This window comes from Mycobacterium nebraskense (assembly GCF_002102255.1).
GTDB lineage: Bacteria > Actinomycetota > Actinomycetes > Mycobacteriales > Mycobacteriaceae > Mycobacterium > Mycobacterium nebraskense.
Genome location: NZ_LQPH01000101.1, coordinates 1 through 49,493 on the forward strand (window position 1 = coordinate 1; position 49,493 = coordinate 49,493).

Annotated in this window: 47 protein-coding genes, 1 tRNA gene, 1 other RNA gene and 1 pseudogene; 21 read left to right on the plus strand and 29 right to left on the minus strand. The window is 67.0% G+C overall.

Annotated features, from left to right (window positions below; all coding sequences use genetic code 11):
• Nucleotides 1-80 precede the first annotated feature (80 nt).
• Complete coding sequence (locus AWC17_RS10595) at nucleotides 81-1,616, plus strand: HNH endonuclease signature motif containing protein (protein WP_047323717.1); 1,536 nt, start codon at nucleotides 81-83, stop codon at nucleotides 1,614-1,616.
• Here the strand turns inward: AWC17_RS10595 and AWC17_RS10600 are convergent.
• Complete coding sequence (locus AWC17_RS10600) at nucleotides 1,613-2,683, minus strand: ATP-dependent DNA ligase (protein WP_047323716.1); 1,071 nt, start codon at nucleotides 2,681-2,683, stop codon at nucleotides 1,613-1,615. The genes AWC17_RS10595 and AWC17_RS10600 overlap by 4 nt on opposite strands.
• 26 nt (nucleotides 2,684-2,709) lie before the next feature.
• On the opposite strand from AWC17_RS10600, the gene ligD reads away from it, so the two are divergent.
• A complete protein-coding gene (gene ligD / locus AWC17_RS10605) occupies nucleotides 2,710-3,747 on the plus strand; it encodes a non-homologous end-joining DNA ligase (RefSeq protein WP_085164607.1) in 1,038 nt (345 codons plus the stop codon).
• A gap of 262 nt (nucleotides 3,748-4,009) precedes the next feature.
• Here the strand turns inward: ligD and fadD12 are convergent, their stop codons facing one another.
• From fadD12 to AWC17_RS10625, 4 genes are all read right to left on the minus strand, one after another.
• Nucleotides 4,010-5,647 (minus strand): acyl-CoA ligase FadD12, encoded by a 1,638-nt coding sequence (gene fadD12 / locus AWC17_RS10610; RefSeq protein WP_085164608.1) that lies wholly within the window; start codon nucleotides 5,645-5,647, stop codon nucleotides 4,010-4,012.
• Between the two features lie 9 nt (nucleotides 5,648-5,656).
• A complete protein-coding gene (locus AWC17_RS10615; protein WP_085164609.1) occupies nucleotides 5,657-7,093 on the minus strand; it encodes a WS/DGAT/MGAT family O-acyltransferase in 1,437 nt (478 codons plus the stop codon).
• A gap of 109 nt (nucleotides 7,094-7,202) precedes the next feature.
• Entirely contained in the window at nucleotides 7,203-8,048 is an 846-nt protein-coding gene (locus AWC17_RS10620) for an alpha/beta fold hydrolase (protein ID WP_231588337.1), read from the minus strand.
• Between the two features lie 258 nt (nucleotides 8,049-8,306).
• Nucleotides 8,307-9,134: a lysophospholipid acyltransferase family protein gene (locus AWC17_RS10625; RefSeq protein ID WP_085164624.1), complete on the minus strand. Its 828-nt coding sequence runs from the start codon at nucleotides 9,132-9,134 to the stop codon at nucleotides 8,307-8,309.
• A 233-nt stretch (nucleotides 9,135-9,367) separates the two neighbouring features.
• On the opposite strand from AWC17_RS10625, the pseudogene AWC17_RS34160 reads away from it, so the two are divergent.
• Nucleotides 9,368-9,445, plus strand: a pseudogene (locus AWC17_RS34160) (hypothetical protein); the annotation flags it as partial.
• Between the two features lie 399 nt (nucleotides 9,446-9,844).
• Here AWC17_RS34160 and AWC17_RS33820 read toward each other — a convergent pair.
• A complete protein-coding gene (locus AWC17_RS33820) occupies nucleotides 9,845-9,973 on the minus strand; it encodes a hypothetical protein (RefSeq protein ID WP_269432115.1) in 129 nt (42 codons plus the stop codon).
• Nucleotides 9,974-11,216: 1,243 nt separating this feature from the next.
• Here AWC17_RS33820 and AWC17_RS10640 point away from each other — a divergent pair.
• A complete protein-coding gene (locus AWC17_RS10640) occupies nucleotides 11,217-13,250 on the plus strand; it encodes a glycoside hydrolase family 172 protein (protein ID WP_085164611.1) in 2,034 nt (677 codons plus the stop codon).
• Here the strand turns inward: AWC17_RS10640 and AWC17_RS10645 are convergent.
• The 3 genes from AWC17_RS10645 to AWC17_RS10655 form a co-directional block, all read right to left on the minus strand.
• Entirely contained in the window at nucleotides 13,177-14,016 is an 840-nt protein-coding gene (locus AWC17_RS10645; protein WP_046182020.1) for a rhomboid-like protein, read from the minus strand. The genes AWC17_RS10640 and AWC17_RS10645 overlap by 74 nt on opposite strands.
• Complete coding sequence (locus tag AWC17_RS10650) at nucleotides 14,013-15,323, minus strand: diaminopimelate decarboxylase family protein (RefSeq protein WP_085164613.1); 1,311 nt, start codon at nucleotides 15,321-15,323, stop codon at nucleotides 14,013-14,015. The genes AWC17_RS10645 and AWC17_RS10650 overlap by 4 nt, the downstream gene beginning before the upstream one ends.
• A gap of 73 nt (nucleotides 15,324-15,396) precedes the next feature.
• Nucleotides 15,397-16,026 (minus strand): cysteine hydrolase family protein, encoded by a 630-nt coding sequence (locus AWC17_RS10655; protein ID WP_085164615.1) that lies wholly within the window; start codon nucleotides 16,024-16,026, stop codon nucleotides 15,397-15,399.
• A gap of 110 nt (nucleotides 16,027-16,136) precedes the next feature.
• On the opposite strand from AWC17_RS10655, the gene AWC17_RS10660 reads away from it, so the two are divergent.
• Together AWC17_RS10660 and AWC17_RS10665 are read left to right on the plus strand one after the other, a co-directional pair.
• The gene (locus tag AWC17_RS10660) at nucleotides 16,137-16,970 is read left to right on the plus strand and encodes a mycofactocin-coupled SDR family oxidoreductase (RefSeq protein WP_085164626.1); all 834 of its coding nucleotides are present in this window, start codon (nucleotides 16,137-16,139) and stop codon (nucleotides 16,968-16,970) included.
• Nucleotides 16,971-16,989: 19 nt separating this feature from the next.
• Nucleotides 16,990-18,192 (plus strand): cytochrome P450, encoded by a 1,203-nt coding sequence (locus tag AWC17_RS10665; RefSeq protein WP_046182018.1) that lies wholly within the window; start codon nucleotides 16,990-16,992, stop codon nucleotides 18,190-18,192.
• On the opposite strand, the gene AWC17_RS10670 is transcribed toward AWC17_RS10665, so the two are convergent.
• The 5 genes from AWC17_RS10670 to AWC17_RS10690 form a co-directional block, all read right to left on the minus strand.
• Nucleotides 18,189-18,809 (minus strand): TetR/AcrR family transcriptional regulator, encoded by a 621-nt coding sequence (locus AWC17_RS10670; protein WP_046182017.1) that lies wholly within the window; start codon nucleotides 18,807-18,809, stop codon nucleotides 18,189-18,191. The genes AWC17_RS10665 and AWC17_RS10670 overlap by 4 nt on opposite strands.
• A gap of 12 nt (nucleotides 18,810-18,821) precedes the next feature.
• Entirely contained in the window at nucleotides 18,822-19,160 is a 339-nt protein-coding gene (locus tag AWC17_RS10675) for a hypothetical protein (protein WP_197083337.1), read from the minus strand.
• Complete coding sequence (locus tag AWC17_RS10680) at nucleotides 19,154-20,449, minus strand: aromatic ring-hydroxylating oxygenase subunit alpha (protein WP_046182015.1); 1,296 nt, start codon at nucleotides 20,447-20,449, stop codon at nucleotides 19,154-19,156. Before AWC17_RS10680 ends, AWC17_RS10675 begins: the two co-directional genes overlap by 7 nt.
• Nucleotides 20,446-21,354, minus strand: a complete 909-nt coding sequence (locus AWC17_RS10685; RefSeq protein WP_046182014.1) for an enoyl-CoA hydratase/isomerase family protein — start codon at nucleotides 21,352-21,354, stop codon at nucleotides 20,446-20,448. The genes AWC17_RS10680 and AWC17_RS10685 overlap by 4 nt, the downstream gene beginning before the upstream one ends.
• Before the next feature lie 65 nt (nucleotides 21,355-21,419).
• Entirely contained in the window at nucleotides 21,420-22,385 is a 966-nt protein-coding gene (locus AWC17_RS10690) for a TIGR03621 family F420-dependent LLM class oxidoreductase (protein ID WP_046182013.1), read from the minus strand.
• Between the two features lie 140 nt (nucleotides 22,386-22,525).
• On the opposite strand from AWC17_RS10690, the gene AWC17_RS10695 reads away from it, so the two are divergent.
• Genes AWC17_RS10695 through AWC17_RS10705 form a run of 3 tightly spaced genes read left to right on the plus strand, consistent with a single transcriptional unit; the run spans nucleotide 22,526 to nucleotide 25,136 of the window.
• Nucleotides 22,526-23,230, plus strand: coding sequence for an SDR family NAD(P)-dependent oxidoreductase (locus AWC17_RS10695; protein ID WP_046182012.1), 705 nt, complete (start codon nucleotides 22,526-22,528; stop codon nucleotides 23,228-23,230).
• An 8-nt stretch (nucleotides 23,231-23,238) separates the two neighbouring features.
• Nucleotides 23,239-24,690, plus strand: coding sequence for an aldehyde dehydrogenase (locus AWC17_RS10700; protein ID WP_046182011.1), 1,452 nt, complete (start codon nucleotides 23,239-23,241; stop codon nucleotides 24,688-24,690).
• Between the two features lie 50 nt (nucleotides 24,691-24,740).
• Nucleotides 24,741-25,136, plus strand: coding sequence for a PPOX class F420-dependent oxidoreductase (locus AWC17_RS10705; protein WP_046182010.1), 396 nt, complete (start codon nucleotides 24,741-24,743; stop codon nucleotides 25,134-25,136).
• On the opposite strand, the gene AWC17_RS10710 is transcribed toward AWC17_RS10705, so the two are convergent.
• Nucleotides 25,133-26,317: a zinc-binding dehydrogenase gene (locus AWC17_RS10710; protein ID WP_046182009.1), complete on the minus strand. Its 1,185-nt coding sequence runs from the start codon at nucleotides 26,315-26,317 to the stop codon at nucleotides 25,133-25,135. The genes AWC17_RS10705 and AWC17_RS10710 overlap by 4 nt on opposite strands.
• A 44-nt stretch (nucleotides 26,318-26,361) precedes the next feature.
• Nucleotides 26,362-27,765 carry a wax ester/triacylglycerol synthase family O-acyltransferase gene (locus AWC17_RS10715; RefSeq protein WP_047323710.1) on the minus strand — a complete coding sequence of 468 codons (1,404 nt, stop codon included), beginning with the start codon at nucleotides 27,763-27,765 and terminating at the stop codon, nucleotides 26,362-26,364.
• 280 nt (nucleotides 27,766-28,045) lie between these two features.
• Here AWC17_RS10715 and AWC17_RS10720 point away from each other — a divergent pair, with 280 nt between their 5' ends.
• The 3 genes from AWC17_RS10720 to AWC17_RS10730 all read left to right on the plus strand — a co-directional run bounded on the left by AWC17_RS10720 (nucleotide 28,046) and on the right by AWC17_RS10730 (nucleotide 30,905).
• Entirely contained in the window at nucleotides 28,046-28,873 is an 828-nt protein-coding gene (locus AWC17_RS10720; RefSeq protein WP_046182007.1) for an SDR family NAD(P)-dependent oxidoreductase, read from the plus strand.
• A 19-nt stretch (nucleotides 28,874-28,892) separates the two neighbouring features.
• A complete protein-coding gene (locus tag AWC17_RS10725; protein ID WP_046182006.1) occupies nucleotides 28,893-29,363 on the plus strand; it encodes an SRPBCC family protein in 471 nt (156 codons plus the stop codon).
• Between the two features lie 108 nt (nucleotides 29,364-29,471).
• Complete coding sequence (locus tag AWC17_RS10730) at nucleotides 29,472-30,905, plus strand: wax ester/triacylglycerol synthase domain-containing protein (RefSeq protein ID WP_047323709.1); 1,434 nt, start codon at nucleotides 29,472-29,474, stop codon at nucleotides 30,903-30,905.
• 4 nt (nucleotides 30,906-30,909) lie between these two features.
• Here the strand turns inward: AWC17_RS10730 and AWC17_RS10735 are convergent, their stop codons facing one another.
• From AWC17_RS10735 to AWC17_RS10745, 3 genes are read right to left on the minus strand one after another with little or no spacing between them, the layout of a single operon-like run.
• Complete coding sequence (locus tag AWC17_RS10735) at nucleotides 30,910-31,887, minus strand: NAD-dependent epimerase/dehydratase family protein (protein ID WP_047323708.1); 978 nt, start codon at nucleotides 31,885-31,887, stop codon at nucleotides 30,910-30,912.
• 27 nt (nucleotides 31,888-31,914) lie between these two features.
• Entirely contained in the window at nucleotides 31,915-32,622 is a 708-nt protein-coding gene (locus tag AWC17_RS10740; protein WP_082147642.1) for a cutinase family protein, read from the minus strand.
• Entirely contained in the window at nucleotides 32,619-32,792 is a 174-nt protein-coding gene (locus tag AWC17_RS10745) for a CsbD family protein (RefSeq protein WP_046182002.1), read from the minus strand. The genes AWC17_RS10740 and AWC17_RS10745 overlap by 4 nt, the downstream gene beginning before the upstream one ends.
• 61 nt (nucleotides 32,793-32,853) lie before the next feature.
• On the opposite strand from AWC17_RS10745, the gene AWC17_RS32645 reads away from it, so the two are divergent.
• Nucleotides 32,854-33,000: a hypothetical protein gene (locus AWC17_RS32645; RefSeq protein ID WP_167385566.1), complete on the plus strand. Its 147-nt coding sequence runs from the start codon at nucleotides 32,854-32,856 to the stop codon at nucleotides 32,998-33,000.
• A gap of 15 nt (nucleotides 33,001-33,015) precedes the next feature.
• Here AWC17_RS32645 and AWC17_RS10750 read toward each other — a convergent pair whose 3' ends face one another.
• Complete coding sequence (locus AWC17_RS10750) at nucleotides 33,016-34,035, minus strand: phosphotransferase (protein WP_372517413.1); 1,020 nt, start codon at nucleotides 34,033-34,035, stop codon at nucleotides 33,016-33,018.
• 179 nt (nucleotides 34,036-34,214) lie between these two features.
• Between AWC17_RS10750 and AWC17_RS10755 the strand changes: the two genes are divergently transcribed.
• Nucleotides 34,215-34,808 carry a TetR/AcrR family transcriptional regulator gene (locus AWC17_RS10755; protein ID WP_046182001.1) on the plus strand — a complete coding sequence of 198 codons (594 nt, stop codon included), beginning with the start codon at nucleotides 34,215-34,217 and terminating at the stop codon, nucleotides 34,806-34,808.
• Between the two features lie 78 nt (nucleotides 34,809-34,886).
• The gene (gene lipL / locus AWC17_RS10760; protein WP_046182032.1) at nucleotides 34,887-36,161 is read left to right on the plus strand and encodes an esterase/beta-lactamase LipL; all 1,275 of its coding nucleotides are present in this window, start codon (nucleotides 34,887-34,889) and stop codon (nucleotides 36,159-36,161) included.
• Here the strand turns inward: lipL and AWC17_RS10765 are convergent.
• Genes AWC17_RS10765 through AWC17_RS10780 form a run of 4 tightly spaced genes read right to left on the minus strand, consistent with a single transcriptional unit; the run spans nucleotide 36,156 to nucleotide 40,346 of the window.
• Nucleotides 36,156-36,800: a cutinase family protein gene (locus tag AWC17_RS10765; RefSeq protein WP_082122827.1), complete on the minus strand. Its 645-nt coding sequence runs from the start codon at nucleotides 36,798-36,800 to the stop codon at nucleotides 36,156-36,158. The two genes, lipL and AWC17_RS10765, sit on opposite strands and share 6 nt — an antisense overlap.
• Nucleotides 36,797-37,864: an NAD(P)H-dependent amine dehydrogenase family protein gene (locus tag AWC17_RS10770; RefSeq protein WP_046182000.1), complete on the minus strand. Its 1,068-nt coding sequence runs from the start codon at nucleotides 37,862-37,864 to the stop codon at nucleotides 36,797-36,799. Before AWC17_RS10770 ends, AWC17_RS10765 begins: the two co-directional genes overlap by 4 nt.
• A gap of 29 nt (nucleotides 37,865-37,893) precedes the next feature.
• A complete protein-coding gene (locus AWC17_RS10775; protein ID WP_047323707.1) occupies nucleotides 37,894-39,024 on the minus strand; it encodes a hypothetical protein in 1,131 nt (376 codons plus the stop codon).
• A complete protein-coding gene (locus AWC17_RS10780; protein WP_046182030.1) occupies nucleotides 39,021-40,346 on the minus strand; it encodes a hypothetical protein in 1,326 nt (441 codons plus the stop codon). Before AWC17_RS10780 ends, AWC17_RS10775 begins: the two co-directional genes overlap by 4 nt.
• A gap of 44 nt (nucleotides 40,347-40,390) precedes the next feature.
• Between AWC17_RS10780 and AWC17_RS10785 the strand changes: the two genes are divergently transcribed.
• Entirely contained in the window at nucleotides 40,391-40,729 is a 339-nt protein-coding gene (locus AWC17_RS10785) for a hypothetical protein (RefSeq protein WP_085164617.1), read from the plus strand.
• Between the two features lie 3 nt (nucleotides 40,730-40,732).
• On the opposite strand, the gene AWC17_RS10790 is transcribed toward AWC17_RS10785, so the two are convergent.
• The 3 genes from AWC17_RS10790 to AWC17_RS10800 all read right to left on the minus strand — a co-directional run bounded on the left by AWC17_RS10790 (nucleotide 40,733) and on the right by AWC17_RS10800 (nucleotide 44,364).
• Nucleotides 40,733-42,079 (minus strand): CHAT domain-containing protein, encoded by a 1,347-nt coding sequence (locus AWC17_RS10790; RefSeq protein WP_085164618.1) that lies wholly within the window; start codon nucleotides 42,077-42,079, stop codon nucleotides 40,733-40,735.
• Complete coding sequence (locus tag AWC17_RS10795) at nucleotides 42,076-43,767, minus strand: hypothetical protein (RefSeq protein ID WP_085164620.1); 1,692 nt, start codon at nucleotides 43,765-43,767, stop codon at nucleotides 42,076-42,078. The genes AWC17_RS10790 and AWC17_RS10795 overlap by 4 nt, the downstream gene beginning before the upstream one ends.
• A 96-nt stretch (nucleotides 43,768-43,863) precedes the next feature.
• Nucleotides 43,864-44,364 carry a lipoprotein LpqH gene (locus AWC17_RS10800; protein ID WP_414738880.1) on the minus strand — a complete coding sequence of 167 codons (501 nt, stop codon included), beginning with the start codon at nucleotides 44,362-44,364 and terminating at the stop codon, nucleotides 43,864-43,866.
• 124 nt (nucleotides 44,365-44,488) lie between these two features.
• Between AWC17_RS10800 and AWC17_RS10805 the strand changes: the two genes are divergently transcribed.
• Together AWC17_RS10805 and AWC17_RS10810 are read left to right on the plus strand one after the other, a co-directional pair.
• Nucleotides 44,489-44,869, plus strand: a complete 381-nt coding sequence (locus AWC17_RS10805; protein WP_046182028.1) for a hypothetical protein — start codon at nucleotides 44,489-44,491, stop codon at nucleotides 44,867-44,869.
• A gap of 14 nt (nucleotides 44,870-44,883) precedes the next feature.
• Nucleotides 44,884-45,627, plus strand: coding sequence for an enoyl-CoA hydratase/isomerase family protein (locus AWC17_RS10810; RefSeq protein WP_231614248.1), 744 nt, complete (start codon nucleotides 44,884-44,886; stop codon nucleotides 45,625-45,627).
• Here the strand turns inward: AWC17_RS10810 and lucA are convergent, their stop codons facing one another.
• On the minus strand, nucleotides 45,628-46,404 hold the full coding sequence (gene lucA / locus AWC17_RS10815) for a lipid uptake coordinator LucA (RefSeq protein ID WP_046186857.1): 777 nt from the start codon (nucleotides 46,402-46,404) through the stop codon (nucleotides 45,628-45,630).
• Nucleotides 46,405-46,493: 89 nt separating this feature from the next.
• Nucleotides 46,494-46,579: transfer RNA gene (locus AWC17_RS10820), tRNA-Ser, on the minus strand.
• A gap of 74 nt (nucleotides 46,580-46,653) precedes the next feature.
• On the opposite strand from AWC17_RS10820, the gene ffs reads away from it, so the two are divergent.
• The 3 genes from ffs to AWC17_RS10835 form a co-directional block, all read left to right on the plus strand.
• An RNA gene (gene ffs, locus AWC17_RS10825) (signal recognition particle sRNA small type) lies at nucleotides 46,654-46,748 on the plus strand.
• An 85-nt stretch (nucleotides 46,749-46,833) separates the two neighbouring features.
• Nucleotides 46,834-48,126: an aspartate aminotransferase type Ic gene (locus tag AWC17_RS10830; RefSeq protein ID WP_141224578.1), complete on the plus strand. Its 1,293-nt coding sequence runs from the start codon at nucleotides 46,834-46,836 to the stop codon at nucleotides 48,124-48,126.
• A gap of 108 nt (nucleotides 48,127-48,234) precedes the next feature.
• Nucleotides 48,235-49,493 (plus strand): DNA polymerase III subunits gamma/tau (locus AWC17_RS10835; protein WP_085164622.1); only part of this gene is annotated, 1,259 nt, incomplete at its 3' end.

A 49,493-nucleotide genomic window follows, 5' to 3' on the forward strand; every position in this document is an offset into this window, starting at 1 on the left:
ATCCATCCCGCCAACCGGACTCACACCAGCAAAATCCACACCGACCAGCGTAAGTCCACTTAAGCAGATAAGCAGTAAGTATGTTCGATATTGCGTTGCCGACCGTCGAGGAGCTGGCGCGCGCCGGCGACGCGGAAGTCGCGGCCGCGATCGCCGACTGCGCACGGGTGGAGGCGGCGGCCGCGGCGCGCCGGCTGGCGGCCATCGCGGAGCTGGTGCACCGCCGCGCCGACGGACCCACGAGCTCCGCCTATTGGTCGTGCGACAACTGGGATGCCATGGCTGCGGAAGTCGCTGCCGCGCAAAACATCAGCCACTCCATGGCCTCGGGGCAGATGTACTTCGCTGCGGCACTGCGCAACCGGCTCCCGCAGGTGGCGGCGCTGTTCGCCGAGGGCACGATCAGCGCCCGGCTGGCGGCGGCCATCGTCTGGCACACCGACCTCATTAACGACCCTGACACGCTGCGGTTGGTCGACACCGCCTTGGCCGAAGAGGCGATGCGGTTCGGGCCGATGTCGGCGAACAAGACCGCGCAGGCGATCGATGCGGTGGTGGACCAACACGATCCGGGGGCGTTGCGGAGGACCCGCGCCAGTGCGCGCAGCCGTGACGTCGTCGTCGATCAGACCGATGGCGAGTCGGGCACCGCCGCCCTGTGGGGCCGGCTCTACGCGCACGATGCGGCCGCGCTGGACCGGCGCCTGCTGCAAATGGCTCACGATGTGTGTGAAGACGATCCGCGCACCGTCGCCCAACGCCGCGCCGACGCGTTGGGAGCCCTGGCCGCCGGCGCGAACCGGCTCGCGTGCGGCTGCGGCAATGCGTACTGCCTGGCCGGCACCGACAAGGACGAGCGGGCCGCCGGCGTGGTCATCCACGTCGTTGCGGACGCGTCGACACTGGACGCCAACCCGGACCCGCACATGGCGGGCCAACCGGCGCGAAGGCCCATCACAGACCAGACGACCCTCGCGGAGGCGCTGACGCCCGATCCCGAGCCCGATGTCCCGGACCCCCGGCCGCCGGCGCTGATCGCCGGCGGCGGCGTGATAATGCTGGCTCAGGTCGCCGAGCTGGTCCGTGGCGGCGCGAAAGTGCGGCCGGTGTGCCATCCCGTCAACGCAAAGCCGGAGCCTGGTTATCGCTCATCGGCCGAGCTGGAGCGGTTCATCCGATGCCGGGACATGACGTGCCGGTTCCCCGGTTGCGATCGACCCGCCGAGTTCGCCGACATCGACCACACGGTGCCGTACCCGCTGGGGCCCACCCACGCGTCCAACCTCAAGTGCCTGTGCCGGAAACATCACCTTCTGAAGACCTTCTGGACGGGTTGGCGTGACGAGCAACGGCCGGACGGCACCGTGGTTTGGACATCGCCGACCGGGCAGATCTACACCACCCGTCCGGGCAGCCGCCTGTTGTTTCCCGCGCTATGCGTGCCGACGGGTGAATTACTAACTGCCTCAATGACATATCGGTCTTCTGGCGATCGCGGCGTCATGATGCCCAAACGCCGCCGGACCCGGCGACAAGACCGAGCCCGCCGCATCGATGCCGAACGCGCGCTCAACGCCGCCCACATCGCCGAACGCAACGAGCCGCCACCCTTCTAATCCGATCCCAGGCCGGGCACGATGTCACCGAGGCTGAACGTGACCGGCTGTTCGAGTTGTTCGTATGTGCACGAGCGGGGGTCGCGGTCCGGTCGCCACCGGTTGAACTGCGCGGTGTGCCGAAAACGTCGGCCTTCCATGTGGTCGTAGCGGACCTCGACGACGCGCTCCGGTCGCAGCGGCACGAACGAAAGATCCTTTCCGGCATTCCAGCGCGAGAACTCGTTCTTGCGCGGCGTTCGTTCGCCGGCCTCGTGGGCGGCCCAATTCCACGGGTGGTCTTCGAAATCGGTGACGAGCGGCTGGAACTCGGCCAACAGGCGCCGGCGTTCGGCCATCGGAAAGGCACCGATCACACCGACGGACGCGAGCTGGCCATCGTCCTGGTAGAGCCCGAGCAGCAGCGAGCCGATCGAGTCGCCGCCGGACTTGTGTACGCGATAGCCGGCGACCACGCAGTCGGCGGTCCGCTCGTGCTTGATCTTGAACATGACGCGCTTGTCGGGCTGATAGGTAACGGTCAGCGGCTTGGCGATGACTCCGTCGAGGCCCGCCCCCTCGAATTCGTCGAACCAGCGCTGCGCGATATCGAGATCGGTGGTGGCCGGCGTGACATGGATCGACCGGCCGGAGCCCGCCAACGCGTCGACGAGGGCCGCGCGCCGATCGCTGAACGGTCGCCGCGTGTAGTCGTCGTCGCCGAGGGCGAGCAAGTCGAACGCGACGAAGGACGCCGGCGTCGTCTCCGCGAGCATCCGCACCCGCGTATCCGCCGGGTGGATGCGTTGTTGCAGTGCCTCGAAATCCAGGCCGTGGTCGGTGGCGATGACGATCTCCCCGTCGATCACACAGCGCTCGGGGAGTTCCGCCCGGACCGCGGCCACCAACTCGGGGAAGTAGCGCGTCATGGGCCGCTCGTTGCGACTGCCCAGCTCCACTTCATCGCGGTCACGGAAACAGATGGACCTGAAACCGTCCCATTTGGGTTCGTATGACGCATCGGGCGGAATTGACCGCACCGATTTGGCCAGCATCGGCGACACCGGGGGCATGACGGGTAGGTCCATAAGCCGATTGTGCTGGAATCGATGGTATGGCTGCTGCAGAAGAGCTCGACGTCGACGGTATTGCGGTGCGCCTGACCAGTCCGGACAAGGTCTATTTCCCCAAGTTGGGCTCGAAAGGCACCAAGCGGCGGCTCGTCGAGTACTACCTCGCCGTGGCGGGCGGCCCGATGCTCGACTCGCTCCGCGACCGGCCCACCCATCTGCAGCGCTTCCCGGACGGCATCGACGGCGAGGAGATCTACCAGAAGCGGATTCCGCGGCACCATCCCGACTACCTGCAGACCTGCCGGGTGACGTTTCCCTCGGGACGCACCGCCGACGCGCTGAAGGTGACGCACCCCTCCGCGATCGTCTGGGCGGCACAGATGGGCACCATCACGTTGCACCCGTGGCAGGTGCGCTGCCCGGACACCGACCATCCCGACGAGTTGCGCATCGACGTTGATCCGCAGCCCGGGGTCGAATTCGAGCAGGCGCGCACGGTCGCGGTCGACGTGTTGCGGCCGTTGCTCGACGAGCTCGGTCTGGTGGGGTACCCCAAGACCTCCGGCGGTCGCGGGATCCATGTCTTCCTGCGGATCGCCACGGACTGGGATTTCATCGAAGTGCGCCGCGCCGGCATCGCGCTGGCCCGTGAAGTAGAGCGGCGCGCGCCCGATTCGGTCACCACGTCGTGGTGGAAAGAGCAGCGTGGCGAGCGCATCTTCATCGATTTCAACCAGAACGCCCGGGACCGCACCATGGCGTCGGCTTACTCGGTGCGGCGCACCCCGCTCGCGACGGTGTCGACGCCGCTGACATGGGACGAGCTGGCCGACGCGGAACCGGATGACTACACCATGGCGACCGTCCCCGACCTGGTGAAGGGCCGCGAGGATCCCTGGGCCGCAATGGATGACGTGGCGCAATCGATCGCTCCTTTGCTGGAGATGGCCGAGGCGGACGAAGAGCGCGGGCTCGGCGACATGCCGTACCCGCCGAACTACCCGAAGATGCCCGGTGAGCCGAAACGTGTACAGCCGAGCCGGGATACGGATCTGAAGAGGGAAAATATTCGCGAGTAAGGCCGAAGTCCGCTTAGCATGAGTGGCCCCGGTCGCCATCAGCTGAGTCAGTTGGTCGCGGCCCAGTTTCTGAAGGCATGCGGCCACGATCCTGGTGCCGAGGATGACGGCACTAATTCTCCCTCGTCACCTGTGGAGAAACGTCGGTGACATTGCGCAGCTATCAATTTCCTACAGAAATAAGCGTCTGGGTCGAACCTCGTCGCCCCTGCGTCCAGGGAAACCTCGAGTCTTGTTTAAAGACAAGCAACCTAGCCGCGTGCTAACCCCCCTTGCCCGTCACGGCGGCGACGCGTGCCCGCAGGTCGAAACGGATAATCTTACCGGTGCTGCTACGGGGCAACTCGTCGAGAATCACGATGTCGCGCGGCACCTTATAGTTGGCCAAGTTCTCCCGCACATGCTGCTTCAGCGTGTCCAGCGTCGCCGATGCGCCCGGCTCGAGCACCACGAACGCGACCAGCCGCTGGCCGTACTGCTCGTCATCCACGCCGAGTACCGCCGCCTCGGCCACCTCGGGATGTGCCGCCAGCGTCGTCTCCACCTCGATCGGATACACGTTCTCGCCACCGGAGACGATCATCTCGTCATCGCGACCGACCACGAACAGCCGGCCGGCCTTATCGAGGTAGCCGACGTCGCCGGAGGACATGAACCCCGCGTGGAACTTCGAGCTCTGGCCCGACGTGTAGCCGTCGAACTGTGTGGAGCTGCGCACATAGATGCTGCCGATCTCACCAGCGGGCAACTCCTGGAATTTGCCGTCGAGGATCCGGATCTCGGTGTTCTCGGCGGGCGTGCCGGCGGTGTCCGGCGCGGCACGCAGGTCTGCCGGTGTGGCGGTCGCGATCATGCCCGCCTCGGTCGCGTTGTAGTTGTTGTAGATCACGGGACCGAACTCATCCATGAACCTGGTGACCACGTCGGGACGCATCCGTGAGCCCGACGCGGCAGCGAACCGCAGCGAGCGACAGCTGTATTTCTTCCGCACGTCGTCGGGCAGGTCCATGATCCGGTCGAACATCACTGGCACCACGGAAAGTCCAGTGGCGTGGTAGCGGTCGATGAGCTGCAGCGTCGCTTCTGGATCGAACTTGCGGCGGGTTATGACCGTGCATGCCAGCATCGCCGACAGAATCAGTTGGGAAAAGCCCCACGCGTGGAACATCGGTGCCACCACCACCGTGGTCTCCTCGGCGCGCCACGGGGTCCGGTCGAGCACCGCCTTCAGCTCCTTGGGGCCACCGCCGGAGCGCTTGGCGCCCTTGGGCGTACCCGTGGTGCCTGCGGTCAGCAGGATCAGCCTGCCCCTGCGGCGGGCGCGTTTTGGCCGCCGACCGGTGTGTGCGGTGATCAGCTTCTCTACGGTCACCTCATGGTTAGCCGGGTCATCCGTCCACGCGAGGACCCTTCTGACGCCGGGATTGTCGGCGAGGACGCGGTCGAGCGCGGGGCCGAACTCCTCGTCATAGATGACGACATCGATACCTTCACGTTCCACCACTTCGGCGAGCGCCGGTCCCGCGAAGGAGGTGTTCAACAGCACGACATCAGCGCCGATGCGGTGGACCGCAACCAGTGCCTCGACGAAACCGCGGTGGTTGCGGCACATGATGCCGATCTTTTCCGGGGTTCCCCCGGGCAGCGTCTGCAATGCGGCCGCCAGGGCATCGGATCGCTCGTCCAGCTGGCGCCAGGTAAGCGCGCCAAGCTCGTCGATCAAGCCTGGCCGCTGCGGGCAGCGCCGTGCCGCGATCGCGAAACCCAAGGTTTCCGTCGGGCCCTCGCGCCGCGCCGCCGCGGCGATACGCACGTACTTGTCCGGCCGCAGCGCGGCGATGAACCTCGCGCGGCGGAACGTGGCGACCAGCTCGCGGGTCTCGCGTACGGGGTCCAGCATCGAAAATTCCTAACCGAGAGCGGTGGCTTGTGGCATCGCCGTGGCGACTTCAGTCAGCGGCGGGGGAAAGCCCGCCGCCGAGCGGATGTCGGTGAACGCGTGGATCATCGCGTCGGTTGCCTCGTGGGTGTCTTTGAGTGTCTGGTCGTCGGAGAGTACCGAGATGTTGAGTTGGTCGGCGTAGCTCCACACCGTCATGTTCAGCCCGACACCGGCGGCCACCGGACCCACCGAGTAGATCTCGTCTACCACTGCACCGGCGATGCGGCCCCGATGCCGCGGGCCTGCCACGCTGGACACGATCACGTTGATCAGCTGATTGGGCGCCCGCCGCCTCGACAGCCACCGGAACGTGGCCTGCTCTGCGATCGGAGGCACGTAGTCCAGCCAGTGCGCTATCGTGTTCGGGCCCAACAGCTTCTGGTTTTCCTTGGCGATCCGGGTCGCCGCACCGGTCAGCCGCACGCGTTCCAACGGATCGCCAAAGTGCACGGGCAGCGACACCAGCATGGAGCTCAGCGCATTGCCGCTGATCCGATCCGGCGAGGTGTCGGTGGCGGCTGGCACCTCGGCGATGAGCGGTTGGTTCGCGCAGCCGTCGTAGCGCAGCAGCAGTTCGCGCACGCCGCACGCGGCCGTCGCCAACACCATGTCGTTGATGGTGACGTCGAGATGCTTGCTGGTCTCCTTGACCTCGGCCAGCGACAGTGTCGCGCTGGCGAAGGTCCGCTGCGGCGACAGCCGGTGGTTGATGAAGGTCGGGGGCGGGCCGGAATGGGGTGCGAACTTCGGGTCCCTAAGGCGCTCCCGCGTCCGCCGCTGGAGCCGGTACATGCCGGTTGCGCCGTCTCGAACCACTCGCGGCAGGTTTGCGAGGTGGTTCAGATGGCTTCGCCCGGCCTCGCGGAGCAGCTCCGCCTTCGACGGCAGCGTATGAGCAGCGTTCAGCTCACCCTCCTCCTGGATGGAGTCTGGCCACTCCATTCCACGCGCCATGAGGTTCGCCGATGCGACACCGTCAGCCAGCGCGTGGTGGATCTTGCCGATCACCGCGACCCGGTGGTTGGCCAGGCCTTCGGCGAAGTACATCTCCCACAGCGGACGGCGGCGGTCCAAGGGCGTGCTGGCGATCTCGCCGATTACCTGATCAAGTTCACGGCGACCGCCAGGGGCAGGCACCTCCACCCGGTGCACGTGATAGTCCAGGTCGATCTCCGCCTCTTCGAGCCACGTGGGTGGATGTAGGTGCAACGGGATGTCGACCAGTTGATAGCGGAGCGGTTCCAGGCCGCACAGGCGGCGGCGCAGTACTTGGCGGAACGTGTCGAAGCCGGGCTCTCCCTCGAAGTCTGAGGTGTCGACCACGGCCACCTTCAACGTGTGCTGGTGGACGTTGGGCGTTTCGCTGTACAACAACAACGCATCCCAGCCGCTGAGTCGCTTCATTGCGCACCCCATCCTTACCTGACCCGGACGACAGCGTCCGCGGGTAGTTAACCGCGGTTTGGCTGTTCAGCTCAGCGCTTCGACTCAATTCCGGTCGCGAGATGTCTGATTACCCTGGGGCCGCGGTCGATGAGAACGCGCCGACCTGGACCCGGCGGTGCACCAAACTGATCGCCTCGCGGAGCCCCGGCACGAACTTGTCAGATTGCAGCGTGCAACCGGCGTGCCCGGCGTCGACCGTCACGGTGTGAGCTTCGGGTATCTGGCTGGCCAGCCAGCGCTGGCGTCGCGCTGAGAAGATGCGGTCGCGCAGCGTGATCAGTACCGACGTCGGCACGTCGATATCGCTGATCCAGTGGGTCGAGTTGAACCGGGTGATCTCGGCGGCGACCCTGGTTATCGCACCCGGGCTGGTGGTGCGGACCTGGTTGAACAACCATTGGGGAACGCCGAATACGGTGTCGGCTGCCGAAGGTGCCGGCGGAAGCGCGGCCCGCGTCGGTGGCGGAATGAACGCGTCGACAAGCGCCGCGAAGATGCCGGTGGCCAGCCGTTCGTGACTTGCGCGCGTGACCCCGGTCGTGGCTGCGCACAGCACCAGCCCGTCGACGAGCTCTCGGTGCCGCTTCCAAATCAACTGGGCGACCAGTGATCCCATCGAGTAGCCAACCGGCACGAAGGTTTCAATTCCCAGCGCGTCGGCCAACGCGACAACGTCGTCGGCGCAGTCTTCGAGCAAGAATCTCGGCGAGGAGATGCCTTGGCCATGCCAGCGCTGGTCGAACACCACCACCCGACCGAAGCACCTTATGACGTCCAGCGCCGGATACCAGGTCATCAGCCCGGTGCAGGCCAGCGAGTGCAGCAGAACATACGTGGGCCCGTCCTGGGGCCCGGAGTCGATCACATACGTGCTGCCCCGCCCGGGCAGGTCGACGATCCGACCAGCTGACACATCCCCAACAGCAGCAAGCGACGGGACCCGGGGGAGCCTCGGTAGTGGCAAGCCGCGTAGGCGAGGACGGTCGTCGATGCCGCGATTACAGCACACCACCATCGCGACGCATGCAGATATCGCGGAATGACCAGCGCTACCACCGCACCGGCGTCGCCACATCGGCCGGCCAAGCCCGCGTTCTGCGGGCTGCGGAGATCAGTGCCAGCGGTGCGCAACTTTGGGACCGCGATCTCCTTCTTGTGACCGCGTTGGTTCTCACCCGATGACGGGGAACCGCCGCTCCCGAGCCAGTTCGTCTAGGGCGGCCTGCATCCGCGTGCGTATGGCGCGGTCCACCTCATCAATATCAATGTCGGGATTCGGCCCGAACTCTTCTTCGACACAGATCGGCTCGAGCACCCGGGTGACGATCTTGGCCGGCAGCGGCAAGTTGGGTACATAGCCGGAGGTGAGCCCGAACGGAATGCCGACGATGATCGGGGCGATCTTCAGCCGCAGCAACTTGTCGAGACGAAGCAGCCGGGCCAGCCATTCGCCGCGGCTGAGGAACAGATACTGCTCCTGACCACCGATGCTGACAACAGGGACGATCGGCACGCCGGCGTCCAGCGCGGTGCGGACGTACCCCTTGCGGCCACCGAAGTCGACCCTGTTGGCGTCCTTGGTCGGCCGGAACACGTCGTAGTCCCCGCCGGGGAACACGATCGTCGTCGCGCCCGCCCGCAGGGCGGCAATGGCGCTCTCCCGGCTGGCCGGGAGAAAACCAGCTCGGCCGAGGACATACTTTCCACCCGCCATCAGCAGCCCGTCATGGGCGAGAACATAGAAGGGGCGCTCGGCGCTGAAGTGGTCGTAGACGGCGACAGCAACCACCGGGACGTCCATTGGGACAAGGCCGCCGGAGTGGTTGGATACCAAAAGCGCACCGCCTTCGGGGATCCTCTCCAGCCCCTGGACGTCGGAGCGGAAGTAGAGCTTCACCGCCAGCCGCAGCAGCGGCATCAGCCTCCCGACGTAGGCGGCATCCCGGAGCGCCAGCCAGTCAGCGCTCTCCGACCCGTTGATTGTTTGTTCGTCGGCCATCGCCATCACCCTAACTCCGTCGTCGGCTCGGTCGGCGCTCCAGTCGGGCCCATGCACAGAATCCGCTCAAGGTCGACTGTCGTATGAGCAGCATGGGCAGAGCCCGGGCTCGGGTCAGCCGGTCAGCCCACCCGGTCGGAAACGGGCGAGAACTCGCCCGACAACATGCCGCATGGCTGATACTCGCATGCTGCGGCACTGCATCTGAGCATGATCACCGACGCGGTGGCACCCCGAAGATGCCCGGCGAACCGAAACGAGTTCAGCCCAGCCGGGATACGGACTTGAAGAAGGATAACGAGACGAAGTGAGACGAATCGGGTCACGGCGGTGTGATGAACTGTCCTGGTCGTAATTCCCGTGTGGCACAGGACCTAATGAGAATTGTCGCAGTGGCGGTCGCAGCTGGTCTAGCGGAGGCCGCATAAAGCCCTGCCCAGACTATGAACCATTTCGGGGCTAGCGGGATTCGGCACGGCGGCACACCGAAGTATCAAGCATGCGCGCGAAGGCAGCGAGGTCTTTGGATGATGTGTCAGCTATACGACAGCGCTTGGCAGCAAAGTGCTTTCAAGACCACGCGACCGTGGAGTCGGTACGCTGCCTGGCACGCCCACGCCATCAACGATGCACTCGATACAGGCCTAAAAGCCGGCCGTTACCAAGTAGAGCGTGCCAGGAGCGCAACCCCCGACGGCCGCCGGGCAGCTCTACGGCGTGCAGGTGATTCCGGTGGCTGAACCGGTGCACGAGATGGTCGGCAGCGTGCAACCGGAGCTTGTCAATGCGGTGAAGGCCAGGACCAGCCCGAGGACGACCTTGTACTTCAAACGAGACATGAACACTCCGTTCGTTGAGAAGAAATGTTTCGCCCGAGGCGAGTTATATTACGTGCGCGCGATCCGGGATGATAAGGGATTCAACAAATTTGCGACGATTTGCGTCAACTGATTGACGGCGGGGATCAGCTCAACGTCGAAACACACCGGGCTTGATCCCCTTGTGCCACAAGGCAAACGGAAATCCGTCACAGTGACGGACGAGGTGACTTTGGGCCACGGCGCGGCCGCACCAATCACTCGTCCGAACTCGTCTGATATTCGGGCCCAACGGGTTTCGGCTCCGAAGTATCAAGTATGCGCACCAACCCAGAGTGGGTCGTTAGGTGCCAGCTTGTACGTAAAGACGGCATCGATCAACGCGAAGCACTAAGCACGTGAAACTGCTTGATAACCAAGTACCTTCACGAAGTCACGCGACAGCTGGTCGGTACGCTGACTGGCACGCTTAGGCAAATAACGATGCCACTCGATAGGTCCAAAAGTGGGCCGTACCAAGTAGAACGTGCCAGCAGCGTCACCCCCGACGGCTGCCGGGCAGCTCTACGGCGTGCAGGTCAGGTTAGGTCCGCAATCGATGGTCACGGGAAATGTGCATCCCGAGGCTGCGGTAGCGGTGAAGGCCAGGACCAGGCCGAGAACAAGCTTGTACTTCAAACGAGACATGAACCACTCCGTCCGTTAGAGGAGAGATGTACGCCCGAGGGGAGCTATGTTACGTGAGTGCAACGCGGAATGCTATGGGATTCACCAAATTTGCAGCGGTCTACGTCAATTGATTGAAGTGGAGCATAGCCTTCCGCCGAACCACCCCGCATATGGGCTGATACGTCATTGATGAGCGGCTGGTGCGCGGATATGCATTCATTTCCCAAAATCTTCCGCGAGGCCAGAAGACGCGATGATATTTGTATCAGCACACGACCCGACCTACATTTCAAACAATGCAGGGCGCTGGGAAACGTGTTCGGGGGAAACGAGATACGGGTTTGGCCGGTAGATTCGCGGCCGCTGTTCGCGTCTCCCGGTTTCGTCATGCCCATTGCAATGCGCACGGCGAACTCGGTAGGCTGTCTGAACGACCACACTGACCGCGCGGGCGGATTTGCTCGTGCCAATTGCGGTCTGCTCTTCTCGAACTGCCAACAGCTTGAATACATTTCATGTGAGCCCCTACGCAGCTGGCGCCGTCATTAGATTCCAAATCCGGTCAATGCGACCGGGAAAAGTAAGCTTTGTTGCTATGCCAGTGGCTATTCGTGCGTGGTGCGCAACATTGGCCTTCGCGCTGTCGGCGGCCGCCGGTGTCACCTCCGCAGCCGCAGCCTTCGCAGAGCCAATCGGGAATGGCGCCGGCGAAAGGCTGGTCGGCTGGGACACCTATCGCCGGCTGGACCGGTTGCCGTACCTGCGCACCGACACACAGGCCCTGCAACTCTCCAGCTTCGATCGCAGTGGCGGTGATTTCGACCTCTCCACCGGAAACCACAACGGCACCGGCGGTTGCCTGGCGTTCGGCGGCGCCGGCTGCGTCGTCGCGGAGGACCGCGGTGCCGGCGAGGTGGATTCGATCTGGTTCACCCGCGACGGCGGCAAGGTGACCCGGATCGGAAACATCCGCGTCGAATTGGACGGACGGACTGTGCTCGAAGCTCCCCTGCAATCGGTGGTCGATGGTGGGCTGGGGGCGCCATTCGAATGGCCGCTGGTGGCCAACGCGGCGCAGTCGCCGGGCGGGGTGTACATCAAGGTGCCGATGCCCTACCGGCAGTCGATGCGCATCAGCATCGCAGCGAATCTTGAGTACTACCACGTCGACTACCGCCAATTCTCGACGGCGGAGGGCGTGACCACGTTCTCGCCCTCCGACCCCGCGCTCGACGTGCTCGCCACGCTGCGCGCCGCGGGCACCGCCGACCCAAAACCGGCAGCACCCGCGGCGGCTCACGACAACAGGATTGTCGAGCTGCCCGCCGGCGCCGGGGTGACGATCGCGGAATCGACCGGTCCGGGTAGCATCTCGGCGCTACACCTACAACTGCCAGAACCGACGGATCAACTGCTGAGCGGCTTGCGGTTGCAGATGGAGTTCGACGGCCGGACCATGGTCGACTCCCCACTCGGGGAGTTCTTCGGCGCCGGGTTGGGCGCCAGTAGCGTGCGATCGCTGATGTTCGCCGCGATCCCGGAGCCAGGGGGGCCGTTGTCGTTGTTCGCGTGGTGGCCCATGCCGTTCGCCCACGAGGCTCGCGTCACGCTCGTGAACACCACCGACAATCTCGTCCCCGGAATCGACAGCGACGTGACGACCGCCCCCGACGCCCAGTGGGCTGCGGCGTTGGCCGGCGGCCGTGCCGGCTATTTCACCGCTCGCTCGCATGCCGCGCCGACGATCCCGGGCCAGGACTGGTTGTTCGCCGACGAACAGGGCCACGGGAAATTCGTCGGCGTCAGCCACACCATTCGCGGTTCTCGAATCAGGACCGCGTTCAGTGACGCCGCACCATACTTTCTCGAAGGGGCCGAGCGCGTGTACACGGACGGCACCGGATCGCCCCAGTGGTATGGGACCGGCACCGAGGACCTCTACGAGGGTGGCTGGTATTTCAAGGACGGCACCCGCTTCAGCGACCCGCTCACCGGACAACCCGACCAGCGCACGGCCACCGGGGGCTGCGCAGACTACTGCGTCGCCGTCTATCGGCTCATGCTCGCGGACGCCATCGACTACCACTCTGCGATCCGGTTCGGCATCGAGCACGGCAAGCGAAATATGGTCCAACCCGACTACAGCTCAACCGCTTTCCTCTACACGCAACCCGATGACACTCTTGCGCCCGGCGACGACGTCCGCCCCGCCGATCCGGTCAGCCGACTCCTGCACGGCTACACCGACACCGACGCCACGGATCAGTTGCTGGTCAGCGCATACGAAGGCAACGAAGACACCCGTCCGGTCATCGGGTCGGTCCGGGTCACCAACGCCGCGATCACGTTTCACGTCGAAACCGACCCGGACAACCGCGGCATCCTGCTGCGCAGGACGTCGGATCAAGGGGACGGTTTCCAATCGGCGGACGTCGCCATCGACGGCGTTCCCGTCGGGAAGTGGCTACAGCCGCGCGGCAACACTTTTCACCGCTGGCTCGATGACACGTACCTCTTGCCGCAATCGCTGACCGCGGGCAAAGCGCAGCTGACCATCACCCTGACGCCTGCGCCCGACTCGCCGCCGTGGACGGCGAGCCGCTACCAGATCGAAACATTGACGGGTTGACCGATTGGGCAGCGGTAGCCCGCATCACCCGACTGGCGAGGAGGGTGGCGATCACCACGCCGGTCAACCCGCCGACGATAGCCGCCGATGACGACCATCCCGACAGGACGAAATAGCCGAAGGCGGCGCCGATGACGAGCAAGGTCGCGTGCACCGGCGTCCAGCGCGCGATCGAAGGCAACCGGAACGACAAGCCCATGCCAAGGAGCAGCGCCAGCACGTGACCGAACGCGGTGAAGTCCGCGTCAGACGTTGCCACCAATGCGATGCCAAGCCACCAACCGACCCAGGCCGGACGCCAGCGCAACGGTATCGATGCGGTCAGGGCGCCCAGCACACAGACCGCGCCGTAGCTGATCCCGACGTCGGTGGCGTGCGCAACCGAGAACGGCAGCCATCCCGTCTCCACCGCGGCGACCAGCCCCACCGCAACGATCACGGTGGCGCCGATATGACCAACCGCAAAGGTGATCAGCAAACCCCTGCCGCGCCAGGCGAGTTCGCCCAGCGCCAGCAGGCACACCAACCCCGGCAGCCAGAGATAGACGCCGCCGCCGTCGCTGACGAACGCGCTACCGACCAAGGTGCCCAGGTGGCCGTGCGCCAGGTTATGCAGGTTGGTGCTCATCTCGCTGACGACCGCCGCGCGGGTGTGCGCACCCAACGCCGTCAGGGTGACGGAGACGGCAAGCAGCATGACGGCGTACGCCGCCGTGACACGCAAGCGGTCGGCGCGGGCACGAACGTCGGTGCTGGGCACTGTCATCGGCCATCCCAGCCGCGGTCGCGGGCGAGCAGGTCGGCCACGGTTTCCCGGCGCACCAGTTCACGACACTTGCCCCCGGAGACCGCGACCAGCGGCGGGCGGCCCAACAGGCTGTGGCTCGGCACCGTCGAGTGCTGGTAGGCGCCGGTGCACGCCACCGCCAGCAGATCCCCGGGGTGGATGTCTGCGGGCAGCTCGACGTCGCGGGCGATCTCGTCGCCGTCGCCATGCCGGCCCACGACGGTGACGGGTGCGGTCACCGCTGGCCGGTGCCGATTGGCCAGTGCCACCGTGTATTTCGCGCCTCGGTTCCCCAGGTTGTCGCCCGCGCTGCCGTCCACCGCGACAAAGGTGCGCCCGCCGGGCTGTCGTTTGACGGCGATCACCCGGCACAGGGTCATTCCTGCGCGCGCGGCGATCGCCCGGCCGGGCTCGATCACGATTCGAGGGCGAGGGAATTCGTGCTTTGCACAAGCGGATTCCAGCGCGCCGTCGATGGCGGACCCGAGCGAGCGCAGGTTGAGTTCCAGGTCGCCCGAAAGGTACGGGACCGCATGTCCGCCGCCGAGATTGAGTTCGGTGAGCACGATCCGATGGCGGTCGCGGACCTCGGCCATCACGCCGATCATCTGGCTGATCGCCGCACCGTAGAGCGAGGCGTCGGTGAGGTGCGACCCCAGCCGGCAGTGCAGCCCCACCAGATCCAGCCACGGCTGGTCCAGAACACGCCTTAGGGCGCCGGCCGCCTGGCCGCCCGACAGCGCGAAGCCGAATTTCTGGTCGATCACCCCGACGTCGGGGATGACCCCCACCAGAACGCGCTGACGGTGACGCACCCGGCAGGCGAGCAGCGAGATCTCGCTCGGTGAGTCGACGACGATTCGACCGACGCCGGCGGCGACCGCGTCATACAGCTCGGCCGCGGTTATGACGCCGTCCAGGACGATCCGTGACGGCGGGACGTCGGCCGCCAGCGCGGTGGCCAGCTCGCCGGCCGAGCAGACGTTCACGCCGGCCCCTTCGTCTGCGGCCCAGCGGGCGACGTCGACACTCAACAGCGCCTTGCCGGCGTAAATCAGCTCGGCGTCGGGGAGCGTAGCGCGATAGCAGCGGATGCGGGCCCGAAAATCCTCCTCGTCCACCACGTAGGTGGGGGTGCCGAACTCGGCGGCGATATCGTCGGCGGCCACGTCGCCGACGCACAGTCGGCCCAGGTCGTCGACGTAGGCGCTCAGCGGCCAGATCGCACGATCGAGGTGCGGGTTCAGCCCGTGCTTCAGCGACGGAAGCAGCTCGAAGAGCGTCATCCCTCCACGGTGCCGGTCCGATCGCGGGCGTGCCGCGTTCTTAACGAAGCCTTCACACCGGGGCGGCAAATCTTCACAGATTCGGAACACTGGGCGCGATCGAGGCCATCACCTCGTCCGCGGGCACGATCGCGGTGGCGTAATTCGGGATGTTCACCTCGAGCGCGGCGCGCATCTCGACGTCCGAGTAGTCCGCTGTTGCGTCGCGCACAACGGTGACGTCATAGCCGAGCTCCGCGCCGTATCGAACCGTGGCCTCCAGGCACGTGTGGGCGATGAGACCCATGACGATGAGCCGCTGAATGCCGTGCCGTTTGAGCTGCAGGTCCAGATCGGTGTTGGCGAAACTGCTTGAACACCAGTGTTCATGGGCGACGACGTCGCCGGGTTGGGGTTCGAACCCGTCACGAAGCTCGCCCCCCCAGGTGCCGAACTCGAAGGTCCTGCGCGACCACGCCGCCTTCTGCACCGGCGCAACGTATTTCCACGTCTCGTAATCGCCGGGGCGGTATCGGCGATGCAGCGCGTAGAACACGCGGATATTCGCGGCTCGGGCGGCGTCGAGCACCTGCTTCATGTGCGTGACGCAGTCGTTGCTCTCGATGACGCCCTTCAAGCGATCCCACACCTTGCCGCCGGGGGAGATGAAGTCGTTGTACGGATCGATCAACACCAGCCCGGTGGTGTCCTTGCTATACGTCACGCGGCCATCATCCCTTGTCGACGTCTTGACTGCCCGCTCTCGGTGCTGCTAGACATGGGTGCGCCAGGGAATTGGGCGATCGCCCAAAACGGCGGGGCATGGAGGTGGCGATGGGCCGGATGGACGGCAAGGTCGCGTTCGTGACCGGCGCGGCGCGCGGGCAGGGCAGGAGTCACGCCGTCCGGCTCGCGCGGGAGGGCGCCGACATCATCGCCGTCGACATCTGCCGCAAGTTCGAGGCGTCGCCCGCGGACGGTGCCACGCCCGAAGATCTCGACGAGACCGCCGGCTTGGTCAAGGACGCCGGCGGCCGAGTCGTCACCGCCGAAGTGGACGTGCGCGATTTCGACGCGCTGCGAGCCGCCGTTGACAGCGGCGTCGAACAGCTAGGGCGCCTGGACGTCATCGTCGCGAACGCCGGGATCGGCACGACGGCGGGAAAGCTGCACAAGGCCGATGAGGCCCTGTGGCAGGAGATGATCGACGTCAACCTCAGCGGCGTCTGGAAGACGGTGAAGGCCGGGGTTCCCCACATCCTGAACGGTGACCGCGGCGGCTCCATCGTCTTGACGTCGTCGGTGGCCGGTTTGAAGGCCTACCCCCACGTCGGCCACTACGTCGCAGCCAAGCACGGCGTGATCGGCCTGATGCGTTCGTTCGCCGTCGAATTGGGCCAGCGCATGATCAGGGTGAATGCCGTCCTCCCCACGCACACGAGTTCGCCGTTATTGATGAACGAGGCCACCTACCGCGCGTTCCGGCCGGAGTTGGAGAACCCGGGGCCCGACGACCTCGCTCCGGTGTGCCAGAGCTTCCACTACCTGCCCATCCCCTGGGTGACCCCCGAAGACATCAGTAACGCCGTGCTGTTCTTGGCATCCGACGAAGCGCGCTACATCACCGGCGTCGCCCTTCCCGTCGATGCGGGCAGCTGTCTCAAATAGGGAAGTAAGGAAAGCATCCATGACCGTCACCAACGACACGGACGTCTACTACGACCCCTACGACGTCAACATCAATGCCAACCCGTATCCGACCTACGCGCGGCTGCGCGATGAAGCCCCCATCTACTACAACGAGCGCTACGACTTCTGGGCGCTGTCAAGGCATTCCGACGTCGAAGGCGCGCTGGCCAACTGGGAGACGTTCTCCAACAAGCGCAGCGACATCCTCGAGCTCATCCAATCGAAATTCGACATGCCCGGCGGCGTCATGATGTTCCAGGATCCGCCCGAGCACACGAGGCTGCGCGGTCTGATGTCACGCGTGTTCACGCCCCGGCGGATGGCCGCCCTCGAGGACCAGATCCGGCAATACTGCGTGCGGTGTCTGGACCCGCTCGTCGGCTCAGGGGGCTTCGACATCATCGCCGAGCTGGCCTCGATGATGCCGATGCGGGTGATCGGGATGCTGTTGGGAATCCCGGAGTCCGAACAAGTCTCGGTGCGCGACGCCAACGACGCCAACCTGCGCACCAAGCCGGGCGCACCGTTGAAGGTCGCCGACGCCGACTCCATCGCCGACGGCCGGATCTACGCCGACTACGTGGAATGGCGGTCCAAGAACCCCTCCGACGACCTGATGACGACACTGCTCAACGTCGAGTTCGACGATGAGCACGGGGTGCACCGAAAGCTGACGCGCAAAGAGGTGCTGCACTACACGCAGGTGGTCGCCGGGGCGGGCAACGAGACGACCGGCCGGCTGATCGGCTGGCTGGCCAAGGTCCTCGCCGAGCATCCCGACCAGCGGCGTGCGGTCTATGAGGACCGATCACTGCTGACTCGCACGGTCGACGAGACGCTGCGATTCGAACCGACGGGACCGCACGTCGCCCGTTGGATGGCAAGGGATTTCGAGTGCTACGGCACCACGGTTCCGGCCGGCAGCGCAATGCTGCTCCTGTTCGGCGCCGCCAACCGCGACCCCCGCCGCTACACCGAACCGGATACCTACAACATCCGCCGCGACAACATCTCGCACATCACGTTCGGGAAGGGTGTGCACTACTGCCTTGGCGCCAACCTGGCCCGCCTCGAGGGCCGCGTCGCGCTGGACGAGATTCTCAACCGCTGGCCCGAATGGGGCATCGACTACGACACGGCGCAATTGGCGTCGACATCGACCGTGCGTGGCTGGGAGCGGCTGAGAGTCGTGTTGCCCTAAGAGGCCGCGTCCGGCTTGGCGCGTCGATTCTTCGGTGTCGGCATTTCGAACCGGTCCAGGAACCGATTGACCAAAGCGACGGCCTCCGCGTGCCCACCTTGGGTACCGAGTCCCTGCTCAAGTATCAGGGTGCGGCCGATGGAGGCGATGACGACCGCGAGGGCTGCGGGCGGGAATTCGTCCGTATCGAGTTCGTGCTCGCGAACGATGAAGTTCAGCGCGGTGATTTGCTGCTCGCGCCAACGCTCCGACCACGCCGATATCTCGGCTCGGATCTCCTTGCGATGGTTGGCAAGTCCCATGAACTCGAGCAGCAGTCGGGTGTCTTTGGGCTCGGTGAGCGTTTCCCAGAAAGCGTGCAATGGGCGGTCCGAGGCCAACGCTTTCTGCTGGCGCTCCAGGTAGATCGCGGCGCCGCGGCGAAAGACGGTCAGATATAACTCGTCCATCGTGGGAAAGTAGTAGTGCACCAAGGCCGGTTTGACACCGGCTTTGGCCGCCACGCGGCGGGACGTGGCCGCGGCATAGCCCTCCTCGATCATGATCTGAATCGTCGCGGCCACTAGCGTGTCGCGAGTGGTCGAGTCCCGAGCCTTCGGTCGTTGGGATGCCGTCACAATGCGGTCTTATCACACCGCCGGTTCGACGACCATGTCGAAGAAGGCGGCGCCGGAATCCGGGATGCGGTTTTGTTTGAACACATTGACGGCGTAGGAGACCAGGATCATCGAGTAGAGCAGATGCAACAACCTGGTCGCGTCGTCCGGTAATGCGTTGAGGTCAAACTTGTTCAGGTACGCGGTCGCTTCCTCCGCCCTCGCGGCGATGGCGTCGTAGAACCTGACCAGCTCATCGTGCGGCTTGGACAGCCGCGCCTCGTAGCGTTGGGCCCGCGTCGGCAATGCCCAATCGTTGACGAAGGGTTCGAGATCGGTGAACCCTTGTGGCAGTGCTGAACTGGTCATGATGGTTGGCCACTCTGGTAAGCGTCCACGGTGTCGCGGATGACCGTGTGAAACTGTCGGATCAACAATTCTTGGTCGCTCAAGTGAAAGGTGTTCTGCGCCCACGTCTTCAGGGCCGAGTGTGTCGCCTCGATGGTGTTGACGTCCTGCATCGCGAACTCAATCGTGCTGTCGACCACCAATTCCTGAGCGAGGCGATCTGCGGCGTTGGCCGGCGGCACGAAGTACATGTCGATCTCGTAGATGTGTGAGTCGACGGTCTCCGGCCAATAGGTATAGGTGATGTAATACCCGCGCGCCCAGATCTGGATCGAGATGTTCGGGAAGACCCAGAACTGGTCGTTGCCCCATGACGCGATGTTGCCGCGGTTCAGGAAGTCGGGGAGTGGGCCGATGTCGGGGACATCGTCGGGACCGAAGAGTCCGGCGCGGAATAGCTTGTAGACCCAACGCTGGTCCTGGCGGGCGGGTCCTGCGCTGCCGGGTTCGCGGGGCGGCAGCGGCGGCGGCCCCGGGACCGAGGTGAGCATGTGCGGCCGAAACAGCTCGTAGTGGTATGCGTCGACCGGCGGCACCAGCTTTTCGGCTTTGGAGACGTCGGGGTCGATGAAGCGGCCGTGTACATACGGCGGGTGATACCACTCGCATACCGAGTCGACGGCCAGCTTCCAGTTGCCGTTGATGCGGGTGGAAAATCCGTAATGCTGGGTCATCTTCTCGAATGGGTAGGCCTCGATGCCCAGGAGTCCGTCGCCGAGGAAGCTTCGCAACGGCACCGGGTCGTCGGAGAGGTTGATGAAGATGAAACCCGCCCAGACCTCGCAGTGCACCGGCGGCATCCGCAGTGTGCTCTTGTCGAGGTCGAAGAACTCGCCTTCGTTGGTGATGTGGTTGACCTTGCCGTCGAGGCCATATCGCCAGCCGTGGTACTTGCAGGCGAACGCGCGGCATGTCCCGGACGTTTCCCTGCCCGGGTGCTCCTGCCAGACGACCTTGTTGCCGCGGTGGGCGCACACGTTGTGAAACGCGTGCACTGCGTCGTCCAGATCGCGGGCGACCACGATCGAGGCCAGACGTCCGGGCAGGTCGCGAGTGAAGTACGAACCCTTGCGGGGCAGCCGCTCGACACGTCCGACGCACAACCAGTTTCGCTCGAACACCGCCTTGCGCTCGGCGGCGAAGAACTCCTCGGAGATGGAATCCTCGTAGTTGACGGGGCCGGTTCCGAGTTCGGGATAGTCGGTGGTGAACTTGCCCCGTCCTGTCGACAGGCGCTGCTGGATGCTGGTCACGAGGGGACTCCTTCACTGCGGTGACCGTCGGGCTTCGATGTTGACTGGATGTTTGTCCAAGGCTCCGCGTCCCAAGCCCTGTCCAGCGGTGCCATCTCGCCGCCGAACGGGAAGAAGGCGCGCTGCGCGTAGGTTTCCCGGGCCAGGCCGTGGCCGAGCTCGTCGAGGAACGCCCGCTTGAGCGGGTTGGTGAACAGCTGGCGCGAATAGCGCAGCGTCAGCGGTGGGCGCTTGACCAGTTCTCGAGCGAGTTCCCAGGCCCTGTCCAGTAATCGGTCTTTGGGCAGCACCTCATTGACTACGCCCCACTCCTTGGCCTCCTGCGCGCCGAGCTTCATGCCGGTCAACAGGAAATAGCGCGCGCGGGTGTGGCCGGCCAAAAAGCTCCAGATGACATGCTGGCCGTCGCCTGGCACCTGGCCTCGCGGAAAGTGCGAGGCGTCCTGGAAGTAGGCGTCGTCCGAGGCCAGGACGATATCGCCGAGCAGCGGCACCTCGGAGTGCATGTTGCACGGACCGTTGACGGCACTGATCATTGGCACGTCTACGTCGAGCACGTTGGTAATCAGATGCCTTGCGTACCAGGCTTTTTCGTCGAGTTTCAACAAGCCGCGGGTGCCCGGCATGAGAAGGTAGTCGGGCTTTTCGACCGGGTCCCCATTGGGCATGCGTCCCCAGTTGGCGTTGTAGTTTTCGCCAGTTCCGGTATGGATGAGCACCTTGATCTCGCGGTCTCCCGCGATATCGGCGAACGCGTCCGACATCTGGTCGTGCGCCCGCCAGTCCCACACCAGGCTGCCGCCGTTGGTGTGGCACTGCATGAACAGGATGCCGTCCTCGGAGAGTTCGAGCCGATAGTTCGCGTACCGATCGTGATATTCGCTGAATCTGGTTCGCTTTGCCATTGAGCCGTCCCGTTTCTTTGAGCGATCGCCCAAATAGTCCCACCTCCTGTCGCGGCGGTCAAGGTTCACCGCCCATACAGGTGGGCCACCACGGGCGCGAACGATTCGATCTGTGACTGCTGCACCGTGACGTAGTTGACGCCGAGGGTCTCCCGGCGCGAATCCAGTGTCTCCACAATGCGTTCCGGTGAGCCGATGAGAACATTGGGATGGTCGCGCAATAGCTCGGAGGAGATGCCCGTGGACTGCGCAAGCCGCGCGAGCACGGCCTCGGGGTCGTCGGTGATCTCGGTGAAGTACGGCGAGCTTTCGACGTCGAGACGAGCGAAGCGCTCACCGGCGGCGGCCCGCACGAAGCCGATCCGACGCTGGGCGACCGCCTGTGGATCCAGGCCGTCGGCGTCACGTGCCACAAACGGCACGCTCGAGATGCTGACAATGTCGGCTTCGCGGCCGGCGAGCGAGAGGACGCGACGTCCGCCGCCGCCGATCATGATGGGCGGGTGTGGTTGTTGCACCGGCCGCGGCCGCCCCGCATAGCCGTGCACGTCGACGAACTCGCCAGAGCAGTCGAGTTCTTCGCCGCGCCAATGGGCCTTGATGAGCGCGACCACCTCCGCCAGCTTGGCGATTCGCCGGCCCGGCGAGTCGAAGTCGAGTCCCATCGCGGTGTACTCGACTTCGCTCCAGCCGGCGCCGATCCCCAATTCGAGACGACCATCGGAGAGAAGATCGAGTGTCGCCGCCTCCTTGGCCAACACCGCAGGCACGTGATAGTCGATGCAGAAGACGCGACACCCGATGCGTAACTTCTCGGTCCAGGCGGCCGCCGCCGCCATCGCCGCGATGGGTGCCAGGTCTTGGCGCGGGGTGCGCGCTTCCCGCTGCGCGGGTCCCGGACCCAGGTAATGATCCGCGAGGAAAAGCGTTGTGTACCCGAGGTCTTCGACGCGACGAACGGTATCGCGCCACGCGCGTGCCCCGGCCGCGTTGGTCGCCTGCACTCCGAACCGAAACGGGGGCCTGTCCATCAACGGACCCTAAGTGGGTCGACTGAAACGAATCAAGCCCAGGCCCGATTACTGCCGCGCTTGACCGTGGCGGATGCCGAGTGATAGGCATGTGAGGCCCATGGGTTTGGGCGGTCGCTCAGGAAGGTGGGTACGCGCGCGTGAAGACGGCGGTCGTTACCGGTGGTGCCTCGGGGATCGGCCGTGCCGTCGCCGAGCGATTGCGCAGCGAGGGACTTCGGGTGGCCGTCATCGACTTATCCCCGACTGAAGACGGTTTCGGTTATGTCGCCGACGTCACCGACCGCGCGCAGGTCGATGCCGCGATCTCGGCGATCCGCGACGCGTTCGGACCGATCCAGGTGCTGGTCAACGCGGCAGGAGTGGAGGGCTTCAAGAAGTTCCTGGACATGTCCTTCCAGGACTGGTCCAAGGTGATCGACGTGAACCTCAACGGTGTCTTCCACACCATTCAGGCCGTGCTCCCGGACATGGTCGAGGCGGGATGGGGACGCATCGTCAACATCTCCTCGTCCTCCACTCACTCCGGACAGCCGTTCATGGCCCATTACGTGGCCGCCAAATCCGCGGTGAACGGCCTGACCAAGTCGCTGGCCCTCGAATACGGTCCGTCCGGAATCACCGTCAATGCCGTACCGCCGGGATTCATCGACACACCGATGCTGCGCAGCGCCGAGCGGCGTCACCTACTCGGCGGCACGGTCGAGGATCACATCAAACGCACGCCGGTGCGCCGAGTGGGCCGGCCCGAGGATATCGCCGCGGCGTGCGCCTTCTTTGTGTCAGAGGAAGCCGGCTACATCACCGGTCAGATACTCGGGGTCAACGGGGGCCGCAACACCTGAGGTGGCAAATGTACGACAGGGACCAGCTTTTCATCGACGGGAAGTGGACGGTACCGGATGCCGACTCCGTCATCTCGGTGATATCGCCGCACAGCGAGGCGGTCATCGGTCGGGCGGCCTGCGCGGGGCCCGCGGACGTGAATCGCGCCGTCGCCGCGGCACGGGCGGCCTTTGACGCCGGGCTGTGGCCCCGCATGCAGCCCGCCGAACGGATCGATGCGCTCACCCGGCTGGCCGGCATCTACAAGGAGCGGCGCGCCGACATGGCGGCGCTGATCTCGGCCGAGATCGGCGCGCCCATCACCTTTGCCAAGATGGCGCAGGTCCGCCTTCCCCTGACCATGATCTCGGCATTCTGTGGTCTGGCGGCGAATTACGAATGGCAACAGGATCGTCCGGGGTTGTACGGCAAGGACATTCGGGTCGCGAAGCGGCCGGTGGGCGTCGTGGCCGCGGTGGTGCCGTGGAACATGCCACAGTTCCTTACCGTCACCAAGGTGGTCCCGGCGCTGTTGGCGGGTTGTTCGGTGGTGCTCAAGCCCGCGCCCGAGTCGGTGCTCGACGCGCAGTTGCTCGCGGAACTGGTTGCGGCAGCCGACCTTCCGCCCGGCGTGTTGAACGTGGTACCCGGCGGCCGTGATGTCGGTGAGCTGCTGGTGAGCCACCCGGGCATCGACAAGGTTTCGTTCACCGGATCCACGGCCGCCGGCCGGCAAGTGGCGCTTGCCTGCGCGGCGGGCCCGAAGCAGGTGAGCCTTGAGCTGGGCGGTAAGTCGGCGGCCATCGTGCTGGACGACGCTGACCCCGCGGCGGTCGCCGCCGGTATCCAGATGGCCAGCCTGGCCAACAGCGGCCAGGTGTGCAACGCGCTCAGCCGGATCCTGGTGCCCGAGACGCGCAAGGACGAGTTCGTCGACGCATTGGCGGCAGGTATGGAGTCGATGACGGTGGGCGACCCCGCGGATCCCAACACTGCGATCGGTCCGCTGGTGGCGCAGCGTCAGCAGGAGCGGGTGCGGGGCTACATCGAATCGGGGAAAAGCGAAGGGGCGCGCTTGGTGACCGGGGGGACCGACATGCCCGACGGTCTCGAAACCGGTTGGTATGTAAGGCCGACGCTGTTCAGCGATGCCAGCAACGACATGCGGATAGCCCGGGAGGAAATCTTTGGCCCGGTGCTGACGGTCATCTCCTACCGCGACGAGGACGAGGCGATCCGGATAGCGAACGACTCCGAATACGGTTTGGCCGGATCGGTATTCACCGCCGACGTCGACCGCGGGTACGGCGTGGCGGCGCGGGTACGGTCGGGCACCTTCGGCGTCAACGAGGGCTACATCATGGATCCGGCGGCACCGTTCGGCGGTGTCAAGAACAGCGGCTACGGTCGCGAACTCGGAACCGAGGGAATCGACAGTTACACGGTGAGCCAATCTATTTCCGCAGCGGCGGCTCAGTGACGTCCACGCGCCATGACTAAAAACTTGCCTTAACGGGGAATTGTTCTGCCGTGGCTCTCAGCTTTCATGACGTCATCACGTCCAAGTACCTGCTCTTGACCACCTTCACCAAGGACGGCCGCCCCAAGCCGACACCGATCTGGGGCGTGCCCGAGGGCGACAGGCTGCTGGTGATCACCGATGACGGGTCCTGGAAAACCAAGCGGATCAACAACACGCCCCGGGTGACGATCGCCAGGAGCGGATCGCTGGGCAAGCCAAGGAGCGAACCGGTCGAAGGGATTGCCCGGGTCCTGCCAAAGTCCGAGACGCGGCGGGTTTACAACGCGGTGCTCAAGCGGTACTGGTACCACGCCTGGTGGTTCTATGCGCACTCGATCGTGCGGGGCGGCATCGACAAAGTGCACATCGGCCTCGAGATCGAGCCCAGTGGGATAGACGCCTAGACCGGCTGCGGGCTTGCGGCGTCGCTCTTGGGGTCGATGAGGATCTTCGCGTGCGCCGTGTGTTCGGTATTCGTCGGATCGCCGAGCGCGTCGAACGCGGCCTCGACGCCGGACAGCCCGACCGTCCCGGTGATCAGCGGCGCGACGTTGACCTTGCCGTCGGCGAGCATGTGCAGCGTGTCGCGGAACTCGAGCGGGGTGTACCCGAGCACGAACCGCAGGTCGATCTCTTTATTGATCGCCATCGCCGGCCGGATATGGTCCGAGCCCATGCAGACGCCGACCACGACGATGCGCGAGAACAGCGGCGCGCTCGCGATGATGCCGTCGATAATGCCTGGCACACCGACACATTCGAAGATGACGGGGTGCTTGGGCGTTGCGGCGCCGGCCGCTTCGGCGGCGCGCCACACGTGCCACCAGGGCAGCCGCAGCCTTTGCAACTTCTCGATCGTGCCGACCGCCAGGTCGAACGCCTCGAGGATGCCCTGCAAGTGCTTGCGGCTCGCGTCCGTGCTGTAGGGCGAGTCCTGCGCGGGATCGACGACGATGTCGGCTCCGCAGGCGGTCGCCAGCGCGCGCCGGCCAGCCGAGAAGTCGCTGGCGATCACGGTGCGCACCCCGTGCGCCTTGAGCATGCAGATCACCGCGAGACCGATCGGCCCGCAGCCGATCACGATTGCGACGTCGCCCTTGCCCACCTCGCCGCGACGGACGGCGTGCCACCCGACGGCCATCGGCTCGGTCAGGGCGGCCATCTCGGGGGACAACCCGTTCGGGACGGCAAACGTCAGCGACTGCTCGACGAGGAGCTGCTCGGCATAGGCTCCCGGCGCCATCGTCGACAGCCCGATCCCGTGCACCTCCTTGCCACGGCGCAGCAGCGGAAGGGCGACGACGGGAGTGCCGGGCGGCGGGGCCTTGCGTGTGCCGGGGCCGTAGTCGAGCACCTCACCGCAGAATTCGTGACCGAACACGACGTGCTGATTCGATCGCATGAAGGCGTCGTACCCCGATTCGGCCATCACATCGGCGAGTTCGTCGCAGTGGTGGCGCGCATGCAGGTCGGATCCGCAGATGCCACACCTGAGGACCTCGATCAGCAATTGCCCCTTCGCCGGGGTCGGGGTGGGGGTGTCGACTACTTCGAGCTTTGCGTTAGTGCACGTCACGCTCTTCATCCGTCGATCCTCCTACACACGCCGGGCCTGGAGATAGCCGTCGTTCAGAACGAAGCGCGCTCGGCTCCTGCCGATTGCAGTCCCGCAGCCCCTTTCAGCTCCGCGTAGGCCCGCAGCGTGTGACGAGCGAGTTGCGGTAGGTCGCCCAGTGCCGCGGAGTTGGCGACGAAGCCGAAGTCCATGCTGTCGTGGTAGGACGCGAACGTGGCGTTGAGTCCGATCGAGGCGGCGAGGGCGGAAACCGGATAAATACCCAGAAGGCGTGCACCGTTGAGGTATCGGATCTCCTTGGCGCCCGCCACGTTGGAGATGACGAGGTTGCACGCCGGGTGCACGACGCGGTCCAGGTGTGTGGAAGAACCCAGGCCGGCGAGTGCGACGAGCCCCGCCGCGTAGGTCAGTGCCGCCTCGTTGGACATGCGGGCGAGTTCCTTCTTGCACGCGGCGACCGAGTCCACCACCTGGTGAAGACGTTCCGGCATGCCCGCTTCGGGCTCACCGAGTCGCGGAAACACCGCGGACACTCGCGTGCCGATCGTCGTGTCCCCGCCGGCGCGCAGCGACACCGGACACATCGCAACGAAGGGGTGCGCGAAGGGGCGGTCCGTCTCCCGTAGATAGGCGTGCAGCCCGGCGTCGACGACGGTGACCGCCACGTCGTTCAGGGTCGCCCCGAGACGCCGGCCGACCTCATGCATCTCCTCAAGCGGCAGGGAAAGCGTCGCGAAGCCTCGCCCGATCTGCAGCGGAGCGTTGGTCGGGGCGTGCTGCGCCCCGAACGGCAGGCTGCCCTCCAGATGCGATCGGAAGAGACTTGCGAGCACCTTGCGCAGGGTGCCGACCGAAATCTGGTTCAACGCCTCTACCTGCGTCATCGCCCCGCGAATCGAACCGGCGATGCGCTCGGTGAAGGGCGTCGGCGGATGCGGCCGGGGTTCCGGCGCGCCGAGCGCGAAGGCGGGTGTCGGGACGGTGCGCTCCTCGGTCGTGCTCAGCCCGGCGTAGAGAAGCTTGAGGCCGGATTCGCCGTCGATGATCGAGTGATGGGTCTTCGTGTAGATCGCGAACATCCCGTTCGGCACCCCATCGATCACCCAGCACCGAAAAAGCGGCCGGTCCCGGTCGAGTTGTGGCTCGTGCAGATCGGCGACGAGCCGCAGCAGGTCGTCGTAGGAGGAGCGAGCGGGGAGGGCCAGGTGTCCGACGTGGTAGTAGGGCTCCCAGTCCAACGCCTCTCGGAAATGGGGCGCGCCCCGACCGAGCAACTCCGGAACGTAGTTGAAGGGTGGCGCGGGCGTGCACGCCCGGTACGCCTCCACGATCTCGCGCACTATAGGCGCGCGGCCGGCCGGCTTCTTGAACAGCAGCATGGCGCCAACGTGCGTCGTGCCGGCCGGCGACTCGATCAACAGCCATGAAAGGTCCAGGGGCGGAATCGGTTTGGTCATGCCGTACCTCCAATCCGAAGCTCCGGCACCCTGACCGACATCCGGCCCGGGCGCACACGAGTCCGAAGGCTACGGCGATGTTCCCTCCGCCGACCACGGTCGACGAGGGCACTAGGGCCCCGGTATCGCCACCGTAAGTCCCTTAGCAACGTCGCGCACCAGGGCGGCGCCGATCGGCCGGGGGTGGACAGCACACTGGCATCGCAACAATCATTGATGCGGCGGTTTGTGCCGACGGTTTGCGGCACCCTGCAACGGCGCGGCGTCGGAAAGGACAGCGATGGCGGGTCGCACGGTGATCATTACCGGTGCCAGCGACGGCCTCGGCGCTGTCGCGGCGGACAGGCTGAGCCGAAGCGGCGAGAACGTGGTGGTGGTCGGCCGATCCGAAGCGAAAACAACCGCCGTCGCCGCGCGATTGGGCGTCGAGTATTTTGTGGCCGATTTCACGGATCTCGCACAGGTGCGGAGGCTGGCCGAACAGCTGCTACGGTCCTACCCCCGCATCGATGTGCTGGCCAACAACGCCGGCCGTGCCATGAGGAGGCGTGCGCTCACCGTCGACGGCCATGAGACGACTTTCCAGGTCGATTACCTGGCCGCGTTTCTGCTCACGACGCTGTTGCTGGATCGGCTCCTCGAATCCGGCGCCACGGTGCTGAACACCTCGAGCGTGGTCAACACGTACTTCGGCCGTGTCGATGTCGATGACCTCGACTTAGCACGGGGTTACCGGCCCCTCAGGGCCTACGGCGCAGCGAAGCTGGAAAACATCTTGTTCATCAAGGAACTGCACCGCCGTTACCACGCTGCCGGGATCTCCGCCGCGGCGTTTCATCCCGGCAGCGTAGCGACCAACTTCGGAAAAGAGTCGCGCACGTGGTGGATTCGAACTGCGTTTCGCGGCCCAATCAAGTACCTGGCGTTGACGGGACCGGAGCGGGGATCCGACGAGCTGGTGTGGCTGGCCTCATCGACACCGGGAATCGACTGGAAATCTGGCGAGTACTACGCCAACCACAGAATCGCCCGGGCCAACCCCCGCGCCTCCGACCCGGGCCTGGCGCGTGAACTCTGGGAGCGCAGCCTCGCCATGGTCGCCACCTAGAAAAGTCGGGAGCAACGCAATGATCGTCACCGCGGTGGACGCCGGTCGCAATCAAGTCAGCCGCTCGATTGAGGTCCATGCCCCTGCAGCCGAGCTGTTTGCGATCGTCGCGGACCCGCGTCGCCACCGCGAACTCGACGGCTCCGGCACCGTTGGGGATAACATCCGTGCCCCGCAGCGGCTGGTCGCCGGCGCGCGGTTCACCACGAAGATGACGATGTTCGGGGTGCCCTATCGCAGCACCAGCACCATCACCGCGATGAAACCCGATGAACTGATCGAATGGCGCCACCCCGTCGGGCACCACTGGCGTTGGGAGTTCGCGGCAATCACACCGACGATCACACGCGTCACCGAGACGTTCGACTACCGCGACACCGGACTGCTGAAGGATCGGCTGAAGTATTACGAGCGAACGGGTTTCGCCAACCGCAATGCCGCCGCCATCGAAGCCACGTTGACCAGACTTCGCAACCGCTACGCCGGCTGATTGGAGCCGGTCGTTGGTCGAGCCGCTGGTCGACCTTGTCTGGCGGAGCCAGTGCGACGCACACTCCTAAGTGCTCCCCGCAGAAACTGCGCACACAACCGAGGAACGATGGCAGCCATCGACAATCACGCCTCGCAAAAGCCCCATCACACCGGCGATCTGGACGCGATGCTGTGGGGGATCGAGAAGGATCCGTTGCTTCGGCAGACGATCACGGTGGTGTTGATCCTCGATCGGGGGCCCGACCGGGAGGTCTTCCTCGACCGGCTCGAACGTTGCAGCCGGACCCTGCCGGCATTTCGGCACCGGCTGGTGGAGGCACCGTTGCGCCTATCGACTCCCCGTTGGATTGTCGACCCGAACTTCGATCTCTCCTATCACGTCCGCTGGATCGGTGCGCCGGGCGATGGATCTTTGGACGGCGTGCTGGAGTTTGCGCGCCAGTCGGCGATGTCCGGGCTCGACCGGGAACGCCCGCTGTGGACCGTTACCGTAGTCGAAGGGCTCGCGGGCGGACAGGCGGCGTTGATCCTCACGGTGAACCATGTGATGAGTGACGGCACCGGCCTCCTCGCGATCTTCGGGTTGCTCGGCGACCTGACCCGAAAGCCGCGCGACCTTGGCCCGATGCCGCCGATCCCTGAGCCCGAGGATCAGTCCCGGCTCGGGCGGGCGGCCGAAGCCGCCGGCTACACCGCCCACCGCATCCTCGGGTTGCTTGGCCGGTCCGCGGGCGCGACCGCGCGTGCGTTGCCGACCGTGGTGCGGCGCCCGCGCGATACCGCGACCACTGTCGTAAAGGATGTGCGGGCGGTGACCCGGATCGTGGCGCCGAACTTGAAGACCCTTTCGCCGCTTATGACTGAGCGCCGGGGGTGGCTGCGCTTCGCGGCGCTTGAGGCCGACCTCGACGGATTGCGCAAAGCCGCCAAGACCCGGGACTGCACCGTCAACGACGCGTTCCTCGCCGCCGTCGCGCACGGATTCGCTTTGTACCATCAACGGCACGGCAAACCAGTCGACCGGCTACGGACCACCATCCCCGTTGATATCCGCAAGCCGGGCGACCCACTGTTCGGGAACCGGGTGAATGGTTGCCGAATCGCGATCCCGATCGGCGCCGACGACCCAGGCGCCGCGATGGAGACCTATCACGGCCTGATCAATAGGTTGAAGGGGGTCGCGAAACTCCCGTTGGCCGCCGCGCTGGGCACGGCGATCAACGCCTTCGGCCCCGCGGTGAATCTCGTCATCGGGTTGATCATGAAACACGACGACTTCGTGCTCAGCGATGTCAACGCCGGAGATTTCGCGTTCTACCTTGCCGGCGCGAAAGTGCTCAGCATCTTTCCCTTCGGGCCCACGATCGGCACCGCCGCCAACATCACGCTGGTGGGTTATCACCACAAGGCGCTGGTCGGCGTCAACGTCGACGCCGCAGCGGTCCCGGATCTGGGCGCCTTCGTGGCGTGCATCCGTGAAGGCTTTGACGCGGTCATCGCTCTGGGCGACGGAAGCCACGACATGGGTTGCAACGCCTAGCGACTCACCCGCGAAGGGCTTCGAATGTGTCGGCGACGGTTTCGGTTGGATCCCGGTACTTGATGCCGAGCTCGCGTTCGCTGGGCGAATCGTCGGATGCCGGCATCTGCGTGTAGTACTGCATCCCGGCCCACGTGAAGGGCGTGTCGAAAGGTAGGAAGCGACCTGCCCGATCCAGCACCGCCCCCGCCACGCGCAGCGCGGTGTCGGGGATCGGGACGGAGATCATGGGCGTCCCGGCAACCTCGCCGAGCATGGCGGCGAGCTCGGCCGCCGGCACCCGGTGGCCACCCGCGGTGTAGCGGCGCGGCCCGCGCCCGGGCTCCAGCAGCGCCGCATGCAACGCGGCCAGATCGCGCACGTCGACGATCAACCACGCCGCACTCCGGCCCGGGATCGCGTGCATCTGCACGGCCGCCCGCACGCCCTCGCCGGCCTCACCGAACTGGTCGCCGACCGGCGGGCCGAGCACCATGCCGGGATAGGTGATGTTCACCGGCGCGCCGGCATCCTGCAGACCGCGGGCATAGATATCGACCTGCGCCTTGGATGTTCCGTATCCGTCGGCTCCGCCGACGACCGGCAGGTCCGCGGTCAACGTCTCCAGGCCCGGATGAAAGAGCGCGGTGAAGCTGGAAACATGAATGATGGGATCCAGCCCCAGCTCGACGGATTGACCGAGGACGTTCTGGGCGCCCTGCATGTTGGTGGTGAGCATTTCCGTGGTCTGGCGCGGGTCGGTCGCGACCAGGGCGGCGCTGTGCACAACGGCTTCGCATCCGTCCAGCGCCTGGCGCACCGCCATCCGATCGGTGATGTCGGCGACGGCGAAGTCGGAGACGTCGACGCCCAGCTTGGCCACCGAAGTCTCCAGCTTGCCGGGATTGCGCACCAGAAACCGGATGGAATGCCCCGCGTCGGCGATGGCCTTGGCCGTCCAGCCGCCGACGAATCCCGTACCCCCTGTGATCAGAACGCGCATGGTGCGATCTTTGCAGGGCCGTCCGGCCTACAGGTGACTGGAGGCGAAGTTGGCGGCCTGGTTCGTCATGCCGTTCGCGCCGTAGGAGACGTGCGCGGCGAAGCCGTCGCCGTTGCCGGTGCCGCACACCGGATCGCCCTGGGCACACAGCTCCAGGGTCTTCGGCTGATATAGCGGGCCGATTGCGAGCGGCGGCGCGTGGTACTTCTGCAGGAAGTCGCCCGACGGCGTTCCGAACAGGGTGACCGCGGCGACGTGGCTCGCTATCTCGGGCGGCATGGGCGACGGTACCGCAGACGCGGGCACGCCCGCCGGTACGGCCGCCGAGGTGACATATCCGGCCAGCGCCGCGCCCTGCGAGTACCCGCCGAGCACCTCCCGGGTGTTGGGGCAGTTCTTGGCCGTGGCTTCGACGTGCCCGCTGGCGTCACGGATCCCGTCGACGACCGTCTGCGGGAAGTTGGGATTCGAAAAGTCTGTGCTGGCAGGGTAATTGACCGCATACACCCCGAGCGACCGGGAGCCGATCTGCGAGCGCAGCGCGTCCACGAACGACCCACCGATGCCGCCGACACCTGGCGGCTCACCCGACCCGCGGGCGAACACCACCTCCACGTCGGGACATGGTGCCGCCGACGCCGACGGACTGGGGGCGCTTGAAACCAGCACGCCGGCCGCCAACGCCGCGAGTCCCACTAGCGCCGGCAGCCGGCGCAGCTCGGCAAGGCTGCTCACTTCTTGAAGGCGTCCTTCACCTTTTCTCCGGCGTCCTTCAGGCTGGACTTCGCCTGGTCCGCCCGGCCCTCGTCCCTGGTGTCGTGGTCCCCGGTCGCCTTGCCGATGGCCTCCTTGGCCCGGCCGCCCAGGTCCTCGATCTTGTTCTTCAGCTTGTCCTCGTTGCTCATGCCGGTGTGGCTACCCCGCTGTGGGAGATGTTGAAACCCCCGCCCTGCCATCATGGAGGTCGTGAGCGCCGCAATCGTGGTGGCAATAGTAGTGGGGCTGATGCTTCTGGGCATTGGCATGGTCATCAACCAGCTGCTTCGGCTGCGCAGATATCTGAAGGACTCGCCGACCGCGCAACCGCCCGAGCCGCCGGAGCCGCCCGGCTAGGTGAGCGCTGCGGATTCACGCCGCGATAGCGGCGATCGCCGCCGCGCTCTCCAGATCGCCGAAGGCGACCGCGTACCGCTGCGCCAGGGCGACGGCGACTTCGACGCGCTGCCACAGCCCGCCCCCGGCGCTGGCCGTGCACAGCCACAGGGTCAGTCCGTGGGCGACCGACGCCCGGTAGCGCAGCCACAGTTCGTCGCGGGACGGCAGCTCGGTGCTCGGCAGCCCGAGCGCGGCCCGGTATTCGTCGAGGAGGGCACGCTCGTGCTCCCGGCGATCGTCGACCGTCAGGGCGCCCTGCAGGAAGTAGCCGAGGTCAAGTGACCAGTTCCCGCGGCGCGCCATCTGCCAGTCGAGGAACCCGACTTCGTCGTCGGGCGTGACGTACGTGTTGCCGATGTGGGGATCGCCGTGCAGCAAGGTCTGCGGCGACGTGGTGAGCGTGCGGATGTAGGGCTTCCACAGCGACTCGACGAGGTGGTCGATGGTCAGCTCCAGCACCTCGGCGGGAGTGTCGGGGTCGAGCCGTTCCAGGGCCGACGGCAGGGGTGCGTACTGCAGGCCGTCGAAGGGCAGGAACGGTTCCAGCCAGGCCAGGCCCGGGTGTCGCAGGACGCGCTCGCCCCAGTAGCGGCCGTGCATGCGGCCGAGGGCGCGCACGCCGGTGGCGGCCTGCTCGGCGGTCAGCGGCCGCAGGGAATCGCGCGGGTCCGCTGCCCGCGCGTTCAGATCCTCCATGACCATGACGAAGTCGTAGGCGTCTTCGTCGATCAGGGCGACGTAGACGGCCGGGTGTTCGAGCGGCAGCTCGACGCCGGAGGAGAACAGTCGCGGCTCGTGGAACATCCCGCTGGTCATGCGGATCAGCTCTTTATGCGCAGGGTCCGCGGCCTTGACGAAAACCGTGGCGGGACCGCTGCCGGCCGAATAGCTCAGCGCCAGCCGGGCGCGCCGGTTGGTGCCGTCGTCGCGAAGCTCGACGGCGACCTCATCGACAACCGCATCCGGATGGCATCCGGCCAGGGCCGCCGACATCCAGGCCGGGGTGATCTCGTCCCAGCTCCGCGGCACGGACAGAGGCAGTGTGCTCACCGAGGGTCCCATCGTCGCATGGTGTGCCAGTAACGACACGGTCCGTGTCGTTACTGGCTGTAGGGGAAGCTACCGCATGCGGTGCGCCCTTCAAAACGGCCCGGCTGATCTAAGCTCCTCCCATGCCTGAGGCGAGGGGCGGCAGGCCGCGCGACGTGCAGCTGGACGACGTGATCCTGGACGCCACCCGGGAACTCCTGGCGGTCGGCAGCTACGCCGAGTTGTCGATGGATGGGGTCGCCGCCCGCGCCAAGGTGGGCAAGAAGACGTTGTACCGGCGCTGGTCGTCGAAGGCCCCGCTGGTGGCGGAAGCGGTCATCGACGCCTACGGCAGGGGTGGCTCTTTCGACGTCCCCACCACCGGGGACCTGCGGGCGGACCTGAGGACCTGGCTGGTCGAGCACGCCGAGTTCATCGCCGACCCCGCGAGCGCCGCGCTCATCCGCGCGCTCATCGCCGCGGCCGCCGCCAGCACGTTGGACAACGAGGCGCTCGACCAACAGCTGAGCGTCCCGCAGCGTGCCGGCCTGCTGGACCGCCTGCGCCTTGCCGCCGACGACGGCCAGTTGCGTGCCGACGCCGACATCGATGCGGTCGCGAACGCGCTGATGGGCACGTTGCTGCTGCGGTTGCTGAGCCGCACGCCGGCGAACGGCCCGCTCGCCACCGAATTCGACGGGCTCCTCGACGCGATCCTCGGCGGAATCTTGCGCTGATCGGTGCGGGGACACTCCGACCGTTGCGCAGGGGCGACTGATAGCTTCGTCCTCGTGGCAGCGGCGCGGCGTGGCACCGTGACACCGTCGGTTCTTCTGGTCACCGACGACGGTCTGCCACGCGGTGTCTCCGGCGCGGCCGACCCCCATTTCGGCAACGTCGTCAAGCTGTTCGCGCAGCTGTTTCCCGGTCGCCGGTTCGGTGGCGGAGCGTTGAGCGTCTACATCGACGGCGTGCCCGTCGTCGACGTCTGGACGGGGTGGTCGGACCGGGCCGGCACCCAGCGCTGGACCGCCGACACCGGCGCGATGGTGTTCTCGGCGACCAAGGGCGTCGCGTCGACCGTGATCCACCGGCTGGCCGACCGCGGCCTGCTTTCCTACGACGAGCCCGTCGCCGAATACTGGCCGGAGTTCGCGGCCAACGGAAAGGACGAAATCACGGTTCGCGACGTCTTGCGGCATCGCTCCGGGTTGTCGCATCTGCGCGGCGTCACCAAGGCGCAGTTGATGGACCACGCCCTGATGGAGGAGCGCCTCGCCGCAGCACCCGTCGACCATTTGCGCGGCGTGCAGGCCTATCACGCGTTGACCTACGGCTGGCTGCTGTCCGGTCTGGCCAGGGCGGTCACGGGCAAGGGCATGCGGGAGCTGATCCGCCAGGAGGTCGCGCGTCCCCTCAACACCGACGGCGTGCACCTGGGCCGCCCGCCGGAAGGTTCGCCCACCCAGGCCGCGCAGATCCTGATTCCGCACGGCAGGCTGCGCACCCCGGTGTTCAACTTCATCGCACCGAAGGTGGCCGGCCTGCCATTCTCCGGCGCGCTGGGCGCGATGTACTTTCCTGGCGTGGTTTCCCTGATCAAGGGCGACACGCCGTTCCTCGACGGGGAGGTCCCCGCCGCCAACGGCGTGGTCACCGGCCGCGGGCTGGCGAAGATGTATGCCGTGCTGGCCAACGACGGCCGCATCGACGGCAAGAAGTATTTGTCCGAGGAGCTGGCGCGCGGTCTGGCGGGGCAGGCCCGCCGGAAGTGGCCCGACGCGAACATGGTGGTGCCCATGCCATTTCACCTCGGCTACCACGAATCGCCGGTGCCCGGTTTGCTGCGCGGTTTCGGCCACGTCGGTCTCGGTGGAACGCTCGGCTGGGCCGACCCCGAAGCCGGCAGCTCGTTCGGTTTCGTCCACAACCGGTTGCTGACGCCGTTGCTGTTCGACATGGGATCCTTTGCGGGCCTGGCCCGTCCGCTGCGCAACGCCATCCTGGCCGCCCGCGATCAGGGTCCGCTGCGGGTGCCGCAACTGGGCGCCGCCTACGCCAAGCCCGCCCGGCGCAAGGCGGCCCTATAACCGGGCGGCGACGAAGTTCGCGGCCTGGGCCGTCATCCCGGACTGCACATACGAGGCGTGCGCGAAGACGTTGATGTTGGAGCCACTGGAACACGCCGGGTCGCCGTCCGCGCACATGTCGATGGTCTTCGCGGCGTACGGCGGACCGATCGGGGGGAACACGGCGCCCGACAAGCGATTCGCGAGTGCGCTCGTCGGATTGCCGAAGACGGCGATCGCCGCGACATGATCAGCCGCCTGGGGCGCCATGGCCGGCGTGGCCAGATCGATCACACCCGCGCCCTGCGAAAATCCGCCGAGCACCATTCTGGTGTTGGGGCAGCGTCCCATCATGTCCTGTACGTGAGCAACCAGGTCATCGGCACCGTTTTGGGCGCTCGCCGCGAAAGCCTCAGTCGCGGGGTAGTTCACCGGGTAGACACCCATCGATCGGCCGGAAATCTGGGAGCCGAGCGAGTCGACGAACGCCTGGCCCACGTTGCCGACACCCGGGGGCTGGCCGGTGCCGCGAGCGAACGCCACCTCGACGGCGGGACACGGATCGGCATGTACGGCAGGGCTGCTGAGCGTCCCGCCCGACGCCGCCGACGTCACCGCGATCGCAACGCAAAGGACGCGAAGGATGTGGTGGGCGCTCACCGCTTAATGCTGACATACGCGTTCCCCTTGGGCAGCGTCAGCGGAAGGTCGGCGTAGGTGACGATGCCCGGCGCCGCCGCGACGACGGCCGGGATCGCGTTGATGGCGGGCATCGCCGTCATGATGTGCCCGAGATCCATGAACTCCTCGAGCGTCGTGGCCTCGAAGTACGGCGGCGGCAGGAAGCCGACCTTGGTGGTCACCGTCGGCTGCCCGTCGATCTGAATGACCCAGCCGTCCTGGTCGATCTTCCAGTCGGGTTCGAGCGTCTGCCCCTTGCGCCACCGCACATTCAGGTCGATCAGGGTGGTGTCGCCGACGATGCCCTGCCAGCTGATGTAGACCCCCGCCACGCATCCCGCGGGGATGGTCCACGACGCCATCTCGAGATCCGCCGTGGTCTGGGCGAACTCGGCCACGCACTTCACCTCATCGAGTTCGACGCCGAGCGCATCGCCCACCAGCCGGACGGCCTCACCGAAGATGGCCGTTCCCTTCGCCGCCATCGCCTGCAGCTCCGGGTGGTCGATCGGCTGCCCGAAGCCCACCGGCTTCTCGGTTTCCGGTGAATCGTAGAACGTGGTGTCGGCGGCCTCGTTGACCGTGACCTTGTCGATCCGGTTGCACACCATCGCCGACACGATCGCCAACAGCTCGGCGAAACCAGGGCTGACCCCGGACCCGAAGATCGTCGAGCCGCCCTTCTCGCAGGCCTCCGATAACTTCTCGCGGCCCTTGCCGAGGTTTCCCCCGGTGATGAACGACGCCGTGGTGACCACGTTGACGCCCGCGGACAGGATGCGGACCAGCTCGTCGACATCGATCCACATCGGGTTGTAAACCACGCAGTCCGGTTTCAGCGCCAGCAGCGCGTCGACATCATTGGTGGCCGCCACGCCCAGCGGCGGGATCCCGACCAGATCGCCGGCGTCGCGGCCGACCTTGTCCGCCGACCAGGCATAGCAGCCCACCAGTTCATACGTGGGGTTGGCGACGATCGACTTCAGCGAGCTCTTGCCGACATTGCCGGTGTTCCACTGAACCACTCGATAGTTGTTTGGCACTCGCACAGCATAGGGAATCGCGGCCGCCGTTAGTAGGCGGATTCGGCCGCCAATATTTCCGCGAGGAAGGCGTCGCCGGGCGGCCGGTCCAGCCGGGCCCGCACCCACCGGCGCACCCGTTCCCGGGTCTCGGGCGACTCCGTCGTCTCGGCCCCGACGCGCACCGACGTCGCCGACCAATCGTGGTCCCAGGCCGCCGATTCGGTGAGCGGACGTTGTTGGCCGTCGACCAGGGGGAGCGTTGCGCGGCCGTCGGCGTCCAGGGCGCCGGTGCCGGAAATGGCCCCGGAGCGCAGTCGCACCGCCAGGCCGGTGGGTGCGTGCGGGCCGATGACGGCCGCCCGTACGACGGCTGTCCCGCCCGCCTCGACCGTCCACTCGACCGTGTTCTCGCCCGCGTCGAAGATGCCGGGCGGAACCCCACCCCAGTTGACGGACGCGACGCCACGGGCAATCGGAGCCACGGCGCGCGCGCCTGCGCCCGCGCCGGCGGCCAGGGCGTAGTCGTCGCGGCGTCCGCTGGGCTCGGTCAACACCGCGCCCGAATCATCAAGGACCGCATACAGTTCGGGCCAGCCGGGGCCGTCCACCCCCAATTCGTCGGCCAGATCGGCGCCGGCCCGCACCAAATCGAGTGCGCGCGGATCACCGTCCGCGGCGTGCGCGGCCAGGGCCGCGGCGTGCGGCGCCAGCAATTCCGTGACATCGGAATCCAAGGTGTCGTCGGCGAAGAAGCCCTGCGCGCCGGCGGTCAGCAACGCGACTTCGAGGTCCAGCAACGCGCGGTCCAGGTCGGCGATGCCGTCCTGTCGGCTCGCCGGCCACCAGCGCCGCAGCCAATGGCCCACGGCCAGCCTGCGGAGCGGGCCGACCGAGCCCGGCAGGATGTCCACGCCGGCGAGGTCGATGCTGCGCGGGTCGTCCGCCGACCCCACAGCGGAAGCCAGGGCGACGTGGCCGGACTCCCCTAGGATCCGCCAAAGCCATTCGGCGCGTGGGAGATCGGTGAACGTGATGTGGGTCGCCGCATCGTCCGGGTCGCCTGGCTCGTCCAAGGTCCACGACAGCACCGCGCCACTGACTTCCAGCACCGCGGCCAGCGGCGTCGCCTCGCTGACGGGGCCGGTGCTCCACAGACCGGATTCGGCGACCAATCTCATCCGGCCACCTGCAATTCCAGCATCGCCTTGATCCGCTGCCGGTGGTCCAGGCTCACCGACCGCGCCACCCCCTCGAGCAGCGACCGCACGTCATCGACGTCATCGCAGGGCTCCTGCCACACGTCGCGCCCGTGCAGCCGCGCCCACAGGCGGCTCAGGTAGGGCTGCGCGTACGCGGCGAGGTCGTCGACCACCTGCCGTTGGCGTGGATGGAGGGGGCCGCCCTCGGCGAGGTAGCGCCGGGCGTGCAGTACGTAGGCCTCCTTGCGCAACCGCGCCTGAATCTGCGCCGCCAGGGCGTAGCGGCCGGCGGCGGACGGGTCCAGCGGGTCCAGCTCCACCGCGATCTCGATACCCGCGACCAGCGTGGCCTGCTTGTCCTCGGACAGCAGCCCCCAGGGCGCGCAGGCCCGGTCGACTTCCTCCTCGCAGAGCAGCGGGATATCGGGCAACGCGTCGCGGTCCAGGGCACGCCGTAGGGTCGCGCGCACCCGGTCCACCACGCTGCGATCCAGCGGCCGGTCGCTATCGGATTCGCCGGCGACGCGCGGGGGACGTTGCGGCGCAACTGAACTCAGGCCCAGCTCGACGATCGACCACGGCAGGTGCGCCCCCTCGACCCGGGCCAGGGCACCCAGGTTGTACGGCGTGGCGTCGGCGATCATCGCCGACCAGACGCGCTGCCGGGCCGTCGCGGTGCCGTGGCTGTTGGCGGGTCCGAGGACGGTGGCGAGCTCGGCCAGGAAGGGGCCGGTGACAGTCGCCGGGGCTGTTTCCGGGGCCCGCACGTCCCGCCAGCTGCGGTCGAGCTGGTCGGCCAGCTTGGCGACCGCTTCGGGATCGGCCACGTACTGGTGCAGCACCTCGATCGCGGTGCGGTCGCGGCCCTGGTGGAGGTCGCCCAGCACCGCGGCCGCCGTCTCGCGATCCTGCGGTGCCGGTGGGCCTTTCGTCACCGCGAGCTCGAAGCACACCGGGAAGTACAGTTCTTGCGCGTTGCCGGTGCGGATGCGCTGCCTGCGCCGCTCCAACTTGAGGACGTCGAACCACGCTGCGGCCGAGCGCAATTCGGGGCCGCTGCCGACGATCAGGTCACGCATCGCCGCGGCCGTCTCGGGGTTGACTACGGGCGCCGAATATTGCGGGTTGGACCGCAACCGGAGCACCAACGGGTCGATGATGCGTTTGACGGTGCGGCTCAGCGGGCCGCCGTCGTCGCTGCTGAGCACCTCCACGCCGGGGCCGATCGCCCGCCACGCCGCGTCGATCACCGACCGGCGGGGGTGCCCGACCGCGACGGCCAGCTGCGAATCCGCGCTCATCTGCACAGAATAGGGGCATCGCGCAAAACACGGCAGCCGAAAACTTGGGTTCGGTAGCCGGTCGGCGGCTTCACCCTGGTCGCATGAACAAGCTGTTGGTGCTGGTTGACCGGATCAGGTGCGCCCGGCGGCGGGGCGGCGGGGACCGCGTCGTCGGGGTCGGTACCGTGCGCACGGTCGAGCGTCAGGTTTTCATCGAGGTGGTCGCCGTCTCCGGGGAGACGTTCATCGGCAAGCTGGCGCGTTGCGGCGACGACCTCGACATGTCGATGCTGCGCCCCGGCCTGGTCGTTCTGGTTGCGTTCGATCCCGCTGCGCGCGAGAAACTTTCGCTGCCCGACGACGTGTTGGCGGTGCACGCGGCGTGGGTGGCCTCGCTGTGAGCGCTACCGTGCGCCGTCCACCGCGAAGGTGACCACCGCGCCCCAGTACAGCGGGCTGGCCGTGGCATCGCCGTCGCGCCAGCGCCGCATCTGTTCGCGCTGCCAACGGTTCACAGCGCACCCGGCGTCGGCTTCGGTGTCGTGGGCGCGATCCACGGCGGCCACGACGTCGGCCATCGGATCGGCGGCCGCCGTGGCGAATTGCCGATACGCGGCGGTGGTGGGCAGCGACCACAGGGTGGCGGTCACCAACTGTGCGCCGCCCAGGATCATCGCCGCCACCAGCCCGGTGGCCTCGTCGAATTGATAGTCGCCACCCGACCCGCATGCGAGCAGGGCCACCCGCGGCGGCATCGGCAGTTGCAGGGCCATCAGGTCCGACGCGGTGAGCGGGCGGTGATCACCGATCGCATCGGCGTCGCCGGGGGTCTCGGCGGTATCGGCCAGGTGCAGCGCGGCCCGATCCGCTTGACCGTCCGCCGAACTCGCGTGCCCGACGTAGAACAGCCGGCTGGGGGCCTGAGCCAGCAGCTTGGCCAGCCACGTGCGATCGGCGTCTTGGCGGCGGAACAGTTCGACCGCGGCGTAGACGGGCGGCAGCACCGGCCGGTGCTCCATCACGTTGGTAAAGTGCCGCGCCAACGGTGTTTCCGGCGAGGGCCTGCCGAGCACCGACCCCAGCGCGGAGTCCGGGCGCTGCCCCGGCACCCGGGGGTCGAGGACCAGGAGCGGCGCACCGTCTTTCCTCGAGTCCCATCGGTTCGGCACCCGCGGTGAGTGCACGATGTTCGGTGGGACCGCCATCAGGACGTCGACCAATTCCATCAGCCGGTGGCCGTCGGTATGTTTCCCGATATCGGCAAGCTGCCAGGGGATCCGGGCCGCGGCCCTGCCGCTGGCGGTGATGGCCTCCTGGCGGGCGCGCACCAATTCCTCCTTGCTGGGCCCCGATTTCGGCACCGCCAGCAATCCCCACGGGACGCGCGCCAGCCGCGCGCTGGGCGAGACGAACAGCACCGCGCGCGGCGTGGCAACGCACTCCGTCAACAGCTGCCAGGCCGCGGAGCTGATCAGCAACACCCCGAGGATGTAGGCGAGCGTCAGTTCGCTCTCCGGCGCCGCGAACGGTCCGGAGGTCAGGGCACGCTCGATGGCGTCCCGCCGGCCCTCGGAGCCGTGGGGCTCGGGCAGGGCGTTCGCCAGCTCTTCCAGCGCGGCCAGCAGCAGCGGCTCTTCGACCACCCAGGTCACGGTTTTCGACGGCTGCCCGACGATCCGCAAGCTGGCGTAGGTGGCGATCCCCACGTCGGCGTAACGCAGGATCAGGGTGGTCCGGTCGGTGTCGCTCATGGCCAGGTCGACCAGGCGGGCTCGCCCGCGGTGACGTCGCGGCCATAGCGCTGGAACGCCAGCGCGCGATAGTGGCTCAGGATCGGCTCGGCGTCCGGCTGCATCCGCAACGGCGGCAACGGTCCGAGCCGGGTCAGCGATGTGCCACCGGGAGCCGGCGAGCCGGCCGCGGCCAGCGCCGGGGCCGGCTCCAGGTCGGTATCGACGGGGACGGGGGCGGTGGCCGTCAACGCCCATTCACCGGCCCGCGGCCGCTGCGGACCCGTATCGAAAGTCCCTCGCGCGCTGTGGTACTCGACCAGCTCACTGATCAGTTCAGTGTTCTCCCATTCCCAGGCGACGGCGAACGCGCCGGCCAGGACGGGGGCCGAAATGCTGGTGGCCCAGCGTGCTCGCGCGTCGGCGTCGACGATCGAGTACCGCACCGAGTCAACGGCCAGCGCGGCCGGCACCTTGAGCTCGGCGGCCTGTTGCAGTTTGGTCAGGCCCCGCCAGTATTCCTCGGTGCCGACCTCGCCGTGGAGGATGCCGAGTCCCTCCGCCTGCCGCGCCTCGGTCTCCTGCAGCGTCTCGTCGGGATCGCCAGAACTGTCGAAACCGAGGTCCGCCGACGCGTCCGCGCGCCACACCGTACCGAGATGATTGTCGAGCAGCGCGTACTGCAGCCAGCTGCTGCGCGGCGACGAGTCAAGAAGTTCGCGGGCCTGGGCGATCAGCTCGACCGCGTCGGCGAACCGGCTCCAGAATATCGCTATCCAGCTGCGTTGCAACAAGATACGGTGCAGGTGCAGCGGCTTGCCCAATTCCCGCCAGAACCGCTCGGCGTGTTCCCAGCATTCGTCGGCGGCTTCCAGTGCGCCGGCCCCCAGCCGGGTGAGGCCCATGTACAGCCAGCAGCGGGCGACGTCGTGCGCCCGGGCGTGCCGGGCGATGACCGGATAAGCCTCCGATACCAATTGCTCGGTGCCGGCGTGGTCGTTCGCCGCCCAGCACGCCACCGCCCGCTCCAATCGCGCACGCGCCGTGGCCAGTTCCCAGCCATTGGCCTGCGCCCGCGCTTCCGCGCGACGCAGCCAGGGATCGGCTTCCGACAGCCGGCCCGTTTCGACGCAGAACCTGCCGTACCCGATGCCGGCGACCACCCGAACGTGGTCCGCGGCCTCGCCGCTCCCACGGTAGTCGCCGATACCGCGAACCACGCGCTCCCACAACGGGACTGATCGCACATGCAGGTCGTCGTCGCACAGCGCCCTCGCGCACAACACCAGCGCATGGACGCGCAGGCGCTCATGTTCGTCGGCCAGGCCGGGAATATCCGTGTCGTCATCCAACACCGCCAGCGCCGTCGCCGCGCCTTCGTGATCGCCGATCGCCGCGGCCAAGCCGGTCTGCAGAAACTGAGCCCGCCGCGAGTACCGACGGATCATGTGTGCGATGTCGGCGTCGGCGGGCATGTTCGCGTAGATCGCCACGCAGTCTCGGATGCGCCGGATGGATTCGCGCACCCCGTCATTCGCGCCGCGGTCAAGGTAGGTCTCGCCGAGCTGCGCGAGGACTTCCAGCATGAAATCGTCCCGATCTTCCCGCTCGATGCGCGGTATCAAGGACAGCAACAGATCGCGGGCCCCGGCGTCGTCGGCCGCGAACGCCAGGCGGCGCGCGTTGTCCAACTCGTCGGGGATCGACACGGCTGCATCATAAGTCCCGGGGTGTCGTCCGGGCATCCGAAAGCGGCGAGCGGCGGACGCGTGATCCAGGCACGTCCGCCGCTCGGTCGCGACCGATCAGCCGCAGGTCACCTTGATGTTGAAGTCCTTGGTGATCATTCCGGCCATCGGGTTCTTCAAGTCGGCGCCCTGCGCCTGGCCCGTGATGGTGTAGGTCTTGCCGTCCACGGCCACGTTGGCCGAGCCGACCTTCGCGCCCATGTTGTTGCTGACCGACAGGGCGTTACCGTCGACAACCATTGCCAGCGACTCGACCTTCGGGGTGGCCTCGTCGGTCATCACGACGGCGAGCGCCTGCCGTCCGCCGCTGGAGCCACTGCCGATGTCGATCTTGCCGCCGGTCTTGACGCAGGTCACCGAGGCCGGGTCCAGGCCCGCCAGGTCGGTGCCGCCAACCTTGACCTGTGCGCCGCCACCGTTGGCGACGCTGGGTGCCGTGCTCGATGCCGGGCTGGCCGTGTGGCCGCCGCTGGAGCACCCCACCAGCACCGATGCGGCGCCCAGTGTCCCAATCGCAGCCGCGAGAAGACGTTTCACTTTGAGGTTTCCTTCCTTCATGCGCCGCCCCGGTGGCGTCGCCATGGCGCAAGTACAGTCCGCGCGATTCGCTACCGATCCCAAACTCCGCGGCGTCGAGCCGGTAGGCTGCGTCGAGGTCGGCGCTGACGAAGGGAGGCACGCGATGCTGAGCGTGAAGTGGCTGGAAAAGCCTGAGGCCCATGACTTCCCGGCGGCAGCGGACTACCTGGCCATGCTCGCCGACTCGGCAACCGTCAAGAAGGTGATCAAGAAGCTGAAGGCCGGGCCGGTCGCCCACCGGAAGGCCAAAGACATTCTGCGGGCGGCGCGGCTGGGCCTGCTGCCGGTCGACAATCCCCATGTTGCGGCGGACCTGACCAAAATCGAGAAGGGCCAACCGCTGTCGCCCATCCTGCTGGTACGCGGCGACTTCCCGACCGGTGTCCCGTTGCAGATCGCCGACGGCTACCACCGCGTGTGCGCGAGCTACCACACCGATGAGAACACCGACATTCCGGTCGTCATCGCGGCCGTGAGCCGCTGACCGAGGACGTGACCGTGATCGACATCAAGACCGTGGAATCCGTGCGGGTGCTGACCTTGTCGTCGGGTCCCGTCAACGCCCAGGACGTCGAGCTGCTCGAGGAGCTGACCTCGGCGGTCCGCGACCTGGGGCGTTCGGACGCCGGCGCGCTGGTTGTCACCGGCGCCGGCCGGGCGTTCAGCGCGGGGGTCGACCTCAACCGCGTGGTGGACGGCGGCGCCGGGTACACCGATCGCCTGGTCCCGGCGCTGTCCGCGGCGTTCGAGGCGGTGTTCTGCTATCCGGGCCCGACCGTCGCCGCGATCAACGGCGCCGCGATCGCGGGCGGATGCGTGCTCGCGTGCGCCTGCGACCGCCGCCTCATCGGCCCCGAGGCGCAGATCGGGGCGGCCGAGGTGCGCGTCGGCGTGCCGTTTCCGGTCGCCGCGCTGGAGGTCATGCGCTACGCGTGCGGGGATCACGCCGAGGAAGTGCTGCTGGGCGGGCGCACCTATCGGGGGCCCGAGGCCGTGGCCCGCGGACTGGCCCATCGCGTGGTCGCCGACGATCTCGTCGAGGCGGCCGTCGCGGAGGCGTCCGATCTCGGCGGCATCCCGGCCGACGCCTATCGCCAGACCAAGACCCAGCTGCGGGCGCCGACGATGGCGCGGATCCGCGAGGGCGGGGGTATCGACGACGAGGTCCGCCAGATGTGGGGCGCGGACGAGACCCTGCAACGCATCGCCGCCTACGTGGAGCGCCTGCGGCGGCGCGACTGATCAGTCCTCGTCGAGCGCGACACCGCCCCTGGTCCGCCGGCGCCGCATCCGATGCGACCCCTTCCCCGTCGGGCGGCGGTTGCGCAACTTGGCCTGGGCGTCTTCGGTCTCCTCGGTGGCCTCGGCGGTCTCTTCCGCCGGCTCGGGAGCAGCGGCCACCTCGGTCTCGTCGGAGGTCTCGGCCTTGACGGTCTCGGTCTCCTCCGCCTCAGCCTCGGCGTCTTCGGCCTCCGACTCGTCGGCGTCTTCGGCTTCTTCCTCGGCTTCTTCCTCGGTGTCGGCCTCCTCGCCCTCTTTGCGGCGCAACCGACGCTTCTTGGGTTTCTTCGCCTTGATCGGTTTCGGCGGCGGCGGCGGCAACTCGGCGACAAACGACAGGTAGAACGCGAAGAACCCGAGCACGGCGATCGCGGCGGCCGCGCCATAAATGGCGAACAGATACTGTCCGGCGGCGTCCAGGCTCAGCCAGATCTCGCTGATCGCCGTGCCGATGATGAGCACACCCGCCAGCACATGGGCCACGATCGAGGCGACCCTGAGGGTGAGGGCCAGCTGCGGGGTCCCCAGCTCCGGCTTGCGCACCCGCAACAGGTTGAACACCACGGGCAGTGCGGCCAGGGCGAACAGCGCACCCGCCGCGATACGCAGCGCCGTCCCCAACGAATGCGTGGTGTCACCCATCAGCTCCGGCCAACGGGGCAACACGAAAAAGAAGTAGAGGACGCCGGCAGCGATCGAGAAAGTCGCGTGCCACGGGATGGCGACCTTGCGCCCCATAAGCCTCCTCATGCTGGTGGCTCAGGCCAGCCTAAAGGCGACCAACCCGATTCCAAACCATCGTGCCCGTCCGCGTGGCGGACCAATTGCGGAGGATGCGGGATTTGAACCCGCGAGGGCTGTTAACCCAACCCGCGTTCCAGGCGAGCGCCATAGGCCACTAGGCGAATCCTCCGTGGCCATGGTAACCGAGTGTCTTGAGGGCTCTGTGGCCGCCGCCGCTCGCTGCGCGCCAGGTACTAGACTCGTCGTGGACCCCGCGCGGCGTCTATCCTATGAACTCCCCCAGGGCCGGAAGGCAGCAAGGGTCAATGGGCTCTGTCGGGTGCGCGGGGTCCCCTTAGGTTTGATGAGTGGCAACCCGCTGCGCCCGGCTTCGCCGCGCTTGCGATCGCCACTCTGCAGCGTTCGACAGCGAAAGGGTCCATGGTGTCGCTGGATTCCCTCAGCCCGGAAGAGCTTGCCGCCGCGCACGCGCGCAACCAGCAGGATTACGCGGATCTGCAGGCCAAGAAGTTGGCCCTGGACCTGACCCGCGGCAAACCGGCGCCCGAGCAGCTCGACCTGTCCAACCAGCTGCTGAGCCTGCCCGGGGACGACTACCGCGATAGTGAGGGCACCGACACCCGCAACTACGGCGGCCTGCACGGCCTGCCCGAGCTGCGGGCCATCTTCGGCGAGCTGCTCGGCATTCCAGTGCCCAACCTGATCGCCGGCAACAACTCCAGCCTGGAGCTGATGCACGACCTCGTCGCCTTCTCGATGCTGTATGGCGGCGTCGACTCGCAGCGCCCCTGGAAGGACGAACCGAGCGTCAAGTTCCTGTGCCCCGTTCCCGGGTATGACCGGCACTTCGCCATCACCGAGACGATGGGCATCGAGATGATCCCCGTCCCGATGCTGCAGGACGGCCCCGACGTCGACCTGATCGAGGAGCTGGTCGCCGTCGACCCCGCCATCAAGGGCATGTGGACGGTGCCGGTGTTCGGCAACCCCACCGGAATTACCTACTCCTGGGAAACGGTGCGCCGGCTCGTCCAGATGCGGACGGCGGCGCCCGACTTCCGGCTGTTCTGGGACAACGCGTACGCGGTGCACACGCTGACGCACGACTTCATCCGCCAGGTCGACGTGCTCGGGCTGGCGGCCAAGGCCGGCAACCCCAACCGGCCGTACGTTTTCGCGTCCACCTCCAAGATCACCTTCGCCGGTGCCGGCGTGAGCTTCCTGGGCGGATCGCTGGGCAACATCGCGTGGTACCTGCAATACGCGGGGAAGAAGTCGATCGGCCCGGACAAGGTCAACCAGCTGCGGCACCTGCGCTTCTTCCGAGACGCCGACGGGGTACGCCTGCACATGCTGCGCCACCAGCAGATACTGGCGCCGAAATTCGAATTGGCGCTGGACATCCTGGACAAGCGGCTGAGCGACTCCAAGATCGCGTCGTGGACCGAACCCCAGGGCGGCTACTTCATCAGCCTCGACGTGTTGCCCGGCACGGCGCGCCGGACCGTGGCCCTGGCCAAGGACGCGGGCATCGCCGTGACCGAGGCGGGTGCGTCGTTCCCGTACCGAAAAGACCCGGACGACAAGAACATCCGGATCGCGCCCACCTTCCCGTCGCTGCCGGACCTGCGCGACGCGGTCGACGGACTGGCCACCTGCGCGCTGCTGGCGGCCTCGGAGTCGTTGCTGGCGCCCTCCGCATACAGCGTGCGCTGACGGCGACGACACGCCGGGTGAGTCCACCGTGGGTTCGCACTCGAAGCCGCTGCCGCACACTCGACGCCAGCCGCGCTCTGGTCGGCCGGCGCCGGTAGCCTGCTGACCGTGGCCCTCTACCGCAAGTACCGACCGGCAACCTTCGCCGAGGTGGTGGGGCAGCAGCACGTCACCGAACCGCTGTCGATCGCCCTGGAAGCCGGCCGGATCAACCACGCCTATCTGTTCTCCGGTCCGCGCGGTTGCGGAAAAACCTCGTCGGCGCGCATCCTGGCGCGCTCGCTCAACTGCGCGCAGGGGCCGACGGCCAATCCGTGCGGGGTGTGCGAATCCTGCACGGCGCTGGCTCCGAACGCCCCGGGCAGCATCGACGTGGTGGAGCTGGACGCCGCCAGCCACGGCGGCGTGGACGACACGCGTGAGCTGCGGGACCGCGCGTTCTACGCGCCGGCGCAGTCGCGCTACCGGGTGTTCATCATCGACGAGGCGCACATGGTGACCACCGCAGGTTTCAACGCGCTGCTCAAGATCGTGGAGGAGCCGCCCGAGCACCTCATCTTCATCTTCGCCACCACCGAGCCGGAGAAGGTGCTGCCGACGATCCGGTCGCGCACCCACCACTACCCGTTCCGGCTGCTGCCGCCGAAAACCATGCGGGCGTTGATCGGGCGGATCTGCGAGCAGGAGGGCGTCGTCGTCGACGACGCGGTCTTCCCGCTGGTGATCCGCGCCGGCGGCGGCTCCCCACGCGACACGCTGTCGGTGCTCGATCAGCTGGTCGCCGGAGCCGACGACAACCACATCACCTACCCGCGGGCGCTCGGGCTGCTGGGCGCCACCGACGTCGCGCTGATCGACGACGCGGTGGACGCCCTCGCCGCGTCGGACGCCGAGGCGTTGTTCGGCGCGGTGGAGTCGGTGATCGACGCGGGCCACGACCCGCGGCGCTTCGCCACCGACCTGCTGGACCGGTTCCGCGACCTCATCGTGTTGCAAGCGGTTCCGGACGCGATCAGCCGCGGCGTGGTGGACGCCCCCGAGGACGTGCTCGACCGGATGCGCGACCAGGCGACCCGCCTCGGGTCGGCCACCCTGACCCGCTACGCCGAGGTCGTGCAGGCGGGGCTGGGCGAGATGCGGGGCGCGACGGCCCCGCGGCTGCTGCTCGAAGTCGTCTGCGCGCGGCTGCTGCTGCCCTCGGCCAGCGACACCGAGTCGGCACTGCTGCAGCGCGTCGAGCGGATCGAGACCCGGTTGGAGATGTCGATCCCCGCCTCCGAGACGGCCGCCGCGCACCCGTCGCGGCCGGCGGTGGCCGCGCCCGTGCGGCCCCGCAAGGAGGCCACCCCGCCGAACGAGGCCACCCC

Coding starts and splice junctions, on each gene's coding strand:
- ligD (WP_085164607.1), top strand. CDS start 2,710: ATGGCTGCTGCAGAAGAGCTCGACGTCGACGGTATTGCGGTGCGCCTG.
- AWC17_RS10790 (WP_085164618.1), bottom strand. CDS start 42,079: ATGAGCGACACCGACCGGACCACCCTGATCCTGCGTTACGCCGACGTG.
- AWC17_RS10735 (WP_047323708.1), bottom strand. CDS start 31,887: ATGCGCGTTCTGATCACAGGGGGTACGGGATTCGTCGGCGGCTGGACG.
- AWC17_RS10780 (WP_046182030.1), bottom strand. CDS start 40,346: ATGAGCGCGGATTCGCAGCTGGCCGTCGCGGTCGGGCACCCCCGCCGG.
- AWC17_RS10650 (WP_085164613.1), bottom strand. CDS start 15,323: ATGACGCTCTTCGAGCTGCTTCCGTCGCTGAAGCACGGGCTGAACCCG.
- AWC17_RS10800 (WP_414738880.1), bottom strand. CDS start 44,364: ATGAAGGAAGGAAACCTCAAAGTGAAACGTCTTCTCGCGGCTGCGATT.
- AWC17_RS10690 (WP_046182013.1), bottom strand. CDS start 22,385: ATGGACAGGCCCCCGTTTCGGTTCGGAGTGCAGGCGACCAACGCGGCC.
- AWC17_RS10665 (WP_046182018.1), top strand. CDS start 16,990: ATGACCGTCACCAACGACACGGACGTCTACTACGACCCCTACGACGTC.
- fadD12 (WP_085164608.1), bottom strand. CDS start 5,647: ATGCTGGACCCCGTACGCGAGACCCGCGAGCTGGTCGCCACGTTCCGC.
- lucA (WP_046186857.1), bottom strand. CDS start 46,404: ATGGGGCGCAAGGTCGCCATCCCGTGGCACGCGACTTTCTCGATCGCT.
- AWC17_RS10745 (WP_046182002.1), bottom strand. CDS start 32,792: ATGAGCAACGAGGACAAGCTGAAGAACAAGATCGAGGACCTGGGCGGC.
- AWC17_RS10600 (WP_047323716.1), bottom strand. CDS start 2,683: ATGGACCTACCCGTCATGCCCCCGGTGTCGCCGATGCTGGCCAAATCG.
- AWC17_RS10640 (WP_085164611.1), top strand. CDS start 11,217: ATGCCAGTGGCTATTCGTGCGTGGTGCGCAACATTGGCCTTCGCGCTG.
- AWC17_RS10645 (WP_046182020.1), bottom strand. CDS start 14,016: ATGACAGTGCCCAGCACCGACGTTCGTGCCCGCGCCGACCGCTTGCGT.
- AWC17_RS10710 (WP_046182009.1), bottom strand. CDS start 26,317: ATGAAGAGCGTGACGTGCACTAACGCAAAGCTCGAAGTAGTCGACACC.
- AWC17_RS10685 (WP_046182014.1), bottom strand. CDS start 21,354: ATGGCAAAGCGAACCAGATTCAGCGAATATCACGATCGGTACGCGAAC.
- AWC17_RS10755 (WP_046182001.1), top strand. CDS start 34,215: ATGCCTGAGGCGAGGGGCGGCAGGCCGCGCGACGTGCAGCTGGACGAC.
- AWC17_RS33820 (WP_269432115.1), bottom strand. CDS start 9,973: ATGTCTCGTTTGAAGTACAAGGTCGTCCTCGGGCTGGTCCTGGCCTTC.
- AWC17_RS10720 (WP_046182007.1), top strand. CDS start 28,046: ATGGCGGGTCGCACGGTGATCATTACCGGTGCCAGCGACGGCCTCGGC.
- AWC17_RS10805 (WP_046182028.1), top strand. CDS start 44,489: ATGCTGAGCGTGAAGTGGCTGGAAAAGCCTGAGGCCCATGACTTCCCG.
- AWC17_RS10775 (WP_047323707.1), bottom strand. CDS start 39,024: ATGAGATTGGTCGCCGAATCCGGTCTGTGGAGCACCGGCCCCGTCAGC.
- AWC17_RS10595 (WP_047323717.1), top strand. CDS start 81: ATGTTCGATATTGCGTTGCCGACCGTCGAGGAGCTGGCGCGCGCCGGC.
- AWC17_RS10750 (WP_372517413.1), bottom strand. CDS start 34,035: ATGTCGGCGGCCCTGGCCGGATGCCATCCGGATGCGGTTGTCGATGAG.
- AWC17_RS10725 (WP_046182006.1), top strand. CDS start 28,893: ATGATCGTCACCGCGGTGGACGCCGGTCGCAATCAAGTCAGCCGCTCG.
- AWC17_RS10615 (WP_085164609.1), bottom strand. CDS start 7,093: ATGAAGCGACTCAGCGGCTGGGATGCGTTGTTGTTGTACAGCGAAACG.
- AWC17_RS10730 (WP_047323709.1), top strand. CDS start 29,472: ATGGCAGCCATCGACAATCACGCCTCGCAAAAGCCCCATCACACCGGC.
- AWC17_RS10625 (WP_085164624.1), bottom strand. CDS start 9,134: ATGGCCGACGAACAAACAATCAACGGGTCGGAGAGCGCTGACTGGCTG.
- AWC17_RS10715 (WP_047323710.1), bottom strand. CDS start 27,765: ATGACCAAACCGATTCCGCCCCTGGACCTTTCATGGCTGTTGATCGAG.
- AWC17_RS10700 (WP_046182011.1), top strand. CDS start 23,239: ATGTACGACAGGGACCAGCTTTTCATCGACGGGAAGTGGACGGTACCG.
- AWC17_RS10660 (WP_085164626.1), top strand. CDS start 16,137: ATGGGCCGGATGGACGGCAAGGTCGCGTTCGTGACCGGCGCGGCGCGC.